Origin of the sequence: Pseudomonas matsuisoli (assembly GCF_014647635.1) — a bacterium.
GTDB classification, from domain to species: Bacteria; Pseudomonadota; Gammaproteobacteria; order Pseudomonadales; family Pseudomonadaceae; genus Pseudomonas_P; species Pseudomonas_P matsuisoli.
Window position 1 is genome coordinate 1 of sequence record NZ_BMPO01000010.1, and the last position, 57,404, is coordinate 57,404.

51 protein-coding genes and 1 riboswitch (1 of these 52 running past the window's edge) are annotated in these 57,404 nt (G+C 60.4%); of the genes, 14 read left to right on the forward strand and 37 right to left on the reverse strand.

Annotation, left to right across the window (positions count from 1 at the left end):
* The 8 genes from IEY47_RS18310 to cobO form a co-directional block, all read right to left on the reverse strand.
* Positions 1–1,401: type VI secretion system Vgr family protein (locus IEY47_RS18310; RefSeq protein ID WP_188985373.1), on the reverse strand; the 1,401-nt coding region annotated here is incomplete at its 3' end.
* 138 nt (positions 1,402–1,539) lie between these two features.
* A complete protein-coding gene (locus tag IEY47_RS18315; protein WP_188985375.1) occupies positions 1,540–2,169 on the reverse strand; it encodes a LysE family transporter in 630 nt (209 codons plus the stop codon).
* 205 nt (positions 2,170–2,374) lie between these two features.
* The gene (locus tag IEY47_RS18320) at positions 2,375–2,881 is read right to left on the reverse strand and encodes a vWA domain-containing protein (protein WP_188985377.1); all 507 of its coding nucleotides are present in this window, start codon (positions 2,879–2,881) and stop codon (positions 2,375–2,377) included.
* Between the two features lie 152 nt (positions 2,882–3,033).
* Positions 3,034–4,038 carry a magnesium chelatase ATPase subunit I gene (locus tag IEY47_RS18325; RefSeq protein WP_188985379.1) on the reverse strand — a complete coding sequence of 335 codons (1,005 nt, stop codon included), beginning with the start codon at positions 4,036–4,038 and terminating at the stop codon, positions 3,034–3,036.
* Positions 4,038–8,096 (reverse strand): cobaltochelatase subunit CobN, encoded by a 4,059-nt coding sequence (gene cobN / locus IEY47_RS18330; protein ID WP_188985381.1) that lies wholly within the window; start codon positions 8,094–8,096, stop codon positions 4,038–4,040. The genes IEY47_RS18325 and cobN overlap by 1 nt, the downstream gene beginning before the upstream one ends.
* A 220-nt stretch (positions 8,097–8,316) precedes the next feature.
* Positions 8,317–9,381, reverse strand: coding sequence for a cobalamin biosynthesis protein CobW (cobW, locus tag IEY47_RS18335; RefSeq protein WP_188985383.1), 1,065 nt, complete (start codon positions 9,379–9,381; stop codon positions 8,317–8,319).
* A gap of 58 nt (positions 9,382–9,439) precedes the next feature.
* Positions 9,440–9,799 carry a DUF1636 family protein gene (locus tag IEY47_RS18340; protein ID WP_188985385.1) on the reverse strand — a complete coding sequence of 120 codons (360 nt, stop codon included), beginning with the start codon at positions 9,797–9,799 and terminating at the stop codon, positions 9,440–9,442.
* A complete protein-coding gene (cobO, locus tag IEY47_RS18345; protein ID WP_188985386.1) occupies positions 9,796–10,404 on the reverse strand; it encodes a cob(I)yrinic acid a,c-diamide adenosyltransferase in 609 nt (202 codons plus the stop codon). Before cobO ends, IEY47_RS18340 begins: the two co-directional genes overlap by 4 nt.
* 136 nt (positions 10,405–10,540) lie before the next feature.
* Positions 10,541–10,729: riboswitch (cobalamin riboswitch) on the reverse strand.
* Positions 10,730–11,178: 449 nt separating this feature from the next.
* On the opposite strand from cobO, the gene IEY47_RS18350 reads away from it, so the two are divergent.
* Together IEY47_RS18350 and IEY47_RS18355 are read left to right on the forward strand one after the other, a co-directional pair.
* A complete protein-coding gene (locus tag IEY47_RS18350; RefSeq protein WP_188985387.1) occupies positions 11,179–12,144 on the forward strand; it encodes a 2-hydroxyacid dehydrogenase in 966 nt (321 codons plus the stop codon).
* A 29-nt stretch (positions 12,145–12,173) separates the two neighbouring features.
* A complete protein-coding gene (locus IEY47_RS18355; protein ID WP_188985389.1) occupies positions 12,174–13,172 on the forward strand; it encodes a methyltransferase in 999 nt (332 codons plus the stop codon).
* Between the two features lie 200 nt (positions 13,173–13,372).
* Here the strand turns inward: IEY47_RS18355 and IEY47_RS18360 are convergent, their stop codons facing one another.
* The 4 genes from IEY47_RS18360 to IEY47_RS18375 all read right to left on the reverse strand — a co-directional run bounded on the left by IEY47_RS18360 (position 13,373) and on the right by IEY47_RS18375 (position 15,374).
* Positions 13,373–14,188, reverse strand: coding sequence for a M48 family metallopeptidase (locus IEY47_RS18360; protein ID WP_188985391.1), 816 nt, complete (start codon positions 14,186–14,188; stop codon positions 13,373–13,375).
* 98 nt (positions 14,189–14,286) lie between these two features.
* Positions 14,287–14,901, reverse strand: a complete 615-nt coding sequence (locus IEY47_RS18365; RefSeq protein WP_188985393.1) for an SOS response-associated peptidase — start codon at positions 14,899–14,901, stop codon at positions 14,287–14,289.
* A 30-nt stretch (positions 14,902–14,931) separates the two neighbouring features.
* Positions 14,932–15,192: a putative signal transducing protein gene (locus IEY47_RS18370; RefSeq protein ID WP_188985620.1), complete on the reverse strand. Its 261-nt coding sequence runs from the start codon at positions 15,190–15,192 to the stop codon at positions 14,932–14,934.
* Positions 15,192–15,374 (reverse strand): CPXCG motif-containing cysteine-rich protein, encoded by a 183-nt coding sequence (locus tag IEY47_RS18375; RefSeq protein ID WP_188985395.1) that lies wholly within the window; start codon positions 15,372–15,374, stop codon positions 15,192–15,194. Before IEY47_RS18375 ends, IEY47_RS18370 begins: the two co-directional genes overlap by 1 nt.
* Before the next feature lie 106 nt (positions 15,375–15,480).
* Between IEY47_RS18375 and IEY47_RS18380 the strand changes: the two genes are divergently transcribed.
* The gene (locus IEY47_RS18380) at positions 15,481–16,644 is read left to right on the forward strand and encodes a 1-acyl-sn-glycerol-3-phosphate acyltransferase (RefSeq protein ID WP_188985397.1); all 1,164 of its coding nucleotides are present in this window, start codon (positions 15,481–15,483) and stop codon (positions 16,642–16,644) included.
* 221 nt (positions 16,645–16,865) lie between these two features.
* On the opposite strand, the gene IEY47_RS18385 is transcribed toward IEY47_RS18380, so the two are convergent.
* From IEY47_RS18385 to IEY47_RS18400, 4 genes are all read right to left on the reverse strand, one after another.
* On the reverse strand, positions 16,866–17,456 hold the full coding sequence (locus IEY47_RS18385; RefSeq protein WP_188985399.1) for a YajG family lipoprotein: 591 nt from the start codon (positions 17,454–17,456) through the stop codon (positions 16,866–16,868).
* A gap of 269 nt (positions 17,457–17,725) precedes the next feature.
* The gene (gene mqo / locus IEY47_RS18390) at positions 17,726–19,288 is read right to left on the reverse strand and encodes a malate dehydrogenase (quinone) (protein ID WP_268240493.1); all 1,563 of its coding nucleotides are present in this window, start codon (positions 19,286–19,288) and stop codon (positions 17,726–17,728) included.
* Between the two features lie 276 nt (positions 19,289–19,564).
* Positions 19,565–19,858, reverse strand: coding sequence for a PA4642 family protein (locus tag IEY47_RS18395; RefSeq protein WP_188985401.1), 294 nt, complete (start codon positions 19,856–19,858; stop codon positions 19,565–19,567).
* Between the two features lie 121 nt (positions 19,859–19,979).
* Positions 19,980–20,537: a hypoxanthine-guanine phosphoribosyltransferase gene (locus IEY47_RS18400; protein ID WP_188985403.1), complete on the reverse strand. Its 558-nt coding sequence runs from the start codon at positions 20,535–20,537 to the stop codon at positions 19,980–19,982.
* Between the two features lie 188 nt (positions 20,538–20,725).
* Between IEY47_RS18400 and upp the strand changes: the two genes are divergently transcribed.
* Together upp and IEY47_RS18410 are read left to right on the forward strand one after the other, a co-directional pair.
* A complete protein-coding gene (gene upp / locus IEY47_RS18405) occupies positions 20,726–21,364 on the forward strand; it encodes a uracil phosphoribosyltransferase (RefSeq protein ID WP_188985405.1) in 639 nt (212 codons plus the stop codon).
* Positions 21,365–21,366: 2 nt separating this feature from the next.
* Positions 21,367–22,629: a uracil-xanthine permease family protein gene (locus IEY47_RS18410; protein ID WP_188985407.1), complete on the forward strand. Its 1,263-nt coding sequence runs from the start codon at positions 21,367–21,369 to the stop codon at positions 22,627–22,629.
* A 323-nt stretch (positions 22,630–22,952) separates the two neighbouring features.
* On the opposite strand, the gene IEY47_RS18415 is transcribed toward IEY47_RS18410, so the two are convergent.
* Both IEY47_RS18415 and IEY47_RS18420 read right to left on the reverse strand, forming a co-directional pair.
* Entirely contained in the window at positions 22,953–23,981 is a 1,029-nt protein-coding gene (locus IEY47_RS18415) for a ferrochelatase (RefSeq protein WP_188985409.1), read from the reverse strand.
* Between the two features lie 9 nt (positions 23,982–23,990).
* Positions 23,991–24,887: a TIGR01777 family oxidoreductase gene (locus IEY47_RS18420; RefSeq protein ID WP_188985411.1), complete on the reverse strand. Its 897-nt coding sequence runs from the start codon at positions 24,885–24,887 to the stop codon at positions 23,991–23,993.
* Positions 24,888–25,171: 284 nt separating this feature from the next.
* Between IEY47_RS18420 and IEY47_RS18425 the strand changes: the two genes are divergently transcribed.
* From IEY47_RS18425 to phrB, 4 genes are all read left to right on the forward strand, one after another.
* Complete coding sequence (locus tag IEY47_RS18425) at positions 25,172–26,155, forward strand: NAD(P)/FAD-dependent oxidoreductase (RefSeq protein WP_188985413.1); 984 nt, start codon at positions 25,172–25,174, stop codon at positions 26,153–26,155.
* 181 nt (positions 26,156–26,336) lie between these two features.
* Positions 26,337–27,305 (forward strand): YbgA family protein, encoded by a 969-nt coding sequence (locus IEY47_RS18430; protein WP_188985415.1) that lies wholly within the window; start codon positions 26,337–26,339, stop codon positions 27,303–27,305.
* Complete coding sequence (locus IEY47_RS18435; RefSeq protein ID WP_188985417.1) at positions 27,302–28,231, forward strand: MerR family transcriptional regulator; 930 nt, start codon at positions 27,302–27,304, stop codon at positions 28,229–28,231. The genes IEY47_RS18430 and IEY47_RS18435 overlap by 4 nt, the downstream gene beginning before the upstream one ends.
* A gap of 7 nt (positions 28,232–28,238) precedes the next feature.
* On the forward strand, positions 28,239–29,654 hold the full coding sequence (gene phrB / locus IEY47_RS18440) for a deoxyribodipyrimidine photo-lyase (RefSeq protein WP_188985419.1): 1,416 nt from the start codon (positions 28,239–28,241) through the stop codon (positions 29,652–29,654).
* Positions 29,655–29,717: 63 nt separating this feature from the next.
* On the opposite strand, the gene IEY47_RS18445 is transcribed toward phrB, so the two are convergent.
* Positions 29,718–30,557, reverse strand: coding sequence for a mechanosensitive ion channel family protein (locus tag IEY47_RS18445; RefSeq protein ID WP_188985421.1), 840 nt, complete (start codon positions 30,555–30,557; stop codon positions 29,718–29,720).
* A gap of 62 nt (positions 30,558–30,619) precedes the next feature.
* A complete protein-coding gene (locus IEY47_RS18450; RefSeq protein WP_188985423.1) occupies positions 30,620–31,099 on the reverse strand; it encodes a YajQ family cyclic di-GMP-binding protein in 480 nt (159 codons plus the stop codon).
* Positions 31,100–31,257: 158 nt separating this feature from the next.
* Here IEY47_RS18450 and IEY47_RS18455 point away from each other — a divergent pair, with 158 nt between their 5' ends.
* From IEY47_RS18455 to IEY47_RS18470, 4 genes are read left to right on the forward strand one after another with little or no spacing between them, the layout of a single operon-like run.
* Positions 31,258–32,217: a putative 2-dehydropantoate 2-reductase gene (locus IEY47_RS18455; RefSeq protein ID WP_188985425.1), complete on the forward strand. Its 960-nt coding sequence runs from the start codon at positions 31,258–31,260 to the stop codon at positions 32,215–32,217.
* Between the two features lie 42 nt (positions 32,218–32,259).
* On the forward strand, positions 32,260–34,287 hold the full coding sequence (locus IEY47_RS18460) for a sensor histidine kinase (protein WP_188985427.1): 2,028 nt from the start codon (positions 32,260–32,262) through the stop codon (positions 34,285–34,287).
* 3 nt (positions 34,288–34,290) lie between these two features.
* Positions 34,291–34,869: a cob(I)yrinic acid a,c-diamide adenosyltransferase gene (locus tag IEY47_RS18465; RefSeq protein ID WP_188985429.1), complete on the forward strand. Its 579-nt coding sequence runs from the start codon at positions 34,291–34,293 to the stop codon at positions 34,867–34,869.
* A complete protein-coding gene (locus IEY47_RS18470; RefSeq protein ID WP_188985624.1) occupies positions 34,866–35,879 on the forward strand; it encodes an ion transporter in 1,014 nt (337 codons plus the stop codon). The genes IEY47_RS18465 and IEY47_RS18470 overlap by 4 nt, the downstream gene beginning before the upstream one ends.
* 182 nt (positions 35,880–36,061) lie before the next feature.
* On the opposite strand, the gene IEY47_RS18475 is transcribed toward IEY47_RS18470, so the two are convergent.
* The 4 genes from IEY47_RS18475 to secA all read right to left on the reverse strand — a co-directional run bounded on the left by IEY47_RS18475 (position 36,062) and on the right by secA (position 41,801).
* Complete coding sequence (locus IEY47_RS18475; RefSeq protein WP_188985431.1) at positions 36,062–37,006, reverse strand: Nudix family hydrolase; 945 nt, start codon at positions 37,004–37,006, stop codon at positions 36,062–36,064.
* Entirely contained in the window at positions 37,003–37,644 is a 642-nt protein-coding gene (locus IEY47_RS18480) for a glutathione S-transferase family protein (RefSeq protein ID WP_188985433.1), read from the reverse strand. Before IEY47_RS18480 ends, IEY47_RS18475 begins: the two co-directional genes overlap by 4 nt.
* 110 nt (positions 37,645–37,754) lie before the next feature.
* On the reverse strand, positions 37,755–38,972 hold the full coding sequence (gene argJ / locus IEY47_RS18485) for a bifunctional glutamate N-acetyltransferase/amino-acid acetyltransferase ArgJ (RefSeq protein ID WP_188985435.1): 1,218 nt from the start codon (positions 38,970–38,972) through the stop codon (positions 37,755–37,757).
* A 90-nt stretch (positions 38,973–39,062) separates the two neighbouring features.
* Positions 39,063–41,801, reverse strand: coding sequence for a preprotein translocase subunit SecA (gene secA, locus IEY47_RS18490; RefSeq protein WP_188985437.1), 2,739 nt, complete (start codon positions 41,799–41,801; stop codon positions 39,063–39,065).
* A gap of 230 nt (positions 41,802–42,031) precedes the next feature.
* Between secA and IEY47_RS18495 the strand changes: the two genes are divergently transcribed.
* Positions 42,032–42,484 (forward strand): DciA family protein, encoded by a 453-nt coding sequence (locus tag IEY47_RS18495; RefSeq protein WP_188985438.1) that lies wholly within the window; start codon positions 42,032–42,034, stop codon positions 42,482–42,484.
* Positions 42,485–42,845: 361 nt separating this feature from the next.
* On the opposite strand, the gene lpxC is transcribed toward IEY47_RS18495, so the two are convergent.
* The 13 genes from lpxC to IEY47_RS18560 form a co-directional block, all read right to left on the reverse strand.
* On the reverse strand, positions 42,846–43,757 hold the full coding sequence (gene lpxC, locus IEY47_RS18500) for a UDP-3-O-acyl-N-acetylglucosamine deacetylase (RefSeq protein WP_188985440.1): 912 nt from the start codon (positions 43,755–43,757) through the stop codon (positions 42,846–42,848).
* Between the two features lie 111 nt (positions 43,758–43,868).
* Positions 43,869–45,062: a cell division protein FtsZ gene (gene ftsZ, locus IEY47_RS18505; RefSeq protein ID WP_188985442.1), complete on the reverse strand. Its 1,194-nt coding sequence runs from the start codon at positions 45,060–45,062 to the stop codon at positions 43,869–43,871.
* A 47-nt stretch (positions 45,063–45,109) separates the two neighbouring features.
* Positions 45,110–46,366: a cell division protein FtsA gene (ftsA, locus tag IEY47_RS18510; protein WP_188985444.1), complete on the reverse strand. Its 1,257-nt coding sequence runs from the start codon at positions 46,364–46,366 to the stop codon at positions 45,110–45,112.
* A gap of 18 nt (positions 46,367–46,384) precedes the next feature.
* Positions 46,385–47,272, reverse strand: coding sequence for a cell division protein FtsQ/DivIB (locus tag IEY47_RS18515; protein WP_188985446.1), 888 nt, complete (start codon positions 47,270–47,272; stop codon positions 46,385–46,387).
* Between the two features lie 2 nt (positions 47,273–47,274).
* Positions 47,275–48,213, reverse strand: a complete 939-nt coding sequence (locus IEY47_RS18520) for a D-alanine--D-alanine ligase (protein WP_188985448.1) — start codon at positions 48,211–48,213, stop codon at positions 47,275–47,277.
* Positions 48,210–49,658, reverse strand: a complete 1,449-nt coding sequence (gene murC / locus IEY47_RS18525; protein WP_188985450.1) for a UDP-N-acetylmuramate--L-alanine ligase — start codon at positions 49,656–49,658, stop codon at positions 48,210–48,212. The genes IEY47_RS18520 and murC overlap by 4 nt, the downstream gene beginning before the upstream one ends.
* Positions 49,651–50,721 carry an undecaprenyldiphospho-muramoylpentapeptide beta-N-acetylglucosaminyltransferase gene (murG, locus tag IEY47_RS18530; protein ID WP_188985452.1) on the reverse strand — a complete coding sequence of 357 codons (1,071 nt, stop codon included), beginning with the start codon at positions 50,719–50,721 and terminating at the stop codon, positions 49,651–49,653. The genes murC and murG overlap by 8 nt, the downstream gene beginning before the upstream one ends.
* Positions 50,711–51,934, reverse strand: coding sequence for a putative lipid II flippase FtsW (ftsW, locus tag IEY47_RS18535; protein WP_188985454.1), 1,224 nt, complete (start codon positions 51,932–51,934; stop codon positions 50,711–50,713). Before ftsW ends, murG begins: the two co-directional genes overlap by 11 nt.
* Positions 51,934–53,280: a UDP-N-acetylmuramoyl-L-alanine--D-glutamate ligase gene (murD, locus tag IEY47_RS18540; RefSeq protein ID WP_188985455.1), complete on the reverse strand. Its 1,347-nt coding sequence runs from the start codon at positions 53,278–53,280 to the stop codon at positions 51,934–51,936. Before murD ends, ftsW begins: the two co-directional genes overlap by 1 nt.
* A gap of 7 nt (positions 53,281–53,287) precedes the next feature.
* Positions 53,288–54,370 carry a phospho-N-acetylmuramoyl-pentapeptide-transferase gene (mraY, locus tag IEY47_RS18545; protein ID WP_188985457.1) on the reverse strand — a complete coding sequence of 361 codons (1,083 nt, stop codon included), beginning with the start codon at positions 54,368–54,370 and terminating at the stop codon, positions 53,288–53,290.
* A 1-nt stretch (position 54,371) separates the two neighbouring features.
* Positions 54,372–55,736: a UDP-N-acetylmuramoyl-tripeptide--D-alanyl-D-alanine ligase gene (locus IEY47_RS18550; RefSeq protein WP_188985459.1), complete on the reverse strand. Its 1,365-nt coding sequence runs from the start codon at positions 55,734–55,736 to the stop codon at positions 54,372–54,374.
* Positions 55,729–57,192: a UDP-N-acetylmuramoyl-L-alanyl-D-glutamate--2,6-diaminopimelate ligase gene (locus IEY47_RS18555; protein WP_188985461.1), complete on the reverse strand. Its 1,464-nt coding sequence runs from the start codon at positions 57,190–57,192 to the stop codon at positions 55,729–55,731. Before IEY47_RS18555 ends, IEY47_RS18550 begins: the two co-directional genes overlap by 8 nt.
* Positions 57,192–57,404 carry the 3' portion of a peptidoglycan D,D-transpeptidase FtsI family protein gene (locus IEY47_RS18560; RefSeq protein ID WP_188985463.1) on the reverse strand. Its footprint extends 1,521 nt past the window's final position, so 213 of the gene's 1,734 nt are visible here — the last part of the coding sequence; its start codon lies beyond the right edge, outside the window — the gene reads right to left on this strand; its stop codon occupies positions 57,192–57,194. The genes IEY47_RS18555 and IEY47_RS18560 overlap by 1 nt, the downstream gene beginning before the upstream one ends.

Sequence of the window (57,404 nt, forward strand, 5' to 3'; positions counted from 1 at the left end):
CGGCAGGTCATAGGGGACGGCGTGTTCCTTGTGATACAGGCAACCGGTGACCAGGGGTTGATCGGGATCGCCTTCGAGGAAAGTGACCAGTACCTCCATGCCGACCCGAGGGATCGCAATGCCGCCGTAGCGATCGCCGGCCCAACTGCTGGAGACGCGGAGCCAACAGCTGGTCTTGTCATCGGCTTGGCCGTGGCGGTCCCAGTGGAACTGGACCTTCACCCGCCCGTATTCGTCGCAATGGATTTCTTCGCCGGCTGGCCCTGTCACGACGGCGGTCTGGCTGCCGAGCACTTTGGGTTTGGGATGGTTCAGGGAAGGTCGAAAAGGGGCCTCCCAGGGGGTTGCGGTAAAACGGTTGCGATAGCCCTGGGTAAATCCGTCAGAGGCTTGGGTGTCGCTGGTGATGGATTCTTCCAGCACCTGAGGTTGCTTGCCTTCGTGATGCACCTCGGTGAGCAGCCAGAGGTCGTTCCAATCGGTACGTGGGTGATCGGCAAGTTCGAGGAAGTGGCCGGAAATCAAGCGCGGGCAATCGCTGCGGCCTTTGGCAAGACGGTAGTCGCGGCGGTGGCGTTCGAGGGCGCGTTGGCTGAGGTGTTTGCCGCGCTCACGGTCGATGAAACGACCGGGGTAGTCGTAGTCTTCCAGCAGCGGCAAATCCTCACCTTTGGCGACCGCTTCCATGAGGACGCGAGGCTTTTCGAAATCGTAGTCTCGGCGAACGACTTCGGAGGTGCGCGTTTCTAGGCGCAGCGCGAAGCGTTTGATCACCGGCTCGCTGGCGACGAGGCCGCTGTCTTGTAGGTAGGCGACGGGCTGCCCCAATTCTGGAAATACCGTCTGGTCATCACCAAACACCAGCACATGTCCCTGTTCGCTGTGCTGGAAGTGGTAGTGAATGCCTTCTTCCTCGCACAGGCGCTGGACGAAGTGCAGGTCGGTCTCGTCGTACTGCACGCAATAGTCCCGCGGCGGATAGACGACCGGACCCAGCTCGAAGCGGTGGGCGTCACCAAGAATGCCGTGATCGGCGAGCACACGTTCGATGATCTGCGGCGCGGTGAGGTGCTGAAAGATACGTTGGTTCGTGCGATGGGCGAGATACGCCAGACGCGGCACTAAGGTGACGTGATAGCGGGTCAGGCGTTTGCCGGCGTCGCCTTGGGCGATGCGGTGGATCTGACCGTGGATGCCATTGCCTTGCGGTGTAAAAGATAGAAATGCGGATTGATGCAGCAGCGGTTCGAGATCAAGGTCAGGCCGCTCGCTGACCAGCGTCAACTCGAACGTATAGGGCTGGCTGATGGCCTCGTGGCCGGTGAACTCGAGCACCTGAAAGTCGTGCTCGACTCCCGGCAAGGCAAGCGAAAAATGCCGATCATTGGCGACATCGAACATGTCCACGCCTCCCTGCGTGACCTTCGAAAGGTCGGCAGGATGGCGAAGCAAATGATCGAGCTCAACCCGGTCGGTACATAAACCGGAATCAGGTCACGCGTGAACGTTAATGCGCCTAACGCAGCTCACAAAACGGCATCAGCGCATTTGCGTAAAGGCAAGCTTGATGCCCAGTGCTACCAGAACCGCGCCCATCGCGCGGTCGAACCAATGTCCCAAGCGGGCGAAGCCCGCGCGTACCCGGGCTTGACTAAACAATAGGGCCACCATACAGAACCAAAGCCCAGTGGCCACGGCCAGGTAGAGGCCGTAACCCGCCTGCACCAGATGAGGTGTTTGCGGGCTAATGACGACGGTGAACAACGAAAGGAAGAACAGCGTCGCTTTAGGGTTGAGACCGTTAGTGACAAATCCGACCACGAATGCCGACCGCGCGCTTCGATCTGCCGAGGGTGCCGATAGTGCGTCTGCCGATACCGCCGCAGGCCGCGCTCGCAGCGCCTTGAAACCGATGTAGAGCAGATACGCAGCCGCCAGCCACTTCAACGCGTTGAAGTGCACGATGGATTGCGAAACGATCAGGCCAATACCGAGCAGTGAATAGGCAACGTGAACAAGGATGCCGGTACCGACACCGGCGGCGGTGATCAGGCCGGTACGCCGGCCTTGCATGACGCTCTCGCGGACCACCACGGCAAAGTCCGGCCCTGGACTTGCCACAGCCAGGAGGTGAATGAGCGCGACGGTAAAGAATTCAGCCCAGTACATGGCGAGTTCCAGCGAGAATTGAGGGCTGCACTTTACGCCGATGCAGTACGCGGTTGAAGTAGAGTGTGTGAGACCTGCAGACGTCGTGCTCGTCAGCAATTGGCGCTTCAGCAATCGCTGTCGCAACGCCACGCTGTGTGTCGAATGTTCGTTGCTGATCGCCCGCAAGCGGGCTCCTACAGGTGGCAGTCAGGGCAATCGCTTTTTAACGTTCCACACGCGCCATGTCCTCCGCGCGCTGGTAGCTCGCACTCCACTGCATAGCAAGACGCGACATGCGCCCGAGTGGTACGGAAGCGCTCTCGAAATCCACTAATCCAATTGTGTCAGCGTAACGCGGGCATTCGGGCAAAGGATCGAAACGGCCGTCACTGAGAAACCAAAGGAACGTTGCTTTGCCAGGCGTCTTTCGCTTAACACTCGCCAATATCCGCTCGGCCAGCGCCATCCCAGATGTGGCGGGCGATGCTCCGCCACCTTCGATCGGCCGAATCCAGCGCTCGTTGAAGGCGATCGCTTTACCAGGGTGCCGCAATACATGCGCGCGCGACCCGGAAAAACCGATCACCATCAGTTCGCCACGCTCGCGGTAGATTCGAGCGCTCCAGCGCGTTAGCAAGCCTTTGGCCAACGACAGGCTGCGCCGCTTGAGCATCGAGCCCGAGCAGTCCAGTACCACGCAGTGCAGCACTCCAGACTCGGCTTTGCGCATCTGAAAACGAAGGTGATGCTGCGCGAGCGGAGCGTGCGACTTGGCCAGCAGCGTACGCGGCCAATGGATGTGGTTGGTTTCATGAATGCCGGAGCGCCGCCTCCCGGCTTGCCCCCCGATTGCCGGAAGACGGCCGGATGAAGGCGTCCGGCTCAGCGCTTTTTTGCGGTTAGCGGGTCCGCGTGGGCCAGAGACTGGATGGGTGCCGTTTCGGGCGGCATCGCACCCCAGTCATCCGTAGCGGCGGCCGAACCACCGCCGTGGGACGTATCGCGCGGCGTCGGTTCCTGTCGAGCTTCGGGTGGTACTTGGCGGCGATGCGCGAGGACCAGCTCCGCCACTGCATCGAGATCCTCCCCCAGAACCTCGTCTCGCTGTTGCCAAGCGGCATGAGCTGCGGCGGCGCGCAGCATGACGAGGTCCGCACGCACGCCTTCCACGTGTGCAGCGTGACAACGTTCGCTGACCTGCCGATACAGGGCGTCGCTAAACGGAAGTTCTCCTGCACGCTGCCGGGCGTCCGCCAAACGCTGGGCCAGCCCCTTCTGCGTAGCATCATGGTCAGCGAGAAAACGCTGCGGATCGCGATCGAACAGAAGACGACTGCGCACGATGGCTTCGCGAGTCCCTATGTCGATGCGCTCGCCCAAGCGCACGAACAACCCAAAGCGGTCGAGCAGCTGCGGACGTAGCTCGCCCTCCTCCGGGTTCATGGTGCCGACAAGCGCCACCCGTGCCGGATGCTGATGCGAAATACCGTCACGCTCGATTCGGTTGATACCGCTGGCGCAGACGTCCAACAGCAGGTCCACCAGAGGATCGGCCAGCAGATTCACCTCATCGACATACAGCACGCCGCCATCGGCTTTTGCCAGCAGCCCTGGACGGAAGACCACATCGCCCGACTGCAACGCTGCGCCAATATCAAGCGAGCCGGCCAATTGCTCCTCGCTCGCGCCCAGGGGCAGGTTGACGAACGCGCCGCTTGGCAGCAAATCCGCCAAAGCGCGGGCACTGGTGGATTTCGCCGTACCACGCGGGCCTTCGATCAGCACGCCACCAATATGTGGATCGATCGCCACCAGCAGCAGTGCGAGCTTGAGGTCGTCCTGGCCATGCAAGGCAGCGAACGGGTATTGCGGGCGTGTGCGTTCCATCAGGTTTCCAGGTCTCGTTCGGCGTTCAACAGGTGCGCTTCGAGGCGTTCTCGATAGTCGCCGGGCTCAGCCCAGAGCCCGCGCTGCACGGCCTCCAACAGGCGCTCGGCGATATCGTGAAGCGCGTCCGGGTTGTGCCGTTGCAAAAAATCTCGGTTGATCGGGTCTTCCAGATAGGCATCGGTTACGCCGGCGTACTGGTCATCCCGCACCACACCTGTGGTGGCGTCGAAAGCAAACATCAGCTCGACCGTCGCCGCCATTTCGAAGGCGCCTTTATAGCCATGCCGGCGCATGCCCTCGATCCATTTCGGATTGGTCGCGCGAGCCCTGACGACGCGGCTTATTTCTTCATCCAGCCCGCGAATACGAGGCGCCTCGGGATTGCTGTGGTCGCCGAAAAGCAGCGCCGGGCGATCGCCCGACAGGTGATGGACCGCCGCGCTCATGCCGCCCTGGAACTGGTAGTAATCATCGGAATCCAGCAGGTCATGCTCACGATTGTCCTGGTTCTGCACCACGGCCTGAATAGTCGTCAGCTGCTGCGCGAACGTGTCCGCGCGCGCTTCGCCGTAGACCTTCGCACCGTAGGCGAACCCGCCCCAGTTCAAATAAGCACGAGCCAGGTCACCTTCATCCCGCCAGTCGCGGGAATCCATCAAGCCTTGCAAGCCGGCCCCGTAGGCACCGGGCTTAGCGCCGAAAATGCGGAAGCTGGCTCGGCGATGCGCTGCGGTTTCATCCAGACCTTCCGTTTGCAGCTGGGCGCTTTCGCGAAGGATGCGCGCGCGGATCGGGTTCGCCTCTTCCGGCTCGTCGAGCCCGGCGATCGTCTGAACCGCCGCGTCGAACATCTGCATCACGCCCGAGAACGCGTCACGAAAGAAGCCGGACACCCGCAGCGTGACATCGACACGTGGTCGTCCGAGGTTCGGGACGGGAATGATCTCGAAATCAGTCACACGATGGCTGCCTTCGGCCCATTTCGGACGGACTCCGATCAGCGCAAACGCCTGCGCGACGTCATCACCGCCAGTGCGCATGGTGGCGGTGCCCCAGACGGATAAACCGATGCTGCTGGGGTAGTCCCCGTTGTCCTGTACGTAGCGTTCGACCAGCAGCGCTGCCGACTTCTCGCCGAGCGTCCAGGCAGTTGGCGTCGGGATCATGCGAGTGTCGACGGAGAAGAAATTACGGCCTGTCGGGAGCACATCAGGGCGCCCGCGCGTGGGAGCACCGCTGGGGCCGGGAGGGACGAAGCGGCCTTCCAATCCACGGGAGAGTTGGTGGAGTTCTTGAGGACCGCAGGCGCGTAGGCGTGGACGGAGGTCGTCGGTGATGCGTTGGAGGACGGGATGGGTGTGGGGAAGAGTTTGTGGCAGATCCGCCTGATCCTGTAGGAGCGAGGTTGCTCGCGAAAGCGGTTCCGACCTTACCAATGCATCGCCAGGAATATCGCAATTCGCGAGCAAGCTCGCTCCTACAGGGGGCGTAGGCTGCTGAAGATTTGCGTCAACTGCTGGCTTTTGTAGGAGCGGGCTTGCCCGCGAATTGCGATCTGTCTGTACGTCCTGCAGTGAGGTGGAAATTGCTTTCGCGGGCAAGCGGATCGCCGCCCGGCCCGCTCCTACAGAGATCGAGGGCGCTGCGGCATCGTCGTTCGACTCCAACTCTTCCAGCAGTGCTAACGCCAACAGCTCCAGCCGCTCCCGGGTGTCGCCAAGCGTACGCCATGGGCCATCGCAAATAGCGCAAAGAATCTCAGGACGACCCCCTTCCCACGGATTCCCCCACTCCCCAGTCAACGGATCGAACTCACCACCTGGCAACAAATCATGCACCAGCGCACGAACCAGGCTGGCATTACGCCCCTGGCCATCGCCCACTCCGTGGCGAGCCAGCGCCAGCAAGGTATCCCGCTCCAGGCGGCCTTGAGGCGACTCGCCAAAGACATGCAGCCCATCGCGAATCTGGCTTTCCTTCAATTCGCAAAGATAGGTATCGGTGCGGTTGAGGAGCGTCTGCTCGTCTTCCTCGCTCGATGGCGGCGGCATGCCGAGGTCGGCATGCAGGTTGTTCTGCAAGATCATCGCGAGAATTTGCTTGCGCAAGAGCCCTGCGCGGCGCGGATCAAGTGTGAGTGCATCGTAGAACTCATCGATCAGGCGCTCGAGGTCACGGGTCGGGCCGTAGCTTTCCGCGCGTGTCAGCGGTGGCATCAGGTGGTCGATGATGACCGCCTGAGTGCGGCGCTTGGCCTGGGTACCCTCCCCCGGATCATTGACGATAAAGGGGTACAGATGAGGCATGGGCCCGAAGATGATGTCTGGCCAGCAGGTGTCGCTCAGCGCGACGCTCTTGCCCGGCAGCCATTCGAGATTACCGTGCTTGCCGACGTGGACGATGGCATCGCAGGCCCAGTGGCGGCGCAACCATGCATAGAACGCGAGGTAGTGATGCGGCGGCACGAGGTCTGGGTCGTGGTAGTTGGCCATCTCGTCGAGGTTATAGCCGCGCGCTGGCTGGATACCGACGAACACGGTGCCTAGGCGCAATCCCGCGATCATGAAGCGGTTCTGGCGCAGCAATGGATCTTGCTCGGGCGGTCCCCACCGCTCGACCACAGAGGCACGGCTGGTCTCGGGCAAACCCTCGAAAAACGACAGGTAATCCGCCATGGCCAGGCTCTGCATGGCGGGTCGCATGCCCCAGTTATCTGGATCATTGGTGATGCCGGCCTTCAGCGCAGCCATCAACGTCTCACCGTCGGCAGGCGTGCCTTCGACACGGTAACCATCCTGCTGCAGGCGGTTGAGGATATTGATGATCGACGCTGGCGTATCGAGCCCAACCCCATTGCCCAGCCGACCTTCCCGCGTCGGATAGTTAGCCAGGATCAGGGCGAGGCGCTTCTCAGCATTCGGCAAGGTGCGTAGGCGGCACCAACGGCGTGACAGTTCGGCAATGAACGCCATGCGCTCTGCCCGCCCGTGATACTCGACGACGTCGCACTGCGTGAGCTCACAGCGCCTGCCCAATCCCTTGAAGCTGAACGCGCGGCTGATGATGCGCCCGTCTACTTCCGGCAACGCCACCTGCATGGCCATGTCGCGTGGCTGCAGACCGTGCGGATCGTCCTGCCAGCCTTCCTGATTGCCGCTGGAAAGCATCACTTGCAGCACGGGAATATCGCCAACGAGCGCATGATCGCCCGGATCGTCGATCGCGGAATGGGCAAAGGCGGTACTGTTCAAGATCAGCCCGACCTCATGCTCGGTGCAGAGCTGACGTAACGTAGCCAGGCACAGTCCGTCCTTGAGCGAGAGCAACGCGATCGGCAGCGGATTCAAGCCGGCGTTGAGCAGCTCGTCGCACAGCCCGTCGAACACCCGCGTATTACCCGCCTGGAGGTGAGAACGGTAGAAAAGAACGGCGACGCATGGCGCTCCTGGCAACCAGCGCGCCTGCCAATCGGCGACTGCAGCCGGCTGCCGTTGCGGATGATGAATCGTGATTGGCGCCAGCGTCACAGGTGGCGGTACCGGGCCTGGCAGGTCGAAGTAGCGAACACCGAGATAACGGTAAAGCGCCGCCGCATTCCCTGCCCCACCTTCACGCAGATAGCGCCACAGTTGATGGCATGCCTCACCATCGGCGGTGCTGAGCGCGGTAAGGTTCGGGTCCTCACTCATGTCACCGGAAAACATCGCCAGCACGATGCCCTTACGGCGGCACAGCGAAACGAGCTGTTCAGTGCCGTAGGGCCAATAGCTTTCGCCGCCCAGGTGGTCGACGACTATTACCTTCGCGTGCTGCAGCACCTCGTCGATGTAGAGATCGATCGACGCGTGCTGGCGCAGGTGTACGAGGTTGGCGAGGCGTACTTCGGGGTAAGGCGCCTGGGGATCACGGGCTTGCGGATGCGCAGCTGCCAGCAGGGCCAGCGTCGTGTCAGCCGAACTCAGAATGACGATATCGCCGGGTGTCTGGTCGAGCCGGGTGATGATCGCGCCGCTCTCGTCGACGTAGCCACCCGGCATGGCTGACAGCATGTGCATCTGTGACGCTTCCTCAAAGCCTGTTCACGATCTCGCGAACCAGGGCAGTTCGATGGCTAGGCATATATGTGGGAGCGGACCGGGCGGCGATCCGCATGTCCGCGAGATGATCTCAAACTCACAGCAGTTATGCCTGATTACACCCTTCGCGGGCATGGCGGATCGCCGCCCGGCCCGTTCCCACAGGAGAAGGTTGATTACGAAAGATCGTAAACAAGTTTTAAACGGCCGCCGACTCGATCGCCTGCTGCAACACCGCACCGTCCAGCTCCTGACCGATCAGCACGAGATACGTGTTCGGCGTTTCATCGGCTGCCCAGCGGCGATCGAAATAGCTGTCGAACCGCTGCCCGACGCCATGCACGACGAGACGCATCGGTTTTTCCGGCAGCGCCACGAAACCCTTGATGCGATAGATCGTGTGCTCACGCACCAGTGTTTCCAACGTAGTCATCAGCCGGTCGCGGTCTACATTGCCAAGGTTCACAACCACCGAGTCGAACAGATCATGGTCGTGATCATGCTCCTCGTCGTCGCCATGATCGTGATGGCCCTTACGCAGGTGGATCGTTTCTTCGGACGCACGAGACAACCCGAGGATGAGGTCCAGATCGAGCCGACCCGCGTCGCTGGCGATGATCTTCACTTCCGGCGGCACCTCGCCACGCACGAGCGCCGTGACCTGCTCGACGGCGGCGGACTCGACAAGATCGGTCTTGCTCAGGACAACGAGATCCGCCGCGACCAGCTGGTCCTCGAACAACTCATGCAATGGCGACTCGTGATCCAGATTCGGATCCGCGCGGCGCTGCTCATCTACCGCTTGAGGGTTCGCAGCGAACTGCCCGGAAGCGGCAGCCGGCGTGTCCACAAGTGTGACCACCGCGTCCACCGTGCAAGCGTTTTTGATCTCGGGCCAGTGAAACGCCTGAACCAACGGTTTGGGCAATGCCAGGCCGCTGGTCTCGATGAGGATATGATCGATGTCGGCGCGGCGCTCGATCAGCTCGCGCATCACCGGGTAGAACTCTTCCTGCACCGTGCAGCACATGCAGCCGTTGGACAATTCGTACAGCTGGCCCGCCTGCTCGTTGCCGTCCTCGTCACAGCCGATGCCACAACCCCGCAGGATGTCGCCATCGATGCCCAATTCCCCGAACTCATTGACGATCACGGCAATGCGGCGCCCTTCGGCGTTGTCGAGGATATGGCGCAGCAGCGTGGTCTTGCCGCTGCCCAGGAAGCCGGTAACGATCGTGACGGGGATCTTGCTGGTGCTGTTCATGGGGCAGTCCTGAAAAATGAAGAGATGAAAAGATGAAAAGATGGAGAGATGAAAGTGGTCAGGTATCCAGCGCGGGAATGCGCGCGACAAATTTGCCTTTGATGCCAGCCGGCCAGGTGCGAAACGGTACCTGGCCGGTTTCTGATTCAGTGTATTTGCCGGCGTAGTCGAGCAGCGCCTCGGCAGCCGTTTCGTCCGGCGTGAAGCCGCCCAGTACATATGTGATCTTGCCGGGTGCACGTAGCACCGCCGCGCAATGGCGCTGGCAGGTCATAAGGCAGCGGGTGCGGGTGACGGTCAAAGCGGAGGCCTTGGCCTGTTGCTCGACGAGAGAGGCAAATCGCTCACCTTTGCGCTCCACACCAGACTCATCCTGCCCGCAGGTTTCGCAGACGATCAGCGTTGTGGGCTGCGTCAAAAGTCCACCCCGGCCTGGCCTTTCACACCGGCCTTGTACGCATGTTTGACGTCTTTGATCTCGCTCACGGTATCTGCCAGCTCCACCAGCTCGGGCTTGGCCGCACGGCCAGTGATGATGACCGTCTGCATGTGCGGGCGATTGCGGATCGCTTCCAGAACGGTGTCGAGGTCGAGGTAGTTGTTCTTGAACATGTAGGTCAACTCGTCCAGGACGACAAGGTTCAGGCTCTCGTCCTGCAGCATGCGCGCAGCATGGGTCCAGGCTTCGTCCGCGGCGGCCTTGTCCTTGTCCCAATCCTGGGTGTTCCAGGTGAAGCCGGTGGCCATCTGGTGGAACTGCACGCCGGGCGCCTGGCGCTGAAGGTAGACGACTTCACCGGAGGTCTGCTGCCCCTTGATGAACTGCACGACACCCGCCTGATGACCGTATCCCAGCGCTCGGTACAGAGTGCCGAACGCTGACGTGGTCTTGCCCTTGCCGTTACCGGTAATGAGGATGAAGATGCCGCGCTCGATCTGCGCCCGCTCCATGCCCGCATCTACCACGGCCTTCTTGCGCTTCATGCGCTCGGCGTGGTTCTGCTTCTTCTCTTCGTCGATCATCTGCGGCTCCGACAAAAGACCACACAGGCGTGGCCAAAAAATTCGGGCGCTCGGGGGAAACGGTTTGCACCGTCGACACGGGATGACGCCTCGCCAACGGGCGATGCGCGATTCCGGTACCCACACCCCGAGGTACGCCATGGCGATCGATCAGGCCGGTCTTCTGGCTCGCCGTCTTCCGCAGCCTGCGCCTTCCCGGGGTCACCAGTGGCGATTGCAAGCGCGTCAGGCTTTACAGCAGCGGGGGCTGCACCGGGATGGGCCTGCAGCCGTACCGGACTTCCCGTTTCACCCCTCACGGGGCACCTGTTCGAAGGCGCGAGGGTACCTGAGTCATGGTGGAGCGGCAATTGGAGAGGGCTCGGTGGTTGGGTTTTGGGGTGGGGATCGTTTGAGTATTTTGCTGCCTGTTAAGGCGCCTATCGCACCGCGGTAGATCCGGAGCGTTTGTGGAGCGGCTGCCGACGCATTCGCGGCCAAGGCCGCTCCTACACAAGCGTGCTGATTTCTCCTATTGATGTCTTTTCTTGCGCCACCCTGTAGGAGCGGCCTTGGCCGCGAATGCGCCAGCCGACTCAACACAAGGCTAGAGAATGACCGCAAAACCCTTGATCCAAACGTCCTCGGTTGGCGCACTACGCGACCGATCACCCACATAACCAAGACGATAGACCAGTTGCGCGTTCAGCCTGTCCGTGGCGTACTTCGACGGCCTGGGGACATCAATGTGGTCCTCTCCATCGAACCGATAACAATGAATCAGGAACCCGCCACATGAGCGAACAGCGCCGCGCCGTCTTTCTCGATCACGCTTCCCTTGATCTGGGTGATCTCGACATGTCTCCGCTCGAGGCAGCTTTCGACCAGTTGGATATCCATGCCGCTACCGATCCCGCTCAGGTTGTAGAGCGCATACGCGATGCGCAGGTCGTCATCTCGAACAAGGTCAAGCTGGATGCGGCGGCATTTGCCGCAGCGCCGAAGCTTAAGCTCATCATTGTCGCGGCCACGGGCACCAACAATGTCGATCTGCAAGCGGCGAAAGCTCATGGCGTGACGGTGTGCAACTGCCAGGGTTACGGCACGCCATCCGTCGCGCAGCACACGATCATGCTGCTACTGGCACTCGCCACCCGTCTGCCTGATTACCACGATGCGGTACGCGCGGGTCGCTGGCAGAAGGCGGATCAATTCTGCTTCCTCGACTACCCAATTTTCGAACTGTCCGGGAAAACGCTCGGCATCCTCGGCTATGGGGAACTCGGCAGTGCCGTCGCGCGACTGGCAGAAGCCTTCGGAATGAAAGTGCTTATCGGGCAACTGCCCGGACGTCCCGCATCACAGGATCGCCTGGCGCTCGACGACCTGCTTCCGCAGGTGGACGCCCTGTCCCTGCACTGCCCGCTTACTGACCAGACACGCAACCTGATCGGCGCCCGCGAACTCGCCCTGCTCAAGCCAGGCGCGTTCGTGATCAATGCGGGCCGCGGCGGGTTGGTTGATGAAGTGGCACTGGTCGACGCGCTACGTAGTGGCCATCTAGGCGGTGCCGGCTTCGACGTGCTGACACAAGAGCCACCGAAAGACGGTAACCCGCTACTCGCTGGCGACGTTCCCCGGCTCATCGTTACACCCCACAGCGCCTGGGGTAGCCGCGAGGCCCGTCAGCGGATCGTAGGGCAGTTGGCGGAAAGCGCCGAAGCATTCGCAAAAGGTGCTCCGGTCCGAGTCGTCGAGTAAGCTCTGCGGTTTTTTTGCAGGAGCCTCAGATGGACCCGCGAAGCGAAGTATTGCTGCGTCAGGCCGAACTCTTCACCGGTTCGGTCCTTTTGGCGGGTCTGCCGGCGGACGATCTCCTGCATAACTTGCCGGACGCCTCTGGCTGGACGTGGCATTTCGGCGACCACCGTCACCTCGGTCAACGGTTCGGTGCACGCACAACGTTTGGCGTGACGCCACCAGAAGCCGAGACAGATACAGCCGTCCTGTTCCTGCCGAAATCCCGCGAGCTGACCGACTACCTGCTAGCGACTCTGGCGTCTCGCCTTACGGGAAAATTGCTGTATCTGGTCGGCGAAAAACGCGGCGGCATCGAACGTGCCGCGCGCCAGCTCGAGGCTTTCGGCAAGCCACAGAAACTGGACAGTGCCCGTCACTGCCAGCTTTGGAAAGTCCGCATCGAGCAGCCAGTTCCCGCGCCAGACCTCACTTCGCTCGCTCAACGTTTCACCCTGGACCTTGCCGACGGCCCGCTACAGGTCGTCAGTCTGCCTGGGGTATTCGCCCACGGTCGCCTCGACCGAGGCAGCGCGCTGCTTCTCGAACATCTGGACGGTTTACCTAGCGGGCACCTTTTGGACTTCGGTTGTGGCGCAGGCGTGATCGGCTCCTGGCTCAAACGCCGCTACCCGGCTAGCCAAGTGAGCCTGATGGACGTCGACGCATTCGCCGTCGAGGCCAGTCGCCTGACATTGGCGGCCAATAATCTGGAAGGGTCAGTCTTCGCGGGCGATGGCATTGGCGATGCACCGGAAGCGCTTGTGGGCATCATCAGTAATCCGCCCTTTCACCAGGGCGTTCATACCCACTATCAGGCCAGTGAAGAACTGCTTCGCCAGGCCCATGCGCACCTCGAACGCAGCGGAGAGATACGGATCGTGGCCAACAGCTTCCTGCGCTATCCGCCACTGATCGAGCAGCATCTGGGCTCATGCCAGACGCTGGCCGAGCGTGAGGGGTTTCGTATTTATCGGGCGGGTAAGCGGTGATGTGAGACCGCGCAGATTGCAGTCCGATCTGCACATCTATGGCGCCGTAAGATTCTGATCGCCCACAAGTGGGCTCCTACAGGGTTGGCTGCTTTTGTAGGAGCCCACTTGTGGGCGATCGCTTTTAGCCACAGACCAAGGCCCCAACAAAAAAGCCACGGCGAGCTTACCGTGGCTTGATCAACACACCTTAACGCGACCTACCCTTTCTTCGCCTGCTCATACAGCGGCATCACCTTGGGAATTGCTGCCTGCAACGCTTGTGTCCTCGACTCTGACGACGGGTGCGTGCTCATGAACTCCGGCGGGGAGCTTTCGTTGGCCTGCGCCATTTTTTGCCAGAGTGTCAGCGCGGCGTTGGGGTTGTAACCACCGCGCGCAGAGAGCTCGAGCCCGATCAGATCGGCTTCATTCTCGTTGGAGCGGCTATTAGGCAGCGTCATCAGATATTGGACGCCGGTATTCGCCAATTGCAGGCCTCCTGCGCCGACACCGAACGCAGCGCCAAGCTGAGTCGCCATCTGCACACCGTACGCTTTGGACATTGCCTCGCGTCCGTGCTCGCGCAGCGCGTGAGCGATCTCATGCCCCATGACTGCGGCAATCTCGTCATCGGTGAGTTTCAGCTTCTCGACCAGACCGCTATAGAAAATGATCTTGCCGCCAGGCCCGCAGTTGGCATTGAGCTCGTCACTGTCGATGACGTTGACGTCCCACGCCCATTGCGCTGCATCGGGGCGGAATGACGTGGCTTGCGGAATGAGACGATTGGCAACGCCCTGTACGCGTTTGGCGATCGCGCTGTTCTTGTCCAGCACGCCTTTACCGGAGGCTTCCGACAGCGTCTTCTGGTAGGACTCGGCGTACATCTGGTTGACCTGATCGGTCGACAGCATGCTGAACATGTACTGCTTGCGATCGACGCCGACCGCACCGCCACTGGTCGTGTTGACCGCCTGGCACCCTGCCAGGACAACGGCCGCCACCAGGGCGGAAATGGATAGTGTTTTTTTCATGGCGCCTCTCCGCAAAAACTGCGTCGTATCCTAGGGTCAGTCGCAGCCCGGTCGCAAGCCACGCGGCGCCAACCAGAGCACGATTAGTAAAGGAGCCCTCACGCCGGGGTCAGGCACTCAGGAGCATCCAATTTAGGGTCGTTGACGAACGTCGCCAGCGCGCGCTCCCGAAGCTGGGGCCCGGCTTGCGCCAAAATCTCGCGGATTCGCGATAGCGGCGTCTCGGCGTCCAGCCACTCATTGAGCACGTTGCCATCCAGCAGAATCGGTCGCCGCAAGGTGGCGGCCGCCTGGGTGATGACTGCGGCGCTGTAGTAATCCTGCCCATAGGCGGGATAGCACTCCCAAATCGCAGCCAGATATTGGATGCTGCCTTCGCTGGTGATCCAGTAAGGGCGTTTGCGAACACCGCGCCACTCGTAGAAGCCGTTGGCCGGTATGGCACAACGTCGGAGACCAAAGGCCTCGCGGAACATCGGCTGCTCTTCCACCGTTTCGGCGCGAGCATGTGCAGGTGTTCGGGAAAAATCGGTCATCCACGCGGGCGTCAGCCCCCAGCGCGCCTGGAGCAGTTCCCGTTGCGAGCCGGCGGACTTCATAACCAGAATCTGTGCGCCAGGCGCAATGCTCCAATGCGGGTCCAGACCGACGGGAAAACCGGGAAGCGCCGCGAACGCGGCATCCCAACGAAACAGGGCGAAACGACCACACATGCAGAACAACCAGATGGGCAATGACAGTAATCAGCAGAGCAGTTCGCCTGGAAAGCTATCGGGCTCTTCGTACTGCTGAGGCTCCGCGGCATTGTACGTGTCGATCAGGATTCGCGCCCGGTCCGCGCGCTCGTCATCAACATGGATGCCCAATAAGCCGGCCACCGGTAGTTCGCCAACGGCGCCAATCAGGTGCCGACCCGACAAGTGGGCATCGATCCCCTCGGCTTCCAGCATCCCCACCAGCATTTCCGCTTCCAATAGATCCCGCGGCTCATAGACGCGGCGCATCATTCGTCTTCCCGGCGCACGTCGAGGGCCCATTCCAGACCGTCGCTACGCAAATCGAACACGATGGGCCGGCAGCAAACGGGACAATCTTCGATGTATTGCTGATCACCCCCTGACAGATCCAGGACGGCTTCCACCGGCTCACCGCAATAGGGGCACTCATAATCCTGTGTTTCGAGCATGGCGGACCTCGCGAGTCAGTTGGAATATAATCCCCGCCCCGCTCGCCAGTGGCATAGCCAAAGGCGGCTGGAAGCGACTGCAATCCTATTCATCACAGAGAGCACGATGGACGAATTCGAAGCCATCCGACCCTACGCGGACGACGAAGTTGCCGGTGTCATCGACCGACTGCTAAACGACCCTGCGTTCATCAACGTCATTACCCGGTTCCGCTTTCCCCACTATGCGGATCGCTTAGGTTGGGTGCTCAAGCCATTGGTGAAGCTTCGCCTGCGCCAGAAATTCGGCTCGACCCGTACTGTCGATGCCATGCAGCTCAAAATCGAACCTTACATCGACCGCTCCATCGATCACGCCACTGACGGCGTAACGTTCAGTGGCGTCGATCGTTTGAATCCACAGAGCCCCTATCTGTTCCTGGCGAACCACCGGGATATCGTGATGGATCCTGCGTTCGTTAACTTCGCGGTGTTCCACGGAGGCCTGCAAACGCCGCGGATCGCCATTGGCGACAACCTGCTGCAGAAGCCTTTCGTCAGCGACCTCATGCGGGTCAACAAGAGCTTCATCGTTCGCCGCTCGCTACCGAGCCGCAAGGAAAAGCTCGCGGCGTACCAGCTGCTTTCGGCCTACATCAATCACTCCCTGCGCAACGATGGCGCGTCGATATGGATTGCACAGGCCGAAGGCCGGGCGAAGGACGGCGACGATCGCACCGATTCGGCGATCCTCAAGATGTTCCACATGAGCCGCAAGGAAGAGCCGTTCGCTGATCTCGTCAGAGCGCTACGCATCGTGCCGGTGTGCATCAGCTACGAGTACGACCCGTGCGATGCCGCCAAGGCGCGTGAGCTCTACACGCGTGCAACGACCGGTGGCTACTCCAAAGCGCCGGGCGAAGACGACACCAGCATTGCGCTTGGCATCACCGGCTACAAAGGCCGTGTACACATCGCGTTTTGCGATCGCATTGATGGCGAATTTCCTGATGCGAAACTGCTGGCGCAGGAGGTGGACCGGCGGATCCTTTCGAATTATCGGCTGTTTCCGGTCAACTACCTGGCCTATGCCTTGTGGGATGCGCAGGATGCGGAAATCGAAGTACCCGTGGCAACGACACTGTTCACGGAGACTGAGCTCGATAAAGCGCGTCAGGAATGGCAGCGCCGGTTGGAGGCATGCCCGGCAGAACACCGCCCCTACCTCATCCTGCAGTACGCGATGCCGGTGCGTAACTACTACCGCGTCAAAGCCGGCCTACCGCTGTAGTGACGGTCGCGTGGCTCGACGCGCGTATTCCTACACCCAACCGTAGGGCGGATAGCCGCGCAATGGCGTAACCCCCCGCTCTCCCCGTTTCCGCTCTAGTTCGACCGAACGCGGTAACGAGTGGAAGCCCTTCGGGATTCCCCCCTACGACGCCCGATAACTAAAAAAAAACCCCGCTAGGCGAGTGTGCCAGCGGGGTTTTCCATGTCGGCGCGAGGCGGTTAGCGAGACTGGAGCATCTCGCCAATCGTTGGATCACGGAACATCCGCGTCAACGCATCGCTAAGCACATCGCTCACCAGCTTCGTGTTCGTTTCCACGTTCGGCGCCATGCCGAAGCGCTGGTTGAGAGAGGCGCCATAGCGACCGGTGTACTGACGGCCTGACGGGCTACGCAGCTCGGCACGGAGCGTGGCGCTAATGTCCGCAGACGTGACGTAATTGCTTTCCTTGGGCGACTGATACTTCGTCTCTGCCAGCACGACGGTCAGCTGTGGGACATTACCTCCGCCTTGAGTCGGTGTGAAGCCTAGCAGCCGCACCGCCGCTTCGGACTGCGCTTGCAGCTTTGGCAGGACGTTCTCGGCCGGTACGACGATGTTGCTGGTGTCGGCGTATAACCCACCACGCGTTCCCAGCACCGGCGACGAACGCCCGTCGACGACCTTGACGACCACGGGCTGGCCTTGACCGACCGCTGTAAGACTGCCGTTGAGCTTTGGGGTCGGGCTGAGCTGCTGAGGGCTGAGAGCACAACCGGACAGAGCCACGATAGATACCGCGGTAAGACCGAGCAACAGACGTTTCAGCATGCTGTCATTCTCCAAACTTGATGGGCGCAGGGAGTATACCTGCGCGAATTTAACGACCTATCACTTCTGGTACGTACCAGACAGCGACGTTAATAAGCAGACAACAACCTAAAATCAATGGACCAGATGCTTACCGCAAAGCATGTAGGCGTTTGTATGTAGGAGCCCATTTATGGGCGATCTGCGATCTAAAAGCATCGCCCATAAATGGGCTCCTACAAAGGACGCGCGCTCCACCCGACATTGGGCATAACGCACGCCTTTCAGATTCAGGCGAAGCTGACCTCGGCCTGCGGCAGCGCTGGCGTGACGCCAAGCACATTCGAAGCCTCGGTGCTGACCTTGTGATACAGGTCGCCATCGGCCTGGAGCGCTTTCTCGCGTGCAGGGAAGATCTCAGCGAGCTTGCTCGCCCAGCCTTCCGAGCGCGCTTTTTCACCGAAGCAGCGCTCGATCAGGTCGAGCATGATGGAGACCGTTACCGAGGCACCGGGTGAGGCGCCCAGAAGCGCGGCGATGGAACCGTCCCCAGCGGAGACCAGCTCGGTACCGAACTGCAACACACCGCCTTTCTTCGCATCCTTCTTGATGATCTGCACGCGCTGTCCAGCAACTTCGAGGCGCCAGTCTTCTTTGCGCAACGTCGGGTAGAACGTGCGCAGCGCCTCGAGGCGCTGATCCATGGACTGCATGACTTCCTTGATCAGGTAGCGCGTGAGGTCCATGTTGTCGCGCGCAACCGACAGCATCGGCTTGAGGTTGGCCGCGCGTACGGACTTGGGCAGATCCATGATCGAGCCATGCTTGAGGAACTTGGTGGTGAAGCCAGCGTAGGGCCCGAACAGCAGCGACTTCTTGCCGTCGACGACACGGGTATCGAGGTGCGGAACCGACATCGGCGGCGCGCCTACCGGCGCCTGTGCGTAGACCTTCGCCTGATGCTGCGAAACCACCTCCGGGTTGTCGCAACGTAGCCATTGGCCACTGACCGGAAAACCGCCGAACCCTTTACCTTCGGGGATGCCGGACATCTGCAGCAGCGGCAGTGCGCCACCACCGGCACCGAGGAATACGAACTTGGCATGGACGTTACGGGACGCGCCCGTGCGCTCGTCTTTGATGCTCACGATCCAGCCATCGCCTTCCCGGTCGAGATCGACCACGCGCTGGTTGTAGCGGACATTGGCACCGGAGCGAGAATCCAAATAGCCCAGCAGCTGATTGGTCAGCGCACCGAAGTTGACGTCGGTTCCATTCAGGCAGCGGGTCGCGGCAAGAGGCGTCGCGTCGTTATCGCGGCCCTTCATCATCAGCGGCATCCACTGCTTCATCACCTCACGATCTTCGGTGTACTCCATCTGCGCGAATGCGTGATGCTGGCTCAGCGTGGCCTGACGCTTGCGCAGGAAATCGACGTCCTTACCGTGGACGAAGCTCATATGCGGCACGCTGGCGATGAAGTTGGTCGCATCACCGAACCCTTCACGCCCGACCATGTACGCCCAGAATTGCTTCGAAACTTCGAACTGGCTGTTGATGTGAACGGCTTTCTTGATGTCGATGCTGCCATCGGACAATTGCGGCGTGTAGTTCAGCTCGCAGAGCCCTGCGTGCCCCGTGCCGGCGTTGTTCCAGGGATTGGAGCTCTCGGCAGCATTAGACTCCCTTAATTCGACGATCTCCATGCGGACCGAAGGGTCCAGTTCCTTGAGCAGTACGGCCAGCGTCGCGCTCATAATGCCGGCTCCCACCAGCAGAACATCGACCGCTTCGTGATTGTCTTGCGCCATGTAACGCTTCTCCAAGATCTGCAGTACCAGTTCGATGGCCACGACCTCTTGAGCCGTGCATCAACGTTGAATCACTGACAGCCAGGCATCGCCTGGATTACGACGACCACCTCCGGGAGCGCCCCGGACGATGACCTCGGGTGCAATGCGACCTACCGCAGAACCCATTCCTCTCCAGTCCAGACCCTCTGGAGCACGAAACGGTTCGGGGCAAGTGAACGAGCAGGATGCTTCGGGCGGCTGCTCCGTTCGATTCTGGATGCGATATCCACGCGTTGGACAACCCCTGAGCGTGGGCGACCGCATCGCCATGGCTCATCAGGCAGCGCCTACTGCCTGACGAATCGCCGCGACATAGGGTTCGGCCTGACGTTGATCCTGGATCAGCGCCACGAAGTCGTTGCCGTTGGCGTCCTTGGCTTCGAGGTCGTAGCCGGCCTCGACGAAGAAGGGAATGAAGCGCTCGAAATCATCGATCCGCAGGCCACGGTAGGCCTTGATCAATTTGTGCAGAGAAGGTGGCGTGTCGTCGCCAGGCTCGACGTCGAGAAAAAGCTTGATTTGCTCGTCACCGACGTCTTCGCCGATCACTTGCTTCTTGTCTTTGCGCATTGCGAATTGCCTTGTTATCCAATGCTACGGGGGCAAGCAGTTTACCCCTCTGCCCGTACGCTCTCAACGCAACTATTGGCTAAATACCCGCGCAATGGTGTCTCGTTCGTTCGGCGTTCGCTTACAGGCCCTTCACCGCATAGATGCCTGGGGCGTTACGCCAGTAACCCTTGTAATCCATGCCGTAGCCGAACACATAGCGGTCCTCGCACTCCAGGCCGATGTAATCAGCGTTCAGGTCCGGGCGCGCCTTACGGTCATGCTTTTTATCCAGAAGCACGGCGGTCAGGACGCGACTCGCACCCGCGTGGTGGCAAAAATCGATGATCGCGCCCAAGGTGTGGCCTTCATCCAGGATGTCATCGATGATCAGCACGTCGCGATCGATGAACGAAATTTCTGGCTTGGCCTTCCAGAACAGATCACCGCCGCTCGTCGCGTTGCGATAACGGGTGGCGTGCAGATAGGAAAGCTCTAGCGGAAAGTCCAGTTTCGGCAGCAACGCACCGGAGAACACCAGCCCGCCGTTCATCACGCAGAACACCACCGGATTTCGCTCCGCCAGATCGGCGTTGATCGCCACCGCCACGCGGTCAATGGCGCGGTCGACCTCGGTGTGGTCGTGCAGGCAATCGGCTTCAGCCATGACTTGACGGATATGGGCGAGATCGACGGACATGAAAGGCTCCGGTAGGGCAGATGAGTCGGGACAGATCGACGTGAAATCACGTGCATTGCGACACGGCAGCAGCCGTGGCTACGACCCGCAATAGTCTAGGCTTGCGCGATGCATTAACCTACGCCGAATTTTCCGCCGGCGCCCGCGCGGCGGCATCTTAACACCCGCTTTTGCCCCTGGAGTAAACGATGCCCACTCACGAGATCCGACACCCGCTGATCCGCCACAAACTTGGCTTGATGCGCCGTGCCGACATCAGCACGAAGAATTTTCGCGAGCTGGCCCAGGAAGTGGGTTCATTGCTGACCTATGAAGCGACCAAAGATCTGTTGTTGGAAACCTACGCCATCGAAGGTTGGTGCGGCGAGGTGCAGGTAGAGAAGATCGCGGGCAAGAAGATCACCGTCGTGCCAATCCTGCGGGCTGGCATTGGCATGCTCGATGGGGTGCTCAGCCTCATTCCAGGGGCGAAGGTCAGCGTTGTCGGGATCGCGCGCAATGAAGAGACGCTCCAGGCAGATACCTATCTCGAAAAGCTCGTCTCCGGCATGGACCAGCGCCTGGCCATGATCGTCGACCCCATGCTCGCCACCGGCGGCTCGATGATCGCGACGATCGACATGCTCAAGAAAGCCGGCAGCAAGGATATCCGCGCGCTGGTATTGGTCGCTGCGCCAGAGGGTATTGCCGCGGTCGAGAAAGCCCATCCTGACGTCACGATTTACACCGCCTCGATCGATAGCCACCTGAACGAGCATGGCTACATCGTTCCCGGCCTAGGCGATGCTGGCGACAAGATCTTCGGCACCAAGCAGAAGGACGCCTGACCATGGAGCCAGTGGTTCACGATCCGCTGTGGCGACAGGTGATTTCCGGGGCACAGATGCTGTTCGTCGCTTTTGGTGCGCTCGTACTGATGCCCTTGATCACCGGCATGGATCCCAACGTCGCGCTGTTCACAGCCGGTCTGGGCACCCTGCTCTTCCAACTGGTGACGCGCCGTCAGGTCCCGGTTTTCCTTGCCTCCAGTTTCGCCTTCATCTCACCCATCATCGTGGCGAAGGGCGAATTCGGGCTGCCCGCCGTGCTTGGCGGCGTCGTGGCGGCCGGTTTCGTCTACACCTTTCTGGGGATGGCGGTAAAACTCAAGGGCACCGGCTTCATCGACCGTCTGCTGCCACCGGTGGTCATCGCGCCCGTCATCATTTCCATTGGCTTGGGGCTATCACCCGTCGCCGCGAACATGGCAATGGGCAAGGCCGGAGACGGTAGCGCGCAACTGGTCCCCTATGGCACCGCCATGCTGATTTCCATGCCCGCGCTGCTCACCACCTTGCTCGTAGCCGTGTACGGCAAGGGCATTTTTCGGCTCGTGCCGATCCTTGCCGGCGTCGCCATGGGATACGGGTTGGCGTTCGTGTTCGATGTGGTGGATACCACCGGGATGGCCGCCGCACCATGGCTTGCGGTACCCGCCTTCGTCGCGCCGGAGTTTCACTGGGGTGCCATTCTGTTCATGGTGCCAGTGGCGCTGGCGCCAGCCATCGAACACATCGGTGGTGTTATCGCGGTGGGTGGCGTGACGGGCAAGAATTACCTCAAGCAGCCCGGCCTGCACCGTACCCTGCTCGGCGACGGTTTAGCGACCTCCTCCGCCGGCCTGCTCGGTGGCCCGCCCAATACGACTTACGCAGAAGTCACCGGCGCGGTCATGCTGACGAAGAACTACAACCCCAAGATCATGACGTGGGCGGCGGTCTTCGCCATTGTGCTCGCGTTCATCGGCAAGTTTGGCGCCGGCCTGCAGAGCATTCCGGTGCCCGTCATGGGCGGCATCCTGTGCCTACTGTTCGGCTCGATCGCAGTGGTGGGCTTGAATACGCTGATTCGGCATCAGGTCGATATGTCCGAGTCCCGCAACTTGGTGATCGTCTCGGTGACTCTGGTGTTCGGCATTGGCGGCTTGAGTGTGGGGAACGGTGAGATTGGTCTGCAGGGGATTTCCCTGTGCGGCATCGTGGCGATTGCGTTGAACCTGCTGCTGCCGGGGAACAGTCATTGGAAAAATCGCGAGTTGCATGAGGAGGAGTGATTCCACTTACTCTCAATCACGATCCTATCTGTAGGAGCCAGCTTGCTGGCGATCCGGACCCGGTCATGACCCGACCATTCGGATAGAGGCGTTTTCTAGATTGCTTCCGATGGGTTAATGCGTCGTCTGACTGTAGTTTGAATCTTCTGGCAAAAATGATTCGCCGGTAAGGGGCGCGCCCAGCGACCAGACGACGCATTGAATGCTCGGAAACAATCTCGAGACCACTTTAGGGGCACCCAGGTTAGCACCCGGTCTACGAGGCAACGATTCGTCGCGCGCAACTAGCGCCCCATTCACCGGCTTGCACTAATGCGGTTTACTCAAGCCGAAAGCGGCAATCGCCTGCACATATCCACCAACGCATCCGCCCATACCGCGTCGTCGTTCAGGCAAGGCACGAGCACCAGATCCTCTCCGCCCGCTTCGATGAATTGCTCCCGACCGCGCATACCAATTTCCTCCAGCGTTTCGATGCAGTCGGCGACGAATGCCGGGCACATCACCAGCAGTCGTTTGACGCCTTGCTTGGCCAGCTCGTCCAGGCGCGTCTCGGTATAGGGCTCGATCCACTTATCTCGACCGAGTCGCGACTGGAAAGACACGGACCACCGCCCGTCCTCCAATCCCGCGCGAGCAGCGAACGTCTCTGCCGTGCGCTGGCACTGGCTGCGATAGCAAAGTGCAAGGACTTCATCGCTGACACCAGCACTGCTCGGCGCGCGCAGGTCGTGATCCGGCGCGATTGGCTTGACGAGCTTGCGAATGTGCCGCTCGGGCAGCCCATGAAAGCTCAGCAATAGATGATCGTACCCCCCCGCCAATGCGGGGCGCGTGCTTTCCACCAGCGCGTCTAGATACGCCGGCTGATCGAAGAAAGGCGGCAACACGTGCATGTCTATCGACAGATTGTGCTCGGTAACCACACGTCGCGCCTCGACCATCGCGGTGGTTACCGTGCTATCGGCGAATTGCGGATACAGCGGTGCCAGCGTGACCTGACGAATCCCCTGTGCTGCCAGCCGAAGCAGTGCGACCTCGATGGAGGGCTCGCCATAGCGCATACTCAGCTCGACCGGCCCCTCAGTCCAGCGTGTCGCGACCTGCGTTTGCAGACGACGGCTCAACTCAATCAACGGCGACCCCTCGTCCCACCAAATCGATGCATACGCGTGCGCCGAAGCCGCCGGGCGGCGAACCAAGATCAGCGAAACCAGCAACCGCCGCAGCGGCCACGGCAAGTCGACGACGTAGGGATCCATCAAAAACTGATCGAGGTAACGACGAACGTCCTCGACTTCGGTCGACGCCGGAGAGCCAAGGTTGATGAGCAGTAAGGCGTGGTCGGACATACCTAATCCTTAGGGCGTTAACAGGTCGGCCAACGCCGCATCGAGTTCAGTGAAGCGAAAGGTGAATCCAGCTTCCTCCAGACGCCGGGGCCGCGCATTCTGGCCGCCCAGTAGCAATACCGACATCTCGCCCGCTGCTTTGACCGCGAACGCAGGCGCGTGCACGAAGGCAGGCCGGTGCACCGCTTTCGCCAGCGCCTGCGTAAAGTCGCGATTACGCACGGGGTTGGGAGCACACGCATTATACGAACCGGTCGCGCCTTCCTGCTTCAACAGAAAATCAATCGCCGCGATTTCGTCGTCGAGGTGAATCCACGGCATGAACTGCCGGCCATCGCCCAAGCGCCCGCCCAGACCCAGCTTGTAGAGCGGTACCAGTTTTTTCAGAAACCCGCCTTCGCGCGCAAGCACCAGCCCGGTACGCACATGCACGACGCGCACGCCGAACAGCGCTGCAGGTGAAGCCGTCGCCTCCCAGGTGGCGCACAGGCGTGTCGCAAAGTCAGCCCCCAGCTGCGGTGTCTCCTCGGTAACCAGTATCTCGCCACCGTCGCCGTACCAGCCCACCGCCGAACCCGAAATCAACAGCGCTGGCCGCTGGGGACGCCGTTCGAGCCAGGACACGAGTCGTTCGGTCAGCTCGATGCGACTCTGCCAGAGCTCCGCCTTACGGCTCTTCGTCCAGGGACGGTCGGCAATGGGCGCGCCCGCCAGATTGATGACCGCGTCCAACTGTAGATTCGTCAGCTCGTCCAGCGAGCTGACGCCTGTGACGGACGCGCCGCAGCGCTCGGCGACCCGCTGAGGGTCGCGGCTCAAGACCCAGACCTTGTGACCGTCTGCGACCCATTTCCGGCATAGATGCCGCCCGATCAAACCTGTACCGCCGGTCAACAGCAATTGCATGGCACTTTCCCCGCATAGAGTCGTCAGCTGTTAAAGGATTAGTCTTTGTAGGACGCGAATCGTGCATCGCAGGGTGAAACCATCTAACGAGTGAGGATCCCCCGAGAACCTGCTCGCCGAACACCGCCGGACAGCGCTAACGCCACCTTTGACACTTGTTCGCCGTGGATAGCGCACATAGCGTGATGACCCATACGCTTGAGTACGCACCACACGAACATTTTCCAAGCGGCAAAACGGTTCAGGAACAGACGGCGACCCTGCAGCCATAGGTAGAGGCCAATATGAACGCAACCATCGCCATCATCGGCGCCGGACTTGCAGGACTTTCAGCTGCCCAGGCGCTACAAGCAGCCGGGCAGCCCGTACAGCTGTTCGACAAAAGCCGCGGCAGCGGCGGTCGCATGGCCAGTAAGCGCAACGACTTCGTCACGCTCGACCTAGGCGCTCAGTATTTCACGGCGCGGGACCGGCGTTTTGCCGAGACCGTCCAGCAATGGCGGGAAAGCGGGTGGGTCGCTGAGTGGACCCCTACGCTTTATCAGCTCGACGACGGGGTTCTTAGCCCCTCTCCCGACGAGCAGGTACGCTGGGTCGGTACGCCACGTATGAGTGCAATCACTCGCGGACTGCTGCGCGATGTGCCGGTCAAGTTCTCTTGCCGTATCACCGAGGTATTTAAGGGTGACGAGCACTGGATGCTGCAAGACGCCGAGGGCGAGAGCTACGGGCCGTTCAGCCACGTCATCATCGCCATTCCTGCACCACAAGCCACGACGTTGCTGTCCGCGGCACCGACACTGGCCAGCACTGCAGCGGGGGTCATCATGGAGCCGACCTGGGCGGTCGCGTTAGGGTTCGATGAGCCACTCGCAACGCGCATCGAAGGCTGTTTCGTGCACGACGAACCGCTGGATTGGCTTGCTCGCGATCGCAGCAAACCTGGCCGAGATTGCAAGCTGGATACATGGGTACTGCACGCCGCGAGTGCATGGACACGCAAACATCTGGATACGCCCAAGGACCAGGTCATCGAACACCTGTACGGCGCGTTCGCGGAACTGATTGGCTGCGTGGTACCCGCACCTAGCTTCGCCATCGCACACCGCTGGCTCTACGCCCGTCCGGCGGGAGCTCACCAATGGGGCGCATTGGCGGACGCGGACCTTGGCCTGTACGCCTGTGGGGATTGGTGTCTCGCCGGTCGCGTGGAAGGCGCATGGCTCAGCGGGCAGGATGCAGCGCGGCGTTTGCTGGACCATCTGTGACGTAAGGCGTGCACAACTGTAGGGTGGATGGCCGAAGCCATCCACCGCTTGCATGCTGTCGTATGAACGCCCGCTCTCCAACCCCCCCCCCAGAAATGTTCTGATCTGGAAAACCAATGCACCACGCCATCTGTCAAACTTGTACAGCATTTAGAATCTGTACAAGTTACAGGAGGCTTCCGTGTCCCAGCCGTCAACCCTTCGCCCGAAACCGAAACTCGCCATCAGCGCCTGTCTGCTGGGAGACGAAGTGCGCTTCAATGGTGGACACAAACGGTCGCATCGCTGCCAGGATTTGGAACAATATTTCGAGTTCGTTCGGGTATGTCCCGAGGTTGCCATCGGGTTGGGCACGCCGCGAGAAGCCATTCGCTTGGTGGGAGACCCCGCGCGTCCGCGGGCGAAGAATTCCAGCGATCAAACCCACGACTACACCGATGCGCTCGCGAAGTACGGCAAGCGGATGGCGGACGAACTGGAGGACATCTGTGGCTACATCCTCATGCAGAAATCGCCGTCCTGCGGGCTGGAACGGGTAAAGGTCTATCAGGATGACGGATTGCCCGCCGAGACCAATGGACAAGGCATCTATACCCACGAGATTCAGGTGCAGCGCCCTAACTTGCCGCTGGAAGAAGACGGTCGATTGAACGACCCGGTACTGCGCGAAAACTTCATCACGCGTGTCTACGCGTATCACGAATGGCAAACGCTGCTTGCTTCCGGGCTTAGTCACAGGGCCCTTCTGGCCTATCACGCCCGTTACAAATACCAGTTGATGGCGCACAACCCTGAGCAATACCGAGAACTTGGCCGTCTACTCGGCAGCCAGTTGACGGGAGAGCAGCTTGTCAATGTCGCAACGCTGTATTTCAGCCGGCTCATGCACGCGCTGAAACGCTGCGCGACACGCGGTACGCACACCAATGTCTTGCAGCATTTGAGCGGCTACTTGAAGCGCGTGCTGGATGCAGATGAGCGTGAAGAGATGCAGGACGTGATCGCCCAATACCGCGAGGGCATCGTGCCACTCATCGTTCCTATGACGTTGCTTAAGCACCATTTTCGGCGTCATCCGGACCCATACGTTGCCAATCAGGCTTACCTACAACCCCATCCAGAACCCTTGAGCCTGCGTAACGCCATATGAGCGACACAGAACACGACGAAACCACCGACTTCACTCAAGCGTTGGCCGAAGGCTGGCTGCCGATCCGCGAGGTCGCCAAGCGCACCGGCGTAAACCCAGTCACGTTGCGCGCCTGGGAACGGCGCTACGGCCTGATCGTGCCCAAACGAACCCCGAAAGGACATCGCCTGTACTCATCTGAGCATATTGCGCGCATCCAATCGATTTTGGCTTGGCTCAATAGAGGCGTATCGGTAGGCCAGGTCAAGCGACTCCTCGACGACGGCAGTGCTGGCTCGCGAACGCTAGAAAGCGACTGGGGCACCTTGCTCTCCGAGTTCATCGCCGCCACCGAGAAACTCTCGGAACGTCGCCTCGAAGACCTGTTCAACCGTGCTACCCGGCTTTATCCGCCGGTAACCCTCTACCAACGGTTACTGTCACCACTTCTTCGCCGCTTGGATGAGCGCTGGAAGACGCAGCCCGGCGCGACGCTGGAGCGCGTATTTTTCCTGGGCTGGTTGCGAACGAAGCTTGGAAGCCGCCTATACACCCAGGACCGAGAAACGAAGAAGCCGCCCGTGCTCATTTGCAATGTGGGCAGCTTACCGATGGAACCTGGCGTTTGGCTCAGTGCGTGGCTTGCCGCGAACAACGGCCTCTCCTCCGAAATACTGGAATGGCCTATGCCTGTGACCGACTTGATGCTTGCGATCGAGCGCCTCTCCCCCAGCGCAGTCCTGCTCTATTCCAGTCAAGCATTGGACGCTGGACAGTTGGAGCGTACGTTGCCGCGCACGGCGGCCATCTGCCCGGTGCCGTTGGTATTGGCTGGCGCAGTCACCCATATCTATCGCAGTGAGCTGCTGGAGGTGCCTAAGTTGCTATTGGCATCCGATCCCGTCGAAGCGCTTGCCTGCCTCCAATCGAACGCAATTCAGAACTGAGGTCACCATGCACCAGCTGATCTGGTTCCGCACTGACCTGCGGGTCCATGACAATCACGCCCTGGCTTCCGCGATGGCGGGTGGGCCGACCCTCGCGCTGTACGTGATAACGCCGGGGCAGTGGCATGAACATGACGATGCAGCCTGCAAGGTCGATTTCTGGCTGCGCAATCTTGCTGCTCTGCGGCAGTCGCTAGAGGCGATGAACGTCCCACTGTTGATTCGCCATACGGACAAATGGGATGCCGTACCGGCGGAGTTGGAAAAACTATGCAGGCAACACGCAGTAGGCACGCTGCACTTCAATGATGAATACGGCGTCAATGAATCGAGACGAGACGACGCCGTCGAACAACGGCTGGAAAAAGCGGGTGTGAACGTACGCCGTCATGTCGATCAACTGTTCTTCCGCCCAGGAACGGTGCTGACGCAAAGCGGCGGCTACTTTAAGGTCTTCAGTCAGTTCCGCAAGGTCTGTCACGAACGGCTGCACACCGCCATGCCGACCATCGTCGCCAAGCCGCGCAAACAGACGCCCGTCGATATCCGCTCGGATGCGATTCCGAAGCACATCGAAGGATTCGATGCCCCCGGCAAGACCATTCGCGACCACTGGCCGGCGGGCGAGGACGCCGCTCGAAAATTGCTCAAGACATTCGTCGATGAACAGATGGAGGATTACGAACAAGGCCGGGACATACCGTCGCGCCCAGGGACCAGTCGCATGTCCGCGTACTTGGCTGCCGGCGTGATCTCGCCCCGCCAGTGCCTGCATGCGGCATTGGGCAGCAATCAAGGGGAATTCGACAGCGGCCAGGCCGGTACGACGACCTGGATCAATGAACTGCTATGGCGCGAGTTCTACAAGCACATCCTGGTGGGGTACCCGCGTGTTTCCATGGGCCGAGCATTCAGACCTGACACGGAACGGCTGCGCTGGGAGCACAACCCCGAACACTTGGCCGCCTGGCAGAAAGGTCGCACCGGCATCCCTATCATCGATGCAGCCATGCGCCAGCTCAAAACCTTGGGCTGGATGCATAACCGTTTGCGCATGCTCACCGCGATGTTCCTCAGCAAGAATTTGCTGATCGACTGGCGCGAGGGCGAGCGCTGGTTCATGCAGCACCTGATCGACGGCGACTTTTCGGCCAACAACGGCGGCTGGCAGTGGAGCGCGTCGACCGGCACCGACTCCGTGCCCTATTTCCGCATTTTCAATCCTGTGAGCCAGTCACAACGGTTCGACCCCAAGGGGACGTTCATTCGCGAATGGGTACCGGAATTGAAGGACCTGGATGCGAAGCGCATCCACGACGGTTTAGGCCAGAAGGACTTGTTCGAAGCCGGGGACTACCCCGCGCCTATCGTTGACCTGAAAGAAACGCGACAGCGGGCGTTGGCTGCATTCAGGGACCTGTAGGAGGTTGCGGGGGCTTGAAGAAAAAAAGGTGGGCCTAGGCCCACCTTTTCTTTATTTCCAGACTTACTTGGCGTCTGACTTCTGCACCAGGTGCACCGTACGCTGCGGATACGGAATCTCGATCCCGGCCTCGGTCAAACGCTCCTTGGCCAATTCGAGGAAATCGAAGGTAACGGGCCACAGATCACCCGTGGCGGTCCAGAAGCGAAACGCAAGATTCACGGCGTTATCGCCCAGAGCCGTAACGACAACCATAGGCTCAGCAGGCTCTTTCAGTACGCGTGGGTCCTTGGCGATGTCCAGCAGGACTTCCCGTGCTTTCTTGATATCGCTGTCGTAGCCAATCCCGATCGCAAGTTCACCGCGGCGGAAAGGCTCGCGGTTGTAATTGATCACCGTGCCGTTGGAGAGGCTTCCATTCGGCATCATGATGATCTTGGCGTCGCCACTCTTGATGGTCGTGTGAAAGATGTGGATCGACATGACCGTGCCGGAAATGCCTTGTGCCTCGATCCAATCGCCCTGCCGGAAGGGCTTGAACAGCAGGATCAATACACCACCCGCAAAGTTCGACAGGCTGCCTTGAAGGGCGAGACCCACTGCCAGACCTGCAGCACCGATTGCTGCAATGAACGAGGTCGTTTCGACACCGATCATCGACGCGACGCTGATCGCCAGCATGATCTTCAGCGCGACCCCGACGATGGCCGATGCAAAGCCGATGAGGGTCTGGTCAATCGCGCGTCCGCGCAGCAGCCCGGTGATCTTGCCCATGAGCTTGTTGATCAGCCACCAGCCGATCATCAGCGTGATGATTGCCAATGTCAGCTGACCGGCATAGTGCAATATCACCGGCAACCACGCTTCGGACGTCCGGATGATCTCGTCGTAATTAAAGTCCATTCATTCTCTCCACAGGTAAAACGTAAAACATGTCAGGCAGCCGGCGGCACCGGCGTGCTGTCTCAATCGCGGAAGTTATTGAACTGCAGCGGCATGCCTTGCTCTTTGCTGCGCAGCAGGGCAATCGCCTCCTGCAGGTCATCACGCTTCTTGCCAGTCACACGCACTTGTTCGCCCTGGATGGCGGCCTGCACCTTGAGCTTCCCTTCCTTGATCTGCGCGACGATCTTCTTCGCCAGCTCCTTGTCGATACCCTCACGCAGCTCGACGTCCTGCTTGACGACCTTGCCGGACGGATACGGGTCCTTGAGCTCCATGCACTGAATGTCGATCTTGCGCTTGATCAGGTTGCTGCGAATGATGTCCAGCATCTGCTCCAGCATGAAGTCGGCCTCGGCGGTCAGCGTGAGCGTCTTTTCCTTGTGCTCGATGCTGCATTTGCCCTTCAGGTCGAAGCGACGGTCGAGCTCCTTGATGGCATTGTCCACGGCATTGGTGACTTCGTGTTTGTCCAGCTCGGACACTACGTCGAACGAGGGCATTGGATCCTCCGGGATAAGCGATGAGAAGGCCATACGGCGATGGCACAGAGATTATTGAGTCACGCGGTCGGCCATCGGTTCGCACCTAGTGCAACGGAGGTGCGAGAGCCTGGCGTCCGCCTTGACGCTGCGAATGGTCGGTCATTATAACGAAGCGTATGAATACTGCGCCCGCCTCACCACCATCCCCACCTGCTTCCCAATCCATCTGGTACGTGCTTGGCGCGGGTAGTCTCGGCGGGCTATGGGCCGCTCGGCTGTATGGCGCCGGGCTACCGGTGTGCTTGATTCTGCGCGATCAGGTGCGGCTGGCCGCTTATCAGGAAGCGAGTGGTCTCAGCCTCACGAGCGCCGAGCGCGCCGTCAGCCTGCCCATACCCGCGTGCACGCTCGCCGACGCGCCACCGATACGCCGCCTGCTGCTTGCCTGCAAAGCCTACGACGCGGTACCTGCCGCTCTAGACTTGAAGCCATACGTTCAGACAGGTGCGGACGTCCTGCTATTGCAGAATGGTCTAGGCAGCCAGCATGCGGTGGCAAGTGTCCTGGACCACGCGCATTGCCTGGCCGTCTCCAGCACCGAGGGCGCGTTTCGTCGTTCTGCGTTTCACATCCAGGCTGCAGGTGCAGGCCAGAATTGGATAGGGGCGTTGACTCACCACGAATCTCCCCCGTCATGGCTCGAAGAGCTCGATGCTGCCAACATTCCGAACGCCTGGACGGACGACATCGCCACACGCCTATGGCGCAAGCTCGCGCTCAATTGCGCCATCAACCCGCTCACCGTACTGCACGATTGCACGAACGGACAGTTGGCGACCTCTACCGATGAGCTCGAGCCGGTGTGCGCCGAACTAAGCGTCCTTCTGAACGCCAATGGTGTGCCAGGAACGCCTGAAGACTTACTTGCTGAAACCCAACGCGTCATCACCGCCACTGCACATAACCTTAGTTCGATGCTGCAAGACGTCCGGGCAGCGCGGCGTACCGAGATCGCCTATCTGCTCGGCTATGCCTGCACGGATGCTCAACGGCGACACCTCGCGCTGCCAGCACTGCAGAATCTTCATGAGCGTTTGCGCCACCACCTCGCCGTACGCGGATTGCCCGTGGACTGACGGGCACGTTAACCTGCGCCTCCGTCTGTACCGGTAGCCCTCATGCCACTGCGCCAGCACCTCGAAAACCTGCCCGTCGGCCAAAAGCTGCTCGCGGCCATGCTGGTATTACTGGCGGCCGTACTGCTGGTGGCGAATTTCACGTTTATCAGTGCTGCCTATTGGATCTCTCAGGAGAGCGTTGCCCCGCAAGCCTTGCAGACACTGGGCCGCCTGATCGCGACGCCACCGCTCAGCAGCCAGGCGCTCGCCTCAAAGGAGCAGGCCGATGCCCTGCTTGAGCGCCTCGAGGGCTACACCCCATTACGCGCCGCCGCCATTTATGACGACCAGGGCATGATGCTGGCGCAACTGCAGAAAGGCGAAAAGCTCAGCGTCCCCGAGGAGATGGTGTTTCTGGAGCGCTGGCGACTGCGAGAGTTTCGGACCAGCCAGTTGATCGAATTGAGCGGGCCGGATGGGTTGGTCAGGGGGCATTTGCTGCTGGTGGCGTCCAGCGAATTGCCGAGTGCGTTCTATACCGGAACCTTAACGGCAAGTTTGGTCATCCTCGCGTTCAGCGTCCTGTTCTGGCTGCTCATTGCCCGGCAGATTCGCCGCCTGGTGACACGGCCGATTCGCCGGCTGGAAGAACTATCCCGGCAGGTCACGCGTGAAGAGAATTACGCTTTGCGGGCGAGGCGTGGCAATCGCGATGAAATCGGTACGCTGGCCGACGCCTTCAACACGATGCTCATGCGCATCGAGGCCCGGGAGCAGCAGCTCAAGCGCGCCCGAGATGATGCGCAGAATGCGCTGGATCAAGCGCACAACCTCACCGAAGAAACCAACCGGAGTAATCGCAAGCTCGAGCTTGAAGTGCAGGTGCGTAGCAAGATCGAGAAGAAGCTGACCGGCTTTCAGAACTACTTGAACAGCATCATCGACTCAATGCCGTCTGCGCTGATCGCCTTGGATGACGAGCTCTACGTCACGCAATGGAATAAAGAGGCGAGCTCGCTTTCCGGCACGTCCATGGACGACGCGCTCAGCCAACCGATCTTCCTAGCCTTCCCGCACCTCAAGCCCTACCTCGCGCACCTACGCAAAGCGGCGGAAAACCAGCAGGTGCAGGTCATCGAACGGGTGTCCTGGCTGCACGACAGCGAGGTGCACCACTATGCGCTGACGTTCTTCCCGCTGATGGGCAGCATCGGTCGCGGCATCGTGATTCGTATCGATGACATCACCCAGCGGCTGGCCCTCGAAGAGGTCATGGTGCAGTCCGAGAAGATGCTGTCGGTTGGCAGCCTGGCGGCGGGTATGGCGCATGAGATCAACAACCCACTTGGTGCGATTCTGCATAACGTCCAGAACATTCGTCGCCGACTGTCCACGGACCTGGCGAAAAACACCGAGCAAGCCGCCGAGGTGGGTGTCCCACTGGAGCAGGTGAACGCCTATCTCGAAATTCGCGAAGTACCTCGCTTGCTCGAAGGCATACACAGTGCAGGCCAGCGCGCGGCGAAAATCGTCACGCACATGCTCGCCTTCAGCCGCCGCAGCAATCGCACGATGAATGAATGCCTCTTGCCCAATCTCATCGATCAGGCCCTGGAGATCGCCGGCAACGATTTCGATCTGGCGGACGGTTTCGACTTCAAGGGCATGCACATCGAGCGGCAATTCGACGACCGCCTTGGCCCCATTCACGCCATTCCCAATGAGATCGAGCAGGTCCTGCTAAACCTGCTGAAGAATGCCGCCCAGGCGATCCACCTGCGTAACGATGAAGAAGAAGGCGAACAGGGCCATATTCTAATCCGTACGCGCTTGAGCCCGCCGTGGGCGGAAATCCAGATTTCCGACAACGGCATTGGCATGCCAGACGATGTTCGCAAGCGTATCTTCGAGCCCTTTTTCACCACCAAAGAGGTGGGCCAGGGCACCGGGCTTGGCTTGTCGGTGTCGTATTTCATCATCACCAACAATCACAAGGGGCAGATGGAAGTGCAATCCAAGCCCGGCCAGGGCACCTGCTTCACCCTGCGCCTGCCCCTGATGACCGCGGATACCACGCCGGAGTCGTAACTAATGGGCAATCGACTGTCGAAGATCTACACCCGCACCGGCGACGCAGGCCAGACCGGGCTTGCCGATGGGCAGCGCGTGGCGAAGGACCATCCGCGCATCGAAGCGATCGGCGAGGTGGACACCTTGAACAGCGCCCTCGGTGTGCTGCTGGCAGAGCTAGACGCGCAGCGATCCGCTTACCCTGGCCTCCAGGCGATCATCGATGCCCTGGCTCCTTGCCAACACCGCCTGTTCGACGTGGGGGGAGAACTGGCCATGCCGGACTACGCGGCGTTGCAGGGGCCGGAAATCGGCCGGCTGGAAGTGCTCATTGATCACTGGAACGACGAATTGGGCCCGCTCGAAAACTTCATCCTGCCGGCCGGATCGCGCGCAATCGCCCAGGCGCATCTTTGCCGCAGCGTCGCGCGTACCGCAGAACGGCGCTGCCAGACACTCCATCGTGACGAGCCGCTGCGGGCCGAACTCTTGGCGTACCTCAATCGCTTGTCCGATTTGTTGTTCGTGGGCGCCCGGCTGATCGCTCGCCGGCAGAGTATCGAGGAAACCTTGTGGCAAGCAGCGCCTCGCCCCGCATGAACCGCAGGACGCAGAATCCACGCGACGGGCTGCACGCCGTCTGGGAAGGCTTCATCGTCCTGCTCGTCTGCGTGAACCTCGCGTTGATTTTGTTCGACACCCTCTTCGCGCTCGGCCCCATAGGCGATCTAGTCAAAGTCATTTCTCCGACGTTCCACGCGTTCTATGCCGAGCGGGTGCACTCGAACTTCATTCTGATCGACTTGGCGTTCGTCGCCATATTCGTCTTAGACGTGTTGATCGGCTGGACCCTCGCCATCGCCGAGCGGCGCTATAGCCGCTGGTATCACTATCCGTTCGTGCATTGGTACGACGTCCTGGGGTGCATCCCACTGGGCGGATTCCGCATCCTGCGTGCGCTGCGCGTAGTGAGCCTTTTGATCCGCTTGCAGCGTCTTGGTCTCATAGATGTACGCAACTGGGCGATTTATCAATTTGTGGATCGCTACTGGCAACTGCTGCTGGAGGAGCTGTCCGATCGTGTGATGATCAAGCTGTTCTCACGCATGCAGCAGGAAATCGGCAGCAGCGACGACCTGGCACGTCGCCTCGTGAACGGTGTAATTCGCCCGCGCAAGGAACGCGTACTGAAGGATCTGGATCGACGGTTGAGCGCGATGGTGACGCAGGGATACCTCGGCAATCGTCCCGCCATCGAGCGCTATGTCGGCGACCTGATTCACCAAGCGCTCGCGGACAACGCCGAGCTACGCAACCTGCGTCGGCTTCCCCTTGGCGGCAAGGTCGCCGATACGCTCGACGCCGCACTGTCGGACATCATCGTAAAACTCGTGCACAGCGGCGTCAGTGGTATTCAAGGCGAACAATTCAGGGGGCTGGCCAACCGGCTAACCGATGAGTTCTTCGAGGCCTGGCTTTACCAAGACGACGATACCGACCTCGCGTTGGAAGCGCTGCTGGTGGACATCATCGAAGTGCTCAAACAGCAGGTCCTCGACCGGCGGTGGTCGACGTTCGTCGGGCCACCTGCGCCGGTGCATCTGGGTTAAGGCCTGTTAACACTACTTAAGCTAGCGCATCCCCCGGACGGCACGCCTGCACTGCTCGATCAACCGCATCCGCGCGCCGCTTTCAAACACACACTAAACACCTGTAAGGGCGGCGACGTGGCGGCCGTCCGCTTCAGTCGCCTAGCGATCGCAAGCAGGACATCGGACAAAACAGTCGACCGTTACGGGTCCGGCCAAAGCGCCCGAATCGCCGCGATCCCCTGCCCTCCTGCGGACCAAGCCCTTTGCACATCGTCCGCTGCCATCCCTCCGAGAAGATAGACCGGTGCATTGAATCCACGGATGAGCTCTGCGGCCTTTTCCCACCCCAAAGGCGCGGCATCGGGATGGGTCTGTGTCAGCTGTACCGGTGACAAAGTCACGAAATCCGCGCCGATCCGGATCGCCAGTTCAAGCTCCTCCGCCGTGTGGCAAGACGCGGCCAGCCAACGATCCGGCGGAAAGGGACGGCCCTTATCCGCGTACTTGCGCAATTGTTCTGCGGTGAGGTGCCAGCCCGCAGCAGGAAAGTCGCCAAGCCATTCCAGCGGCCCCTTAAGCATCAGCTGCGCTTTTCCCGCACACAACCCCTGAATATCGTTCGCCAGATCTCGGTACTGTGGATCGAACATGTTGGGCGCGCGTAGCTGGATCAGCTGGATACCGCCCGTGATCGCCCGGTGAATACCGTTGAGAAGATCACGCGGCTCCAGATCGTCAGGCGTAACCAAATAGCGATCTGGCAGGCGCGCAGCCGATACGATCGGCCCGTTCGCCGCCGGGAAGTCGTATTCCACCAGCTGCTTCGGCATCACCCAGGCCAGCGGCTGCCCTTCGAGGCCTTCGGGCTCTCCGGTGAAGGCGTCCACTGCCCAGACATCCAGCAATACTTGCTTATCCGGATAGTCATGTTGAATCTGAATCAGCGGACGCGCATCGGTCACCTGGATCGAGAGCTCTTCTGCCAGCTCTCGCGCCAGCGCGTCGCGAACCGCCTCGCCCTCTTCGACCTTCCCACCCGGAAACTCCCAAAGGCCACCCTGATGCCGATCCAACGACCGCTTGGCGATCAGAACATGGCCATCGGCTCGGCGTATAACCGCAGCGGCGACATGGATACGTTTCATGCTTCGATAACCTCTTTCTCTACCAAGGCGGCATCACGCCATTCGACGAACGCCGGCCATTCGCGGATCGTTTGAACGTAGGCACGTGCAGGGTCCGGCAACTCGACCCGATAACTCAGCAAACGACTGGCGACCGGCGCATAGAAGGCGTCCGCTGCGCTTGGCATTCCAAACAAAAACGGACCGTCTCCACCGAAGCGGTCCAGGCATTCACGCCATAACGTGCAGATGCGCTCGATATCAGCTTGCACCGACGGTTCCAAGGAGACCGGGGCGGCGTCGCGCCGCATATCCATTGGCAACGCCGAGCGCAACGCGGCAAAACCGCTGTGCATTTCCGCGCACATGGCGCGCGCGAATGCCCGCGCCGCCACATCCTCGGGCCATAATTTCGCGTCCGGATGAGTATCGGCCAGATACTCGACGATCGCGAGCGAGTCCCAAATGACGCCGTGAGGTGAGCGCAAGGCCGGCACTTTACCCGTAGGCGATGCCTGAAGGAGTCGGGCCCGGCTATCGGCCTGGTAGAGCGGGATGCGAAGCGTCTCGCAAGCGGCGCCTGAGAGTTTCATGGCGAGCCAGGCGCGCAGCGACCAGGACGAGTAGTTGCGGTTTCCGATGCAAAGTACGAGCGACATAGGCCAAACCTCCTGTTCTCCGTGTCCGCGGTATCCTCGAACAGGACTCGACTATTGGCAATTCCACGTGCTCATGTGCGTATGAGCGCGCGGAATCGCATCAGGCGGTATCAGGTACGGTACTCGGCGTTGATCTTCACGTACTCGTGAGAGAGATCCGTCGTCCAGATCGTTTCGCTGCATTGCCCGCGGCCCAGCTCGATCCGAATGCTGATCTCATCCTGCGCCATGACGGCCGCACCCTGCGCTTCGGTATAACTCGCGGAGCGGCCACCCTTGCTGGCGATACACACGTCGCCGAGGTACACATCGATCTTCGACACATCCAGGTCAGGCACACCGGCGCGGCCGACTGCGGCCAAGATGCGCCCCCAGTTTGGATCGGATGCGAACAATGCGGTCTTGATCAGTGGCGAATGGGCCACGGCATAGCCAACGTCCAGGCATTCCTGGTAGCGGCCGCCGCCATTGACTTCGACCGTGACGAACTTGGTCGCACCCTCACCGTCGCGAACGATGGCCTGGGCCAGTTCCATTGAGACGTCGAGCACCGCTTCCCGGAGCTTGGTGAACAATTCACCGCCGGCCTGATCGATGACTGGCAACTCAGCCTGGCCGGTCGCCACGAGCATGCAGCAATCGTTGGTCGAGGTATCGCCATCAATGGTGATGCGATTGAAGGACTTGTTCGCTGCGTCACCCATGAGGTCTTGCAGCACCTTTGGATCGACCTTGGCGTCAGTCGCAATGTAGCCCAGCATGGTGGCCATGTTCGGCCGGATCATCCCCGCCCCTTTACTAATGCCGGTGACCGTAACCGTCACGCCGTCATGGTCAAACTGACGGCTTGCGCCTTTGGGCAGCGTGTCCGTGGTCATGATGCCACTGGCCGCCGCGGCCCAATTGTCGAGCTTCAGGTCCGCCAGCGCGTCCGGCAACGCTGCCTCGATTTTCTCGACAGGCAGCGGTTCACCAATTACACCCGTCGAGAACGGCAAAACCGACGTTTCGGCGATTCCCGCCAGTTCTGCCAGCTTCGCGCAGGTGCGCACCGCTGCAGCTAGACCGGGTTCGCCCGTTCCAGCATTGGCATTCCCGGTGTTGGTCAGTAGATAACGCACCCCTTGGTGCACACGCTGCCGGGAGATGATGACCGGCGCCGCGCAGAATGCATTCAGCGTGAACACCCCCGCCACGGCCGAGCCTTCGGCACAGCGCATGACGACGATATCCTTGCGCCCAGGACGCTTGATCCCTGCGGAGGCGATACCAAGCTCAAAACCAGGAACAGGGTGTAGCGTAGGCAACGGACCAAGACCAACAGCCATCAGAAAACTCCTCGTGCAATTAGCGAAAACGCCGCGACGGTCACCCGTCGCGGCGTATTAACAATCGGACATTCAAAGCGTGCCAGCGGGTTACTGGACCTGCCCGTGACAATGCTTGTACTTCTTCCCGGAACCGCACGGGCAAAGCTCGTTGCGACCGATCTTCTGCTCCGTGCGAACAGGCGCGGACGCCACCGCGACGTTGTCCTCCGCCTCAGGCGTCGCCTCGGCCTGTTCGATGGAGGGCACACTTTCGTGCTTGAACTGCATCCGTTCAGCCAGTTCCTCGGCTTCGCGGCGCATGCGCGCCTCTTCCTCGGCAGGATCTTCCCGACGCACTTGGACATGCGAAAGCACCCGAATGGAATCGCGTTTGATCGAATCCAGCAATTCCTGGAACAGCGTAAACGACTCGCGCTTGTACTCCTGCTTCGGGTTCTTCTGCGCATAGCCACGCAGGTGGATCCCGTGGCGCAGGTGATCCATGGTGGACAGGTGATCCTTCCAGAGATCGTCGAGTACCCGCAGCACCATTTGCTTCTCGAACGAACGCAGTGCCTCGGCGCCAGCCTGGGTTTCCTTCTCGTCGTACGCGGCGATGAGCTGCTCGCTGATCTTCTCGCGCAGGGTTTCTTCGAACAGCTTGTCGTCCTCGTCCAGCCACTGCTGGATTGGCAACTTTAAGCCGAAGTCGCTGTAAAGCACCGCTTCGAGGCCTGCCACATCCCACTGCTCGGGCATGGACTGTGGGGGGATGTGTTGGTCGACCGCAGCCTTCAACACTTCTTCACGGAAGTCCTTGATGGTGTCGCCGATGTTATCGGCGGCCAGCAGGGTGTTACGCATGTGGTAAATAACTTTCCGCTGCTCGTTCGCAACGTCGTCGAACTCCAGCAATTGCTTACGGATGTCGAAGTTGCGTCCCTCGACCTTGCGTTGGGCTTTCTCAATCGCGTTGGTGACCATGCGATGCTCGATGGCCTCGCCGGACTGCATGCCCAACGCCTTCATGAAGTTCTTCACGCGGTCAGACGCGAAGATTCGCATCAAGCTGTCTTCGAGGGACAGGTAGAAACGGCTGGAACCCGGGTCGCCCTGACGGCCTGCACGACCGCGCAACTGGTTGTCGATACGGCGAGATTCGTGGCGCTCCGAGGCGATCACGTGCAGGCCACCCGACTCGATTACCTGCTGGTGACGTTTCTGCCACTGCGATTTGATCTCGGCGATCTGCTCATCCGTCGGAGATTCGATTGCGGCGACTTCCACCTCCCAATTACCACCGAGAAGGATGTCGGTTCCGCGACCGGCCATGTTGGTCGCCAGCGTCACTGCACCTGGCCGGCCAGCCTGAGCGATGATCTCGGCTTCTTTCTCGTGATACTTGGCGTTCAGTACCTTGTGCTCGATGCCGGCTTTGTCCAGCAACTGCGATACGTACTCCGACGTTTCGATGGAGGCCGTGCCGACCAGAATCGGACGCCCTTGCGCCTGGCAGTCCTTCACGTCAGCGATGATGGCCTGGTACTTCTCTTCCTGGGTCAGATAGACCAGATCGTTGAAGTCCTTCCGCGCCACCGGACGATGAGTCGGGATGACCACCACATCCAGGCTGTAGATCGAGTGAAACTCGAACGCTTCTGTGTCGGCCGTACCGGTCATGCCGGCAAGCTTGCTATAGAGACGGAAATAGTTCTGGAACGTGGTGGACGCAAGCGTCTGGCTTTCCGGCTGGATCGGAACGCCTTCCTTCGCTTCGATCGCCTGATGCAGGCCTTCGGAGAGGCGACGGCCCTGCATTGTACGGCCCGTATGTTCGTCGATGAGGATGACCTGGCCATCCTGCACGATGTACTCGACGTTGCGATGGAACAGCTTATGCGCGCGCAAACCGGCGTAGACGTGCGTCAGCAAACCGAGGTTGTGCGACGAGTACAGGCTCTCACCTTCAGCGAGCAAGCCCATCTGAGTGAGGATGTCTTCGATGTACTGGTGGCCCGATTCGGTGAGTTCCACCTGGCGGGTCTTCTCGTCGAGCGAGTAGTGACCTTCCTTGCCCTCGACGCCCTCTTCGGCTTCGACCTGCAACTGCAGGCGCGGAATGATCTGGTTGATCTGCATGTACAGCTTCGAGCTGTCTTCGGCTTGCCCGGAAATGATCAACGGCGTACGCGCCTCGTCAATCAGGATCGAGTCGACTTCGTCGACGACCGCGAAATTGAGCTCACGCTGAAATTTGTCTTCGATGCTGAACGCCATGTTGTCGCGCAGGTAATCGAAACCAAATTCGTTGTTCGTACCGTAGGTAATGTCGGACGCGTAGGCAGCACGCTTTTCGGCCGGCGCCTGGAACGGCATGACGATGCCAACCGACAAACCGAGGAATTCGTACAGCGGACGCATCCAGTTCGCGTCACGACGCGCCAGGTAGTCATTCACCGTGACGACATGCACGCCTTTACCCGATAGCGCATTGAGGTAGACCGCCAACGTACCCACCAGCGTCTTACCTTCACCGGTACGCATCTCGGCGATCTTGCCTTCGTGAAGCGCCATACCGCCGATCAGCTGGACATCGAAGTGACGCATGCCCATGACCCGCTTGCCCGCTTCACGCGCGACGGCAAACGCTTCCGGCAACAACTTGTCGAGTGTTTCGCCCTTCGCTACACGAGCCTTGAACTCTTCGGTCTTGGCGCGCAGCTGGTCATCGCTGAGCGCGACCATTTGCTCTTCCAGCGCGTTCACGGCTTGCACCGCTCGGGTCATCCGCTTGACCTCGCGCTCGTTCTTGCTTCCAAAGAGTTTTTTCAACAAAGGCGCAAACATAAGGGCAGTTACTTCCACTCGAAATGGATTGAGGACGACCGTACTTGGCGTCCCTGCGACCTGGTGGCCGCATGCGAAAGGGGAACATTCTACTCGGAAACGCCAAGGATAAAAGCCAAGACCGGCCATGGCAGGGTGACAACCTGCCATCACCGCTGCCGCGCCCCGTTTCATCAGGCGAATGGCACGATCTGCTACCATCGCCTGCGCAATCACCGTAGGTGGCCCCGATGACCTCACGCACCACTCCAGCCCAGACGCCGACGGCGCTACTTCGCGAGAAGAAACCGCTGCGTGCACTGGTGGACCAGGCCGGCAGGCTCGACCTTTTGCAACGTTTAGTGGAAGACCAACTTCAGCCGGCGGCACGCGAGCACTGCAAGGCCGCGGCCTACCGCGAGGGTTGTCTTCTGCTGGTCATCAGCGACGGCCATTGGGCGACTCGCCTGCGCTATCAGCAACGCCGTCTGTTACGGCAGTTGCAGCTGAACGAAGCGTTCACGGGCCTGGAGCGCATTGTGTTCAAGGTACAACCTGTTGCGCCGGTCGCAGCAGGTCTTGCGCCACCAGAGAAACTCTCGACAAACGCGGCAGACGCGCTGCGCTCTGCCGCGTCCGGCATTGAAAACCCCGCCCTGCGCTCTGCCCTTGAGCGCCTCGCCCGGCATACGCGACGGCCTTGAGGTGTCGGCGGTGTCTTGTGGCCCCCCTTCGCTGATAGCCGCTACGCTGCCGCGCATCTCCCTGACTTTGTAGGAGCGGCCTCGGCCGCGAATGCGGTGGTGAGCTCAAGAGACTTGGCGAGTCATTCACCGTTGTCGCGGCTGAAGCGGATCGCCGCCCGGCCGCCCTACAGGAAATGAGTGGCACTCCCTGAGCCTGGTAACAGCACGCTTTATTGTAGGAGCGACCTTGGTCGCAAATGCAAAATCAGGCCAGAGCACCCCGCCGCCCTACAGGTAACGGCGACACCCGAGCGCGAATATTAATGACTGACCATAAAAAAAGCCGCCCATAAGGGCGGCTTCAAGGAGAGGTTTTAATTCATGCGTGAGCAGCGGGCTGCATGTACGAGATCGGAGCGGTCGCAGCATCTTCGAAGGTGACGACTTCGTAGGCATCCGGTTCTGCGATCAGTGCACGTAGCAGGCGATTGTTGAGACCGTGGCCCGATTTGTAGCCTTGGTACTCGCCAATCAAACTATTACCCAGCAGATACAGGTCGCCGATGGCGTCCAATATCTTGTGCCGTACGAATTCGTCCTCATAACGCAGGCCGTCTTCGTTCAGCACGCCGTCTTCCGCAACGACGATGGCATTATCGACGCTGCCGCCAAGTGCCAGGTTGTTGGAGCGCATGTAATCCAAGTCACGCATGAACCCGAAGGTCCGCGCACGACTGACTTCTTTCACGAACGAGGTACTGGAGAAATCCACACTCGCGGTCTTGGTACGGTTGTGAAACACCGGATGGTCGAACTCGATCTCGAACCCTACCTTGAAGCCTTCGAACGGTAGGAACGTGGCGCTCTTGTCCCCGTCCGTCACTTTGACTTCGCGCTTAATTCGGATGAATTTCTTCGGTGCATCCTGCTCCTCGAGCCCAGCGGACTGGATGAGGAAAACAAAAGGACCTGCACTTCCGTCCATGATCGGCACTTCGGACGCGGACAGTTCGACGTAGGCGTTATCGATGCCCAGTCCAGCCATCGCCGAAAGCAGATGCTCGACCGTATCGACGCGTACATCACCCTTGATCAGGGTCGTCGACATGGTGGTCGCTCCAACATTCTCGGCGTACGCCTGAATCTCGACCGGTGGGTCGAGATCGGCGCGGCAGAACTTGATACCGCTGTCTATCGGCGCCGGTTTCAGGGTGAGATAGACCTTCTGCCCTGAGTGCAAACCGATACCGGTAGCGCGGATGGTGTTCTTTAAAGTGCGTTGTTTGATCATGTAGTGAACCGCTTCCGCTAGTTGCGAGCTGTCATCAGCAAATTGGGCGGGATCATAGCAGATGCCCTGTTTGCTTAAAACCGATCGCAACCATACGGTCGATAGCCTCTATCAATCAGCCTGACGACGCAGGAAGGCTGGAATGTCCAGATAATCCAAGTCGTCGTGCGGATTCATCTTAGCCGCGGTCGCTGCACCCGAGTAATTCTGGCGCTGTACGGTGGGACGCTCGTAATCCTTGTAGTTGACGCTTTGCTCAGCACGCTCGGATTGCTGCTGTGGGGCGGCAGCGGCAATGGGTTGAGCTTGCTGAATGGTGTTATCGACAACCTTCACAGGCTTCTCGATACGCGCGCCCAGGCCCGTCGCAACGACCGTCACGTGAAGCTCGTCACGCATATCAGGATCGATCACGGTGCCGACTTTGACAGTTGCATGCTCGGAAGCGAACTGCTCGATGATGCTACCCACGTCGGAGTACTCGCCCAGGGACAGATCTGGACCTGCGGTGATGTTCACCAGGATGCCACGCGCGCCCTGCAGGTTGACGTCCTCGAGCAGAGGATTGCGGATCGCTTCCTCGGTGGCTTCACGCGCACGGTTCGGGCCGCTCGCGCAACCCGTACCCATCATCGCCATGCCCATTTCGCTCATCACGGTCTTAACGTCCGCGAAGTCGACGTTGATCATGCCCGGACGCTTGATGATGTCGGAGATACCGCGTACGGCACCTGAGAGTACGTCGTCGGCTTTGGAGAACGCTGCCAGCAGGCTGGCGTCTTTGCCGAGGATGGTCAGCAATTTCTCGTTCGGGATGGTGATCAGCGAGTCGACGCTCTCGGCCAACGAACGGATACCTTCGTCCGCGATGACCATGCGCTTACGGCCTTCGAACGGGAACGGACGAGTAACGACAGCGACCGTCAGGATGCCCATGTCCTTCGCCACTTCGGCAATGATCGGTGCGGCGCCAGTACCCGTGCCGCCGCCCATGCCCGTGGTGATGAACACCATGTCGGTGCCCTGCAGCACTTCTGCGATGCGGTCGCGATCTTCCATCGCGGCCTGTCGGCCCACTTCTGGATTCGCGCCTGCGCCCAGACCCTTGGTAACACCCGTACCCAATTGCAACACGGTACGCGCGGTGATGTTCTTCAGCGCTTGCGCGTCGGTGTTGGCGCAAATGAACTCGACGCCTTCGATGCCGCTCTTGGCCATGTGATTGACGGCGTTGCCGCCGCCACCGCCGACGCCGATGACTTTGATGACTGCGCTCTGTGGCACGTTATCTACCAGTTCAAACATTTTCCCTCTCCTCGAATATCTTCTAGTTGGTTTCGCCTACCGCACTACTAAAAATTACCCTGCACCCAACGCTTGATGCGCTCGATCACGGGAACCTTGCTTTCCTCGCTGGAGCTGCTGTAGCTGTTGTAGCCACTCAGGCCACTACCTTCGGCCGGCTTACGCATTCCATAGAGCAGCAGGCCTACGCCTGTGGAATAGATAGGGTTGCGCACGACATCGGTCAGCCCCTTGACCGTCTGTGGCATACCCAGTCGAACGGGCATATGGAAGATTTCCTCCGCCAATTCGACCGCGCCTTCCATTTTGGAGGTACCACCGGTCAACACGATGCCGGCCGGTACCAGGTCTTCGTAGCCGCTGCGACGCAGTTCGGCTTGCACCAATGTGAAAAGCTCGTCGTACCGAGGTTCCACGACCTCAGCCAACGCCTGGCGCGACAGTTCGCGCGGCGGACGATCACCCACACTGGGCACTTTGATGGTTTCACCGGCGCCGGCCAGTTTGGCCAGGGCGCAGGCATAACGAATCTTGATTTCTTCGGCGTACTGGGTCGGCGTGCGCAAGGCCATGGCGATATCGTTGGTCACCTGATCGCCTGCGATCGGGATCACGGCCGTATGCCGGATAGCACCTTCGGTGAACACGCAGATATCGGTCGTGCCGCCGCCGATATCGACGAGGCAAACACCCAATTCCTTCTCGTCATCAGTCAGCACGGCATAGGCCGAAGCCAGCTGCTCGAGGATGATGTCATCGACTTCCAGATCGCAACGGCGAACACATTTCTCGATGTTTTGCGCCGCGTTCACTGCGCACGTCACCACATGTACCTTCGCTTCCAGGCGTACACCCGACATGCCCAGCGGCTCGCGTACGCCTTCCTGGTTGTCGATGACATAGTCCTGGGGGAGCGTATGCAACACCCGCTGGTCGGCAGGGATTGCCACTGCCTGGGCGGCATCCAACACGCGCTCCAAATCGGCGCCGCTCACTTCGCGATCGCGGATTGCAACGATACCGTGGCTGTTGAGGCTACGAATGTGATTGCCTGCTACGCCTACGAAAGCGGAGTGGATCCGGCAGCCCGCCATCAACTGTGCTTCTTCCACCGCCCGCTGGATCGACTGAACGGTGGATTCAATATTGACCACCACACCCTTCTTCAGGCCACGCGACGGGTGCGTACCGATCCCGACGATTTCCAATTGGCCGTCAGCGGAAATCTCGCCCACCAGTGCGACCACCTTTGAGGTGCCGATATCCAGCCCGACGATCATCTTGCCGCTTTGTGTGGTTGCCATAATCCGCGGAGTCTCCTGTTATTGCATCGCGACGGATTTTTCCGTCGTTCCGGGTGCTGCTGTATCTGGAGCCGGCTCGCGCCACGCGACGGCCAAGCCGTTGGCGTAACGCAAGTCGACACTTTTGACGTTGGCTATTTGTTCCTTCAGTGCCTGATCATGAATGGCAATGAAGCGACGTACTTTTTCGACGATACGATCACGCCCCAGCAACAGCTCGAAACCAGGTCCGCGCTCATTTGGCGCGGTGGTCAGGAACCAACTGCCGCGGTCGCGCAATTCCAGACCGGCGATCGAGAAACCCTGCGGTCGCAGCAACTGGCTCAGCACCTGATATTGCTGCATGACCCGCTGGTGAGCCCGCTGAGGGCCATTGAGCAGTGGCAGATTTCCGTAGTGCGAGAGGTCGCGTGGAGTGAACGCCTGGCCCTGATTGTTCAGCAGCGAGTCGCTCCCCCAGCGCGCGATGGGCATTTGCTCTTCGAGACGCACCACAACCTGATCGGGCCAAACGCGACGCACTTCCGCGTGCGCAATCCACGGCATGTCCTCCAGCTCTTCACGCATACCGGCGAGATCGACCGAGAAGAAGTTCGCAGTCACGAACGAACCAATACGCTGCTCGATCGCTTGACGGCTGATGTAGCTCATATCGCCTTCGATCGCGACGTGGGCGATCGGACGGTCGGCGTATGGCATCACACGCTGTGCCAGTTCATAGCTGCCGAAGCCCAGTCCAATCAACAGGAAAGGCCAGCTCAGGCGCTTGAAAAGCGACAAACTCGGTTTGGGCAGACGCTCGGAGAGCGGCGGCTTGACCACCATGCGGCTCGCCCCGCGCTGGGGCGCCTTACGGGGTGCCGGACGCCCAAAACCAGGCTGGGTATGACGGATGCTTGGAAACATGATCAACCCTCCGCCTCGACGCTGTCCGTAAGAATCGCCAGCACCAGCTGTGGAAACTCGATACCCGCGGCACGCGCCGCCATCGGTACCAAGCTGTGGTCGGTCATGCCAGGTGCCGTATTCACCTCTAACAACCAGAACGCCCCGTGTGCATCCTGCATCACATCGACCCGACCCCAGCCGCGGACACCCACGGCATCGCATGCACGCGTGCACAACGACTTGAGCTCGGATTCCTTGGCTTCATCAAGGCCGCAAGGAATACGGTATTGGGTATCGGATGCGAGGTACTTGGCATCGTAGTCGTAGAAAATATGGGGGGTGCCTAGCGCGATAGGGGGCAGCATTTCGCCGCGCAACATCGAGACGGTGAACTCAGGGCCCTGAATCCATTGTTCAACAAGGACCTGGGAGTCGTAACTGCGGGCGGCTTGCCAAGCGCCGATCAATTCATCGACGTCATTCACCTTGGCCATGCCGATACTTGAACCTTCATGCGCGGGTTTGACGATCAGCGGAAAGCCCAGTTCCGTTGCAGCCGACCGGCAGTCGGATTCCGTCGAAAGCACAGCGTGGCGTGGCGTCGGGATTCCCATGCTCGCCCACACCTGCTTGGTCCGCAGCTTGTCCATTGCAAGCGCCGAGGCAAGCACTCCGCTGCCGGTGTAGGGAATGCCGGCACATTCCAGCAAGCCTTGCAACGTACCGTCTTCACCGCCGCGCCCGTGGAGAACAATGAACGCGTGATCAATGCGTTCGGCGGTGAGCTGAGCGACTACATTCGTACCGACGTCGATACCAAATGCATCGACACCCGCCGCCTGCAACGATTCGAGAACCATCGCGCCCGAGTTGAGCGAGACTTCGCGCTCAGCACTCGTGCCGCCATAAAGCACCGCTACTCGGCCAAAGGCTTTCGGGTCCATGTTCGGTTTCATCATTCGGCCCTCCGGCCAACGGCGAACAGCGGGCTCTGGATGAGCTGCGGGGCAATTCCCCCGACATCACCGGCGCCCTGGCAAAGCAGGATGTCACCTGCGCGTAAAAGCGGTTTCAACAACGGCGCCAATTCCTTGCCCCGCTCTACATAGATGGGATCAAGACGGCCGCGCTGGCGAATGCTGTGGCACAGGTTGCGACTGTCGGCACCAGGAATAGGCTCTTCGCCCGCCGGATAGACTTCCAGCAGGAAAAGCACATTGGCGTCTGCCAACACCTGTACGAAATCTTCGTAGAGATCGCGCGTACGACTGAAGCGGTGGGGTTGATAGACCATCACCAAGCGGCGCTCGGGCCAACCACCCCGGACGGCCTTGATCACCGCCGCGACTTCACGCGGGTGATGGCCATAGTCGTCCACCAGCATCACGTTGCCGCCGTCGACCGGCAGCTCGCCGTAGACCTGGAAGCGGCGCCCAACACCTTGAAAGCCCGACAGCCCCTGCAGGATAGCGTCGTCTTCGATGCCTTCGTCCGTGGCGATGGCGATGGTAGCCAGCGCGTTGAGGACATTGTGATTGCCCGGCATGTTGACGGAAACCGCCAGCGGCTCCATGCCTTTACGCAGCACGGTGAAATGCGTGCGCATGCCTTCCTGACGCACGTCGACTGCACGAACATCCGCGCTATCACTGAACCCGTAGGTCAGCACCGGGCGACTGACCTGAGGCAGGATTTCAGCCACGACCGGGTCGTCGATACACATCACCGCCAAGCCGTAGAACGGCAGGTTATGCAGGAACTCCAGGAACGTCTTCTTCAGCTTGCTGAAGTCGCCGCCGTAAGTGCTCATGTGGTCGGCGTCGATGTTGGTCACGACTGCAACCATGGGCTGAAGATGCAGGAAGCTGGCGTCACTTTCGTCCGCTTCGGCGATAAGAAAGCGACTTCCGCCCAATTGTGCGTTCGTACCGGCAGCGTTCAACCGACCGCCAATTACAAATGTCGGATCGAGGCCAGCAGCGGCAAAAACCGACGCTAGCAGGCTCGTGGTCGTGGTCTTGCCATGCGTGCCGGCAACCGCGATACCGTGGCGATAGCGCATCAGCTCAGCGAGCATTTCCGCGCGACGCACGACCGGGATGCGGTTTTCCAGAGCGAAGGCGACTTCCGGATTCGATGTATTGACGGCGCTGGAGACGACTAGAACGTCGGTTCCATGCGCATTTTCGGCCCGATGGCCAATCGCGACGTTGGCACCGAAGCTCACTAGGCGCTCGGTCACCGGGGACGATTTGAGGTCCGACCCCGTGACTTCGTAGCCGAGATTGAGCAATACCTCGGCGATGCCGCACATGCCGGCCCCGCCAATGCCGACGAAGTGGATACGACGAATCTGCCGCATGCGGCGAACCTCTGCCTGAACCGCCGCTGGAGACTTAACCATGGGCAACCTCCAGGCAGATGTCGACGACGTGGCGGGTCGCCGCAGGTTTGGCGAGGCCGCGCGCAATGGCGCCCATGGCCTCTAATTTTTCGGGATGCATCAAAACCTCTTTCAACCGCGACGCCAGCATGGCGGCATCGGTACTTGCTTGTGGCAACAGAACGGCAGCGCCTTCCTTCGCCAGGAACTCAGCATTCAATCGCTGGTGGTCGTCGATCGCATGCGGCAGCGGAACTAGGAAAGCCGGGAGACCCGCCGCAGCCAACTCGCTGACGGTAAGCGCACCGGAACGACAAACCACGAGATCCGCCCAGGCATAAGCCGCCGCCATGTCACTAATGAACGGTTCCACGCGGGCCTCTACGCTTGCCTCTGCATAGCGCTCCCGCGTGATATCCGCGTGAGCCTTGCCTGCCTGATGGAATACTTCGGGCCGGAACTCGACGTCGATCGCAGCCAATGCACTCGGCACGAGTTTGTTCAAAGGCTCGGCGCCCAAGCTTCCGCCCATGATCAACAAGCGCGGCCGACGAGCGGCAAGTGGTGCGCGAGCGTCCTGCTGGAACAATTCTTCACGCACGGGGTTTCCCGTCGTACGGCGTTTTTTCGAGTCTGGGAAGGTATCTGGGAACGCTTCGCAGACCCGCGCGGCAAGCGGAGCCAAGCTACGGTTCGCCGTGCCCGCGACTGCATTTTGTTCGTGAATGATCAACGGCACTCCGGCGAGACGCGCGGCCAATCCACCCGGGCCGGTCACATAGCCGCCCATACCCAGTACACAGCTTGGTTTGAGCTGCCGAACCACCTTCCGCGCTTGGAACAACGATTTAACGAGCTGGAAAGGCGCCTTGAGTAACGACAGCTTACTCTTTCCGCGCAGGCCGCTTACCTGGATAAGGTGCAGGGGTAGACCGGCGTTGGGAACCAGCTCGTTCTCGATGCCACGCGGGGTTCCAAGCCAATGCACCGAGTAGCCGCGCGCCTGGAATTCACGCGCGCAGGCCAACGCCGGGAACACGTGTCCGCCTGTGCCGCCTGCCATGATGAGCACGTTACCGGGCATGCTGGACACCCTCCACGCGCTCGTCAGGGAAGTCGTCTTCGGCGAACTCAAAATCTTCGCTACCTAACTGATAGCGCGTTTCCCACTCGATCCGCAGCAGCAGCGCCATGCTGACGCAGCAGATGACCAAAGAGCTGCCGCCGTAGCTCAGGAACGGCAGGGTCAGACCCTTGGTTGGCAGCAAGCCTACATTCACACCGATGTTGATCAGGAACTGCCCAATCCAGAGGAACGACAAGCCATACGCCGCATAAGCCGCGTAAAACTGCTTGGCCCGTTCCGCTTTCAGCCCAATGAACAAGCCGCGTATACAAACGAATGCAAACAGCGCGACCGTGGCCAGCGAACCTATTGCGCCCAGCTCCTCGGCCAAGACTGAAAACACGAAGTCAGTATGTGCTTCGGGAAGGTAGAACTGCTTCTGAATGCTGTTACCCAGGCCGACGCCAAACCACTCGCCGCGACCGAACGCGATCAGCGCCTGGGTTAGCTGATAGCCCGAGCCATACTGATCTGCCCAAGGATCGGTGAAGGTGATCAAGCGTTGCAGCCGGTACTGCTGCGTCTGTACCAGAACGAACACCGCACCCACGGCAAGAATCACCATCAGCCCGAAGCGGAAGATCCCGACCCCGCCGAGGAACAGCATCGCCGCCGCCGCACCCATCATGACGACCGTCGCGCCGAAGTCGGGCTCGAGCAGCAGCAGAAAAGCCATGGGCATCAGTACGATGAACGGCTTGAAGAAACCGGCCCAGCTTTCGCGCACTTCGGCCTGACGGCGAACGAGATACCCGGCTAGATAGAGCACGACGAACACTTTCGCGATCTCGGATGGCTGCACGTTGAACAGGCCAAAGCCCATCCAGCGCATCGATCCATTCACTTCACGGCCGATCCCAGGAATCAAAACCGCCGCCAGCAGAACGAACGACGCGATCAACAACCATCCGCCGAGGCGCTGCCATGTTGCGAGCGGGACAAGTAGCGCGCAAACAAAACCGACCATGCCAATGGCGATGTAAACCAGATGGCGAATCATGTGATAAAGCGGATTGCCGGTATTGACCGCTGCGACTTCCGAGGAGGCCGACGCAATCATGACCAGTCCAAGTCCCAGCAGGGCGAGACAACCGGCCAGGAACGGGAAATCGAAATCGATTCCACGACGGCTGAACAGCGGTGATGGCGCGGAACGCAGGGCCTGTAACATCAGTGCAATGCCTCCACTGCGGCCGCAAACATGCGCCCGCGCTCTTCAAAGTTTTTGAACATGTCGAAGCTCGCGCAGGCGGGAGACAGCAACACCGCATCGCCGGCTCTAGCCAACTTTGCGGCGCAGGCTACGGCCTCGTCCATGTTGCTCGCCCGCACTGCCGGGGTGGCCGGATCCAGCGCAGCGGCCAAATGTTCCGCATCACGCCCCATCAACACGACCGCCCGGCAATGCTCGGTAACCGGCGCACGAAGCGAACCGAAGTCGGCGCCCTTGCCGTCGCCACCGGCGATGAGCACGAGCTCACCTGCGATGTCAGCCCCGAGACCGTTGATTGCTGCCAGCGCCGCGCCGACGTTGGTGGCCTTGGAATCGTTGTAATAAGTGACGCCGAGATGTTCGCGTACCCATTCGCAGCGATGAGGAAGCCCGTTGAATGTCTTCAATGCTTCACACATAGCGTCCATTGGCAGTCCCACCGCATGACCTAATGCCAGCGCGGCCAGCGCATTTGCCTGGTTGTGCGCGCCACGCGTTTTTAATGCGGTGACTGGCAGTAACGGCTCGAACTGAAACGCGAGATGCGCTTCGCCAGCGACATCCATAAGCCCGAAGCCTTTGAAATCCGGCTTGTTCAGCCCAAATGTCCAACACGGCACGTCGTCCGCGACCAAGGGCCGGGACAGCGCATCCTGGCGATTCACGACGACCTGACGCGCACCCATGAAAATACGGTGTTTCGCGAGGTGATATGCCTGCAGATTGGCATAACGATCCATGTGGTCTTCGCTAATGTTCAGCACGGTAGCGACTTCGGCATTGAGCCGACCGGTCGTTTCGAGTTGGAAGCTGGACAGCTCGATCACGTAAAGCTCGACATCGTCGGCCAATAGATCCAATGCCGGGGTTCCGAGGTTTCCGCCAACTGCGACGCGTTTGCCAGCCAACCGCGCCATCTCGCCCACGAGCGTCGTCACAGTACTTTTCGCATTGGAGCCGGTGATGGCAACGATGGGCGCCTTGGCGACCCGGGCGAACAACTCGATGTCTCCAGACAGCGTTACGCCTCGCGAGGCGGCTTCTTGCAGCGCTGGTGTCGCGAGCGCGATGCCAGGGCTGACCAGCAACTCTCCGGCGCGGCACAGGTAATCCGCGTCGAGTTCTCCGCAGCGAACGTCCACCGTGGGATACGCTTCACGCAAGGCAGCCAGTTCCGGCGGATTCTCGCGCGTATCGACCACAGCAAACGGAACGCCCAGGCGCGCTAGATAGCGAACCAGGGACATGCCGCTCTTGCCGAGGCCGACAACGATGCGGAATTGGTCGGAAGCGATCAGGCTCATGAGTTCCTCAACGCAGCTTTAACGTAGCAAGGCCAACCAACACGAGGATCACCGTGATGATCCAGAAACGCACGATCACGCGCGGTTCGGGCCAGCCTTTGAGTTCGAAATGGTGGTGGATCGGCGCCATGCGGAACACGCGCTTACCCGTCAGCTTGAACGACGCGACTTGAATGATCACCGACAGGGTCTCAACGACGAAGATGCCACCCATGATGAACAGCACGACCTCCTGACGAACGATGACCGCAATGGTCCCCAACGCGGCGCCAAGTGCCAGCGCACCCACATCGCCCATGAAGACTTGCGCGGGATAGGTGTTGAACCAGAGAAAGCCAAGGCCTGCCCCGATAAGCGCGCCACAGAAAATAATGAGCTCACCGGCACCCGGTACATAGGGAATCAGCAGGTATTGCGAGAAATTGGCGTTACCGGAGAGGTAGCAGAAGATGCCTAGCCCGCCGCCCACCATGACCGTCGGCATAATGGCCAAGCCATCCAGGCCATCCGTCAGGTTGACCGCGTTGCTCGAGCCCACGATGACAAAGTAGGTCAGCACGATGAAGCCGATGCCCAGCGGAATCTCGATCGTCTTGATCAAGGGCAGGATCAACGTCGTCTCCACCGGCGTCTTGGCCGTGGCAAACAAGAAGATCGCCGCGCCCAGCCCGAATACCGATTGCCAGAAGTACTTCCAACGGCTTGGCAGGCCCCGCGAATTCTTCTCGATCACTTTGCGATAGTCGTCTACCCAGCCGATGGCGCCGAAAAGCAAGGTGACGAGCAACACGACCCAGACGTAGCGGTTGGAGAGGTCCGCCCACAACAAAGTTGCGATCGCGATGGAGGTCAGGATCAGCGCGCCGCCCATAGTCGGCGTGCCTTTCTTGGACAGGTGAGATTGCGGGCCATCGTTACGAACCGATTGGCCAATCTGGCGCATCTGCAGGGTCCGGATCATCCAAGGGCCAAGCCAGAGCGACAGCGATAGTGCGGTGAGGACACCGAGAATTCCGCGCAGCGTCAGGTACTGGAAAACTCCGAATCCGGTATGAAAGCGTTGCAGGAATTCCGCCAGCAGCAGCAGCATCTTAGTGTTTCTCCTCGGCGGTACCGCACAACGACACCACGACGTTTTCCATCGCCGCGCTGCGTGAACCCTTGATCAATATTGTGGTGCTCGGCGCCTGCTCACGTAGGATGTCGGCGATCAGCGCTGCCTGGTCCGGGTAATGACGGCCGCCTTGACCGAACGCCTCTACCGCGTGAGCCATCAACGGCCCGACTGCGTAGAGCGCGTCGACCTTGCCGACGGCATAGGCGCCGACATCCTTGTGAGATTGCTGCGCCCAGCCACCCAACTCGCCCATGTCGCCCAGCGCCAGCACACGACGCCCCGCAAATCCAGCGACGATGTCGATCGCCGCGCGAACTGAAGCTGGGTTCGCGTTATAGGAATCGTCGATAACCCGCAGCCCACTTGAAGTAATGCGGGCAACGGCACGCCCTTTGACCGGTTGTAGCGCCTGAAGCCCGGCGACGATGTCCGCGAGGGACGCGCCGAGCACATGTGCCGCTGCGGCCGCCGCGAGGGCGTTGCAAACGTTGTGCGCGCCCAATAGGTTGAGCTGGACGAACGCCTCGCCAGCGGGACCTTTGAGTCGAAAGCAAGGGCAACCGCGGTCGTCACGGGTAAGGTCCGACGCGCGGAAATCAGCGGACTCGCTCAGGCCGAAGCTGACTACGTTACGCCCGCCAGCGCGCTCGACCCAAATGCCAAACGCTTTGTCGTCTTTATTCAGCACTGCCGTGCCGTTTGCCGGCAGACCATCGATGATTTCGCCCTTCGCCTTGACGATGTTATCCGGCCCGCCGAACTCACCCACATGCGCCGTACCGGCGTTGTTCAGGATGGAAACGTGCGGACGTGCCAGGCTCGCGGTGTACGCGATCTCGCCAAGTCCGCTCGCACCAAGCTCGATCACCGCGCTGGCATGTGCACTCGCAATCTCGAGCAGCGTGAGCGGCACGCCGAGCTCGTTGTTGAGGTTGCCGCGCGTGGCCAAAACGGGGCCGAAGCAGAACAGGATGCTGGCCAGCATCTCCTTGACCGTTGTCTTGCCACTCGAGCCGGTTATCGCAACAACGTGGCCGTTGAACGCCTGCCGGTTCAAAGCGCCCAACTGGCCCAATGCTTTACGTGTGTCGGCGACGACCAGCTGTGGAATAGACGCTGCCACGCTTTCCCGCTCGACAAGTGCCGCAACGGCGCCTTTGGCCGCGACGTCGGATAGGTAATCGTGACCATCGAAACGTGGCCCGGTGAGTGCTACGAAGAGATCACCCTTGGCAATACGGCGGCTGTCTATTGATACGCTGCTGAACGGCGCATCCGAACCTACGAGGCGCCCACCGAGAGCCGCAGCAACCGTTGCAAGACTCAACGCTTCAATCATGGCGAGCCTCCCATGCGTCGAGCGCAGAAGTCGCTATGTCTATATCCGAGAAGGGTTGCCGAACGCCTTGGATTTCCTGGTAGTCCTCGTGCCCTTTGCCGGCCAGCAGCAGCACATCATCGACGCCCAGCTGCGCGATGCGCGCAGCGATCGCATCCCCTCTGCCGTGCTGGAACCGAGCTCGCTCGACGTCCCTCAGCCCGCCACGAATGTCATCGAATATGGCGGACGGCTGCTCGGTACGCGGATTGTCGTCGGTCACCAACACGTGGTCGGACAGACGCTCCGCGATCGCCGCCATCAGCGGACGCTTGCCACGATCGCGATCGCCGCCACAGCCGAAAAGGCAATGCAACTGGCCGCGAACATGGGGCCGAAGGGCTTCAAGGACCTTTTCCAACGCGTCGGGCGTGTGAGCATAGTCCACAACGACCAAAGGACGCAGACCACCGCCGACCCGTTGCATCCGCCCGGCCGGCCCTTGGAGTGCGGGCATGACCTTGAGAATTTCGTCCAGCGGATAATCGAGGGCGATCAGCGCAGCGACAACGGCAAGTAAATTGCTGAGGTTGAAGCGCCCAATCAAGGCACTACGCAATAGGCCTTCGCCCTGAGGCGTAACCAGGTGAGCGCGAACCCCGGTATCGTCGAAGTCGGCGCGTGGACAGTGAACGGCCGCTGCGGAATCGGAAAGGCTATACGTGACGAGTCGCGAGTCGCGTTTCTTTGCCGCAAGCGAAGCGCCGAAGCTATCGTCGATATTGATCACGCGAGCGCGCAGGCTTGGCCAGTCGAACAGCTTCGCTTTAGCGTCACCGTACGCGTCCATCGTCTCGTGATAGTCGAGGTGGTCGCGCGAAAGATTAGTAAAGATGGCGATCTTGAAATCAAGCGCTGCCACACGCCCCTGGTCGAGCCCGTGAGAGGACACTTCCATGGCCACGGTATGCGCACCGGCCTTTTTCAAGCGCCCTAGCGATGCTTGAACGGAAAGCGCATCCGGTGTGGTGTGACGGCCGCTTTCCAGTGCACCGAAAAACCCGTGTCCGAGTGTGCCAACGATGCCGCAACGTTCGCCTAGCGCATCGAGCGCTTGGGCCAACAGGTGCGTCACACTGGTTTTTCCATTGGTACCCGTGACGCCAACCAACCGTACGCCGCGACTTGGCTCGCCGTAGAAGCGGCCTGCGATGGCCGACAACTGCTGTGAAAGGCCCACGACCGGAATCATCGGCACCGCTTGCTGCGGGCTTATCTCCGCACCACCCGCTTCATAAGCTACCGCAGCCGCACCACGGGAAATCGCGTCCGCAATATGCGCGCGCCCATCCTGACTGAAGCCCGGCACGGCGAGGAACAGGTCGCCCGGCCGAACGGTTCGGCTGTCCAGGGTGAGCTCCCGGATCAACTCGCCGCTTTGCGCTTGGGTCAGCAATTGATTCAAAGGCATCGGCATTAGCTGCGTCCCCCCTTGGCTGCTTTGCTGTCGGCGGTCTGCTGCTGAGGCTCAGGAAGGTTATCGGGTGCAACATTCAGTAAGCGCAGCGCGCCAGCCATTACCCGACCAAAGACAGGCGCAGAGACCAGGCCACCGTAATAGCCACTTTTGCTAGGCTCATCGATCACGACCGCCACGGCGATGCGCGGGTCCTTCATCGGACCAAAGCC

What these genes read in the sequence shown, in the direction of transcription:
- IEY47_RS18315 (WP_188985375.1), bottom strand. Translation starts at nt 2,169, where the DNA reads ATGTACTGGGCTGAATTCTTTACCGTCGCGCTCATTCACCTCCTGGCT.
- IEY47_RS18320 (WP_188985377.1), bottom strand. Translation starts at nt 2,881, where the DNA reads ATGCGCAAAGCCGAGTCTGGAGTGCTGCACTGCGTGGTACTGGACTGC.
- IEY47_RS18325 (WP_188985379.1), bottom strand. Translation starts at nt 4,038, where the DNA reads ATGGAACGCACACGCCCGCAATACCCGTTCGCTGCCTTGCATGGCCAG.
- cobN (WP_188985381.1), bottom strand. Translation starts at nt 8,096, where the DNA reads ATGCACATGCTGTCAGCCATGCCGGGTGGCTACGTCGACGAGAGCGGC.
- cobW (WP_188985383.1), bottom strand. Translation starts at nt 9,381, where the DNA reads ATGAACAGCACCAGCAAGATCCCCGTCACGATCGTTACCGGCTTCCTG.
- cobO (WP_188985386.1), bottom strand. Translation starts at nt 10,404, where the DNA reads ATGATCGACGAAGAGAAGAAGCAGAACCACGCCGAGCGCATGAAGCGC.
- IEY47_RS18350 (WP_188985387.1), top strand. Translation starts at nt 11,179, where the DNA reads ATGAGCGAACAGCGCCGCGCCGTCTTTCTCGATCACGCTTCCCTTGAT.
- IEY47_RS18355 (WP_188985389.1), top strand. Translation starts at nt 12,174, where the DNA reads ATGGACCCGCGAAGCGAAGTATTGCTGCGTCAGGCCGAACTCTTCACC.
- IEY47_RS18360 (WP_188985391.1), bottom strand. Translation starts at nt 14,188, where the DNA reads ATGAAAAAAACACTATCCATTTCCGCCCTGGTGGCGGCCGTTGTCCTG.
- IEY47_RS18365 (WP_188985393.1), bottom strand. Translation starts at nt 14,901, where the DNA reads ATGTGTGGTCGTTTCGCCCTGTTTCGTTGGGATGCCGCGTTCGCGGCG.
- IEY47_RS18370 (WP_188985620.1), bottom strand. Translation starts at nt 15,192, where the DNA reads ATGCGCCGCGTCTATGAGCCGCGGGATCTATTGGAAGCGGAAATGCTG.
- IEY47_RS18375 (WP_188985395.1), bottom strand. Translation starts at nt 15,374, where the DNA reads ATGCTCGAAACACAGGATTATGAGTGCCCCTATTGCGGTGAGCCGGTG.
- IEY47_RS18380 (WP_188985397.1), top strand. Translation starts at nt 15,481, where the DNA reads ATGGACGAATTCGAAGCCATCCGACCCTACGCGGACGACGAAGTTGCC.
- IEY47_RS18385 (WP_188985399.1), bottom strand. Translation starts at nt 17,456, where the DNA reads ATGCTGAAACGTCTGTTGCTCGGTCTTACCGCGGTATCTATCGTGGCT.
- IEY47_RS18395 (WP_188985401.1), bottom strand. Translation starts at nt 19,858, where the DNA reads ATGCGCAAAGACAAGAAGCAAGTGATCGGCGAAGACGTCGGTGACGAG.
- IEY47_RS18400 (WP_188985403.1), bottom strand. Translation starts at nt 20,537, where the DNA reads ATGTCCGTCGATCTCGCCCATATCCGTCAAGTCATGGCTGAAGCCGAT.
- upp (WP_188985405.1), top strand. Translation starts at nt 20,726, where the DNA reads ATGCCCACTCACGAGATCCGACACCCGCTGATCCGCCACAAACTTGGC.
- IEY47_RS18410 (WP_188985407.1), top strand. Translation starts at nt 21,367, where the DNA reads ATGGAGCCAGTGGTTCACGATCCGCTGTGGCGACAGGTGATTTCCGGG.
- IEY47_RS18415 (WP_188985409.1), bottom strand. Translation starts at nt 23,981, where the DNA reads ATGTCCGACCACGCCTTACTGCTCATCAACCTTGGCTCTCCGGCGTCG.
- IEY47_RS18420 (WP_188985411.1), bottom strand. Translation starts at nt 24,887, where the DNA reads ATGCAATTGCTGTTGACCGGCGGTACAGGTTTGATCGGGCGGCATCTA.
- IEY47_RS18425 (WP_188985413.1), top strand. Translation starts at nt 25,172, where the DNA reads ATGAACGCAACCATCGCCATCATCGGCGCCGGACTTGCAGGACTTTCA.
- IEY47_RS18435 (WP_188985417.1), top strand. Translation starts at nt 27,302, where the DNA reads ATGAGCGACACAGAACACGACGAAACCACCGACTTCACTCAAGCGTTG.
- phrB (WP_188985419.1), top strand. Translation starts at nt 28,239, where the DNA reads ATGCACCAGCTGATCTGGTTCCGCACTGACCTGCGGGTCCATGACAAT.
- IEY47_RS18445 (WP_188985421.1), bottom strand. Translation starts at nt 30,557, where the DNA reads ATGGACTTTAATTACGACGAGATCATCCGGACGTCCGAAGCGTGGTTG.
- IEY47_RS18450 (WP_188985423.1), bottom strand. Translation starts at nt 31,099, where the DNA reads ATGCCCTCGTTCGACGTAGTGTCCGAGCTGGACAAACACGAAGTCACC.
- IEY47_RS18455 (WP_188985425.1), top strand. Translation starts at nt 31,258, where the DNA reads ATGAATACTGCGCCCGCCTCACCACCATCCCCACCTGCTTCCCAATCC.
- IEY47_RS18460 (WP_188985427.1), top strand. Translation starts at nt 32,260, where the DNA reads ATGCCACTGCGCCAGCACCTCGAAAACCTGCCCGTCGGCCAAAAGCTG.
- IEY47_RS18465 (WP_188985429.1), top strand. Translation starts at nt 34,291, where the DNA reads ATGGGCAATCGACTGTCGAAGATCTACACCCGCACCGGCGACGCAGGC.
- IEY47_RS18470 (WP_188985624.1), top strand. Translation starts at nt 34,866, where the DNA reads ATGAACCGCAGGACGCAGAATCCACGCGACGGGCTGCACGCCGTCTGG.
- IEY47_RS18475 (WP_188985431.1), bottom strand. Translation starts at nt 37,006, where the DNA reads ATGAAACGTATCCATGTCGCCGCTGCGGTTATACGCCGAGCCGATGGC.
- IEY47_RS18480 (WP_188985433.1), bottom strand. Translation starts at nt 37,644, where the DNA reads ATGTCGCTCGTACTTTGCATCGGAAACCGCAACTACTCGTCCTGGTCG.
- argJ (WP_188985435.1), bottom strand. Translation starts at nt 38,972, where the DNA reads ATGGCTGTTGGTCTTGGTCCGTTGCCTACGCTACACCCTGTTCCTGGT.
- secA (WP_188985437.1), bottom strand. Translation starts at nt 41,801, where the DNA reads ATGTTTGCGCCTTTGTTGAAAAAACTCTTTGGAAGCAAGAACGAGCGC.
- IEY47_RS18495 (WP_188985438.1), top strand. Translation starts at nt 42,032, where the DNA reads ATGACCTCACGCACCACTCCAGCCCAGACGCCGACGGCGCTACTTCGC.
- lpxC (WP_188985440.1), bottom strand. Translation starts at nt 43,757, where the DNA reads ATGATCAAACAACGCACTTTAAAGAACACCATCCGCGCTACCGGTATC.
- ftsZ (WP_188985442.1), bottom strand. Translation starts at nt 45,062, where the DNA reads ATGTTTGAACTGGTAGATAACGTGCCACAGAGCGCAGTCATCAAAGTC.
- ftsA (WP_188985444.1), bottom strand. Translation starts at nt 46,366, where the DNA reads ATGGCAACCACACAAAGCGGCAAGATGATCGTCGGGCTGGATATCGGC.
- IEY47_RS18515 (WP_188985446.1), bottom strand. Translation starts at nt 47,272, where the DNA reads ATGTTTCCAAGCATCCGTCATACCCAGCCTGGTTTTGGGCGTCCGGCA.
- IEY47_RS18520 (WP_188985448.1), bottom strand. Translation starts at nt 48,213, where the DNA reads ATGATGAAACCGAACATGGACCCGAAAGCCTTTGGCCGAGTAGCGGTG.
- murC (WP_188985450.1), bottom strand. Translation starts at nt 49,658, where the DNA reads ATGGTTAAGTCTCCAGCGGCGGTTCAGGCAGAGGTTCGCCGCATGCGG.
- murG (WP_188985452.1), bottom strand. Translation starts at nt 50,721, where the DNA reads ATGCCCGGTAACGTGCTCATCATGGCAGGCGGCACAGGCGGACACGTG.
- ftsW (WP_188985454.1), bottom strand. Translation starts at nt 51,934, where the DNA reads ATGTTACAGGCCCTGCGTTCCGCGCCATCACCGCTGTTCAGCCGTCGT.
- murD (WP_188985455.1), bottom strand. Translation starts at nt 53,280, where the DNA reads ATGAGCCTGATCGCTTCCGACCAATTCCGCATCGTTGTCGGCCTCGGC.
- mraY (WP_188985457.1), bottom strand. Translation starts at nt 54,370, where the DNA reads ATGCTGCTGCTGCTGGCGGAATTCCTGCAACGCTTTCATACCGGATTC.
- IEY47_RS18550 (WP_188985459.1), bottom strand. Translation starts at nt 55,736, where the DNA reads ATGATTGAAGCGTTGAGTCTTGCAACGGTTGCTGCGGCTCTCGGTGGG.
- IEY47_RS18555 (WP_188985461.1), bottom strand. Translation starts at nt 57,192, where the DNA reads ATGCCGATGCCTTTGAATCAATTGCTGACCCAAGCGCAAAGCGGCGAG.